This is a genomic window from Bradyrhizobium sp. CCBAU 11361, assembly GCF_028128935.1.
GTDB lineage: Bacteria > Pseudomonadota > Alphaproteobacteria > Rhizobiales > Xanthobacteraceae > Bradyrhizobium > Bradyrhizobium niftali.
Genome location: NZ_LBJZ01000195.1, coordinates 223,439 through 273,114, shown reverse-complemented (window position 1 = coordinate 273,114; position 49,676 = coordinate 223,439). Strand labels below are relative to the sequence as shown.

Genomic DNA, 49,676 nt, shown 5'->3' with positions numbered 1-49,676 from the left:
CCCCGCCGCCGGCGGCAGCCAAGAAGTGCCCGCCGAACCAGCCCAAGTGCTAGTCAGGTGCTAGTCAGGTGCTGATCCAGCGCTGGGGCGTGGTGCGGGCTTTACGGAAGGGGGCCGTTCGCGGTTGAAAACCGCCCGCGAACGGCCCTTATTTCCTTGCTTCTGGCCGAAATCGCGCTATATAGCGCGCCATCTCACACGGAAGCATGGCTCACAAGGCCGTCCGGTGGCAGCCGGGGCGACAACGCTCCGTTTTGCTCACACGCTTCCGGAGGAACCAACCGGAGAATTATAACGATGGCGCTACCCGATTTCACCATGCGTCAGCTTTTGGAAGCTGGCGTGCACTTTGGTCACCAGTCTCACCGCTGGAATCCGAAAATGGCTCCGTTCATTTTCGGCACCCGCAACAACATCCACATCGTCGACCTCGCGCAGACCGTGCCGATGCTGCACCACGCGCTCCAGGCGGTCAGCGACACGGTGGCCAAGGGCGGCCGCATCCTGTTCGTCGGCACCAAGCGCCAGGCGCAGGACGGCGTTGCGGACGCGGCCAAGCGCTGCGCGCAGTATTTCGTCAATTCGCGCTGGCTCGGCGGCACGCTGACCAACTGGAAGACGATCTCGGCCTCGATCAAGCGCCTGCGTCACCTCGACGACGTGCTCTCGGGCGGCGAAGCCAATTCGTACACGAAGAAGGAGCGCCTGACGCTTCAGCGCGAGCGCGACAAGCTCGACCGCTCGCTCGGCGGCATCAAGGACATGGGCGGTCTGCCCGACCTGATCTTCGTGATCGACACCAACAAGGAAGACATCGCGATCCAGGAGGCCCAGCGCCTCAACATCCCGGTTGCCGCGATCGTTGACACCAATTCGGACCCGAAGGGCATCACCTATGTGGTGCCGGGCAATGACGACGCCGGCCGCGCCATTTCGCTGTACTGCGATCTCATTGCGCGTGCGGCGATCGACGGCATCTCGCGCGCCCAGGGTGATTCGGGCATCGACGTCGGTGCTTCGGCCCGTCCGCTCGCCGAAGAGCTGCCGGCGGCTTCCTCGAGCGGCTTCCAGGGCCTTGCGGGTCCCCGCGGCACCGCCGACGACCTCAAGAAGCTCCCGGGCGTGTCGGGCGCGATCGAGAAGAAGTTCAACGACCTCGGCATCTTCCACTTCTGGCAGCTGGCCGAGCTCGACCACGACACCGCGCACGCGATCGGTGAAGAGGTCGGTCTGCCGAGCCGCGCGGATGCCTGGGTGGCCAAGGCCAAGGCGCTGACCGCGGAAGCGGAATAGTCAAAAAGAGCGATGGGTTGGCCGGATAGATTCCGGCCACCATTTCAGTTGACGCGAATCCCTGAGATGGACCGCGGCGGGGCAATTGGATGCCGCGCCGCGGCAAACCGGCAGGCACAAAGGATATTCAACGATGGCAACGATCACAGCTGCGATGGTCAAGGACCTGCGCGAGTCGACCGGCGCGGGCATGATGGACTGCAAGGCCGCGCTGACCGAAAACGACGGCAACATGGAAGCGGCGCAGGACTGGCTGCGCAAGAAGGGCCTGTCGAAGGCCGCCAAGAAGTCCGGCCGCGTCGCGGCTGAGGGCCTGATCGGCGCGCTCACCAAGGGCACCAAGGGCGTCGTGGTCGAGGTCAACTCCGAGACCGACTTCGTCGCGCGCAACGGCCAGTTCCAGGGCCTGGTCAAGATGATCGCGCAGGTCGGATTCGACGTCGGCGCCGATGTCGAGAAGATCAAGGCCGCCAAGGTCGGTGACGTCACCATCGAAACCGCGATCAATGACGCGATCGCGACCATCGGCGAGAACATGACGCTGCGCCGCGCTGCCTCGCTCGAAGTGAGCCAGGGCGTGGTGTCGCACTACGTCCACGGTGCGGTCATCGACGGCGCCGGCAAGATGGGCGTGATCGTGGCGCTGGAATCGCCCGGCAAGGCCGACGAGCTTGCCGCGCTCGGCCGCCAGATCGCGATGCATGTCGCTGCCGCCAACCCGCTGGCGCTCGATCCGTCCGGCCTCGATCCGGCGGTCGTCAAGCGCGAGAAGGACGTGCTCGCCGACAAATATCGCCAGCAGGGCAAGCCCGAGAACGTGATCGAGAAGATCGTCGAGTCCGGCCTCAAGACCTATTACAAGGAAGTCTGCCTGCTCGAGCAGGCCTTCATCCACGACACCGGCAAGTCGGTGGCGCAGGCGGTGAAGGAAGCCGAAGGCAAGGTCGGCGGGGCTGTGAAGATTGCCGGCTTTGTGCGCTATGCTCTCGGTGAGGGAATCGAGAAGCAGGAAAGCGACTTCGCAGCCGAGGTCGCTGCGGCCAGCGGCAAGAAGTAAGCCGGAACGTTCCTTCCGGCGTGCCGCCGGAAGCGGCGCCCGGACGAGGAAAGTGCTCATGACTGATCCGGTCTATCGTCGCGTCGTGATCAAGCTGTCCGGCGAATATCTCGCGGGACAGCAGGGTTTTGGCATCGATCAGCCGACCGTCGACAGGGTTGCGGACGATCTGATCGCCGCCCGCCATCTCGGCACCGAGGTCGCGGTCGTGATCGGCGGCGGCAACATCGTGCGCGGCGTCGAGGTGTCCTCCCGCGGCGTCTCGCGCCCGACCGGCGACACCATGGGCATGCTCGCCACCATGATGAACTGCCTCGCGCTGGAAGCGGCGATCGAGCGCAAGGGCACGCCGGCGCGCACGCTGTCGGCCTTCGTCATGCCCGAGATTTCCGAGCTGTTCACCCGGACTGCGGCGCACAAATACCTCGCCGAGGGTCGGATCGTGCTGCTCGGCGGCGGAACCGGCAATCCGTTCTTCACCACCGACACGACCGCGGTGCTGCGCGCCGCCGAGATCGGCGCCCAGGCGGTCCTGAAGGCCACCAATGTCGACGGCGTCTACTCGGCCGACCCGAAGAAGGATCCGACCGCCACGCGGTTCGACCGGCTGACGCATTCGCAGGCGATCGAGGGCGGCTACAAGGTGATGGATGCGACCGCCTTCGCGCTTGCCCGCGAGACGTCGCTGCCTATCATCGTGTTCTCGATCGCGGAGCCGGGGTCGATCGGTGCGATTCTGCGTGGCATCGGCCACGGTACCATCGTCGCCGGCTGACGGCTCATCTGGCGCGCCCTGAAGGGAGGGGCGCGGTGAGGTCGCCGGGATTTTGAAGGAGAAACGTGATGCCCACGGGTAATTTCGACCTCAACGAAGTGAAGCGCCGCATGCAAGGCGCCGTCCAGTCCCTCAAGCACGAGCTCGGCGGCTTGCGCACCGGCCGCGCCTCCGCCTCGATGCTCGATCCGGTGCAGGTCGAGGCCTATGGCAGCCACATGCCGCTGAACCAGCTCGCCACCGTCAGCGTGCCCGAGCCGCGCCTGATCTCGGTGCAGGTCTGGGACAAGTCGATGGTCAAGGCGGTGGAGAAGGCGATCGTCGATTCCAATCTCGGCCTGTCGCCCGCGACCGAAGGCCAGGTGCTGCGCCTGCGCATCCCCGAGCTCAACGAGGAGCGGCGCAAGGAGCTCGTCAAGGTCGCGCACAAATACGCGGAAGCCGCCAAGGTCGCCACGCGTCACGTCCGCCGCGACGGCCTCGACGTTCTGAAGAAGCTCGAGAAGAATCACGAGATGTCGGAGGACGATCAGAAGCGTCATGCCGACGAGGTGCAGAAGGCGACCGACGGCACGATCGCCGAGATCGACCAGCTGCTGGCCGCCAAGGAAAAAGAAATCCTCACCGTCTGAGGCTGCCGTCATGTCCAACGCCGCCGCGCCCGCAACGGAAGGACCCGACCGGTCCGACGCGCCTGCGCATGTCGCCATCATCATGGATGGCAACGGGCGTTGGGCGGCCGCGCGCGGTCTGCCGCGGGCTGAAGGTCATCGCCGCGGCGTGGAGGCCTTGCGCCGCGTGGTGCGCGCCTCGCACGAGCTCGGCATCCGCTATCTCACCATCTTTTCCTTCAGCTCGGAGAACTGGTCGCGCCCGGCGAGCGAGATCGGCGATCTGTTCGGCCTGCTCAGGCGCTTCATCCGCAACGATCTCGCGAGCCTGCATCGCGACGGCGTCAAGGTCCGCATCATCGGCGAGCGCGAAGGGCTCGAGAGCGACATCTGCGCGCTGCTCAACGAGGCCGAGGAACTGACGCGCGACAACACGCGTCTGACGCTCGTCGTCGCCTTCAACTACGGCTCGCGGCAGGAGATCGCGAAAGCGGCGCAGAAGCTCGCGCGCGAGGTCGCGGAGGGCAGGCGCGATCCTGCCACCATCGACGCCGAGACGCTTGGCGCGCATCTCGATGCGCCCGACATTCCCGATCCCGATCTCATCATCCGCACCAGCGGCGAGCAGCGCCTGTCCAACTTCCTGATGTGGCAGGCCGCCTATAGCGAGCTTGTGTTCGTGCCGATCCACTGGCCCGATTTCGACAAGGCGGCGCTGGAAGGCGCGATCGCCGAATTTGCCAGGCGCGAGCGCCGTTTCGGCGGCCTGGTTGCGAAAACCGCCTCGTGAGCGAACCCGAAACCGTACCGGCTGGCGCGAAGCCTGCCCCGAGCAATCTCGTGATGCGGGTCCTCGCAGCGCTGGTGCTGGCGCCGCTTGCCATTGCGCTCGCTTATGCCGGCGGCTGGCTGTGGGCGCTCCTCGTCACCCTGGTGTCGATCGGGCTGTTCGCGGAATGGCTGATGGTGGTGGGCGCGGGGTCCGTTGCACTGACCGCGTCCGGAACGATCGTCCTCGCCATCATGGGCTTCTGCGTCGCCTTCGGCGCGCTCAAGACCGCGGTCGTCACCGGCCTCGTTGGCGGCGCCATCGTGACGCTGATCGCGCGCGGCAAGTTCGTCTGGGCGGCCTCCGGATTCGCCTATGCATCGGCGGCGCTGCTGGCCTCGATCCTGGTGCGGCAGGATCTCGTGAACGGCTTTGCCGCGCTGATGTTCGTGCTGCTTGTGGTGTGGGTGACCGATATCGGCGGCTATTTCGCCGGCCGCGGCATTGGCGGACCGAAGCTGTGGCCGCGCGTGAGCCCGAAGAAGACCTGGGCCGGCGCCCTCGGCGGCTTTGCCGCCAGCCTTGCGGTTGCCGCGGGCTTTGCGGCTTGCGGGCTCGGGAAGGCGGTTCCACTGCTGCTCGTCAGCGCCGTCCTGTCGGTGGTCTCGCAACTCGGCGATCTCTTCGAATCCGCCGTGAAGCGGCGCTTCGGTGTCAAGGATTCCAGTCACTTAATTCCCGGTCATGGCGGTCTACTGGACCGTCTGGACGGCTTTGTCGCCGCCATCCTGGCGGCATGGATTATCGGCTTTCTCCGCCATGGTGTGCATAGCGCCGGAAGCGGTCTTGTGGTTTGGTGAGGATATGAGCGCGGTCCCATTGCGTAATAACAAGGCTGCGGCGTCTGCCGTCCGCAGCGTCACGGTTCTCGGTGCCACCGGCTCGATCGGCGACAGCACGATGGATTTGCTGCGGGCCTCTCCCGAACGCTACCGCGTCGAGGCCCTCACGGCGAACGGCAATGTCGAAGCGCTGGCAAAGCTCGCGAAGGAGTTTTCCGCGCGCTTCGTGGCGATCGCCGACACCTCCAAGTTCGCCGAGCTCAAGGCGGCGCTGGCGGGTACGAGCACCGAATGCGGCGCCGGCGAAAGCGCGGTGATCGAAGCGGGTGCGCGTCCGGCCGATTGGGTGATGGCCGCCGTGAGCGGCGCCGCCGGACTGAAGCCGGCGCTCGCCGCCGTCGATCGCGGCGCACATGTCGCGCTCGCCAACAAGGAATGCCTCGTCTGCGCCGGCGATTTCTTCATGCAGCGCGCGGCGAAAGCCGGCGCCTGCATCCTGCCAGCCGATTCCGAGCACAATGCGCTGTTCCAGGCGCTCGGCTCAGGCAATCGCGACGAACTGGTCCGTGTCATCATCACGGCCTCCGGCGGTCCGTTCCGGACCTGGAAGCCTGCCGACATCGAGCAGGCGACACTCGCCCAGGCGCTGAAGCATCCGAACTGGAGCATGGGCCAGAAGATCACGATCGATTCCGCCTCGATGATGAACAAGGGGCTCGAGGTGATCGAGGCCTCCTATCTGTTTGCGCTCTCGCCGGACGAGATCGACGTTCTCGTTCATCCGCAGTCGATCATCCACGGCATGGTCGAGTTCTCCGACCGTTCGGTCGTGGCCCAGCTCGGCTCTCCCGATATGCGCACGCCGATCGCCCACTGCCTCGGCTGGCCCGACCGCATCAAGGGACCGGCGGCCAAACTCGATCTGGCCAAGATCGGCCAGCTGACCTTCGAGGCGCCCGATTTCGAGCGGTTCCCCGGACTACGGCTGGCTTACGATTCGCTCCGGACCGGGAAGGGGGCGACCACGGTGTACAATGCCGCCAACGAGGTCGCGGTCGCCGCCTTCATCGCCGGCAAGATCCGGTTCGGCGCGATTGCCCGGCTGGTGGAAGCGACGCTGGAGGACTGGATCCGGGGTGGGAACCAGGCGCCCCTGACGTCCGCCGACGATGCAATCTCCGTTGACCATGTTGCTCGAAATAGAGCTGCCGCCCTATTGCCTCAAATTGCCTTAAAGGCATCCTAGATGGTTCGGGGCCAGGGCCTTGCGGCGCTGGATAAGGGAATTCGATGATCGACTTTTTCGTCCATAGTTTCAATACGTTGAGCCATGGGCTCCTCGGCTACGCGGTTCCCTTCCTCTTTGTCCTGACCATCGTCGTGTTCTTCCACGAACTCGGCCATTTCCTGGTCGCGCGCTGGGCGGGCGTTCGGGTGTTAACCTTTTCGCTCGGCTTCGGGCCCGAGCTGGTCGGTTTCAATGACCGCCATGGCACCCGCTGGAAGATTTCGGCGATCCCGCTCGGCGGTTACGTCAAGTTCTTCGGGGACGAGAGCGAGGCCTCGACCCCGTCGGCCGAGACGCTCGCGGCCATGACGGCCGAGGAGCGCGCAGGCAGCTTCCACCATAAGAAGGTCGGCCCGCGCGCCGCCATCGTCGCGGCCGGACCGATCGCCAATTTCATTCTGGGCGCGCTGATCTTCGCCGGCATGGCCCTGTATTACGGCAAGCCGAGCACGATCGCGCGCGTCGACGGCGTCGTCGCCGATGGCGCGGCGGCTGTGGCCGGCTTCAAGATCGGGGACGTCGTCGTCCAGATCGACGGCAAGCCGATCGAGAGCTTTGCCGACATGCAGCGAATCGTGGCGATGAATGCCGGTTCGGCGCTTGCCTTCCAGGTGAAGCGTGACGGCGCCATCGTGTCGCTGACCGCGACGCCGGCGCTGCTCGAGCGCAAGGATCCGTTCGGCAACAGCCACCGCCTCGGCGTGCTGGGCGTCGAGCACAAGTCCCAGGCTGGTGAGGCCTCGACCACGCCGGTCGGTGTCGGCGAGGCGCTCAAGATCGGGGTCGAGCAGGTCTGGTTCATCATCACCAGCACCTTCAAGTTCCTGGGCTCGCTGTTTGTCGGAAACGGCAATCCCAACGAGGTCAGCGGCGTCCTCGGAATCGCGAAGATGTCGGGGCAGGCGGCCAGCGCCGGGTTCCAGTTCGTGATCAACCTCTGTGCGGTGCTGTCGGTGTCGATCGGCCTGCTGAACCTGTTCCCGATCCCGCTGCTGGATGGCGGTCACCTTATGTTCTACGCGGCGGAAGTGGTCCGCGGCCGGCCCCTGTCCGAGCGGACGCAGGAGATGGGGTTCCGAATCGGGCTTGGTTTGGTGCTGATGTTGATGGTGTTTGCGACCTACAACGACATCCTGCGGATGGCGGCTTCCTGATAGGGGCTTTTTTGAGGCGTTGCTGTTGAGCAACGTCTTGGAATGAAATTGAAATTGCGGCGCGCTCGGCCGTTTGCGGCGTCGGTGAAATTGGCTACAAGCGGCTCTGAACTTGGGGAATCTCCGGACCGGCGTTGGGGTTGGGTCTGGCACGGAATGATAAGGGCGCGTTGCGCAATGAAGTTTGGACTGCGACTCCGGGGCGGCTTGCTTGCCACCCTGATCATGTTCGGCGCGCCGGTGGTTGCCCCGATTGGGGCAGCTTTTGTGTCATCGCCTGCGCTTGCGCAGACCGTCCAGTCGATTTCCGTCGAGGGAAATCGCCGTGTCGAGGTGGAGACGATCCGCTCCTATTTCAAGGCGGGTCCGGGCGGTCGCCTGGATCAGGGCGCCATCGACGACGGCCTCAAGGCGCTGATCGAGACCGGCCTGTTCCAGGACGTGAAGATCAACCGCGGCGCCGGTGGCCAGATCGTCGTCTCCGTGGTGGAAAACCCGGTGATCGGTCGCATCGCCTTCGAGGGCAACAAGAAGATCAAGGACGAGCAGCTCACCGCTGAAGTCCAGTCCAAGGCGCGCGGCACCTTCTCCCGCGCCATGGTGCAGTCCGACACGCTGCGAATCGCCGAAATCTACCGCCGCTCCGGCCGCTACGACGTCCGCGTCACGCCCGAGGTCATCGAGCAGCCGAACAACCGCGTCGATCTCATCTTCACGATCGAGGAGGGCGCCAAGACCGGCGTCAAGTCGATCGACTTCGTCGGCAACGTCGCATTCTCGTCCTACCGCCTGCGGGACGTCATCAAGACGCGCGAATCGAACCTGCTGAGCTTCCTTGGCAGCGGCGACATCTACGATCCCGACCGCGTCGAGGCCGACCGCGACCTGATCCGCCGCTTCTACCTCAAGAACGGCTTCGCCGACGTCCAGGTCGTGGCTGCGCTCACCGAATACGATCCGGAGAAGAAGGGCTTTCTCGTCACCTTCAAGATCGAGGAAGGCTCCCAATACCGCGTCGGTGCGCTCGACTTCCGTTCCAGCATCCCGAACTTCGACCCGACCTCGATGCGCTCCTTTTCGCGCGTCAATGTCGGCTCGCTCTACAACGTCGAATCGGTCGAGAAGTCGGTCGAGGACATGCAGATCGAGGCCTCGCGCCGCGGCTACGCCTTCGCCGTGGTCCGTCCCGGCGGCGACCGCAATTTCGAGGCGCACACCGTCTCGGTCGTGTTCAACATCGACGAGGGCCCGCGCACCTATATCGAGCGCATCAACCTGCGCGGCAACACCCGCACGCGCGACTACGTGATCCGTCGCGAGTTCGACATCTCCGAGGGCGATGCCTACAACCGCGCGCTGGTCGATCGTGCCGAGCGGCGCCTGAAGAACCTCGACTATTTCAAGACCGTGAAGATCACGACGGAGCCCGGCTCGTCCAGCGACCGCGTCATCCTGGTCGTCGACATGGAAGAAAAATCGACCGGCGACTTCTCGGTCTCCGGCGGTTACTCCACGACCGACGGCGCGCTCGCCGAAGTCTCGATCTCCGAACGCAACCTGCTCGGCCGCGGCCTGTTCGCCAAGGCGTCGGTGACCTATGGCCAGTACGCGCGCGGCTATTCGCTGTCGTTCGTCGAACCGTATCTGCTCGACTACCGCGTCGCGCTCGGCCTCGACCTCTATCAGCGCCAGCAGCTGTCCAACAGCTACATCTCCTACGGCACCAAGACGCTCGGCTTCTCGCCGCGTCTCGGCTTCTCCTTGCGCGAAGATCTGTCGCTTCAGCTGCGCTATTCGATCTATCGGCAGGAAATCACGCTGCCGTCCTACCTGGCGAACTGTAACAACGATCCGACTTCGGCGGCCTTCAATCCGAGCCCGGCCTATGCGGCCGCCAACGGCATCAGCCTTGCCTCGACCAACGGCCTCGGCTGCTACAACGACGGCGAAGCCTCGCTGCCGGTGCGCAAGGAGCTTGCCAACGGCAAGACCCTGACCTCGGCGCTCGGCTATACGCTGACCTACAACACGCTCGACAACAACAAGAACCCCACCGACGGCCTGCTCATCGACTTCCGGCAGGATTTCGCAGGCGTCGGCGGCGACGTCAGCTATTTGAAGACCGCGGCGGACGGAAAGTACTACGCCCCGCTGGTGTCTGACATCGTCGGTCTCGTCCATCTCCAGGGCGGCGTCCTGACCAAGATGGGCAAAGATCTGCGAATGCTCGACCAGTTCCAGATGGGCCCGAACCTCGTCCGCGGCTTCTCTCCGAACGGCATCGGCCCGCGCGATCTGAATCCTTTCGGTACGCAAGACGCGCTCGGCGGCACCAAGTATTGGGGCGCTTCGTTCGAATTGCAGATGCCGTTCTGGTTCCTGCCGAAGGAAGTGGGTCTGAAGGGCGCGGTCTATGCCGATGCCGGCGGCCTGTATGACTACAGGGGACCGACGAGCTGGACGGTGACCAACGAAGTCAACGCGCCTGGCTGTATTCCGTCGACCGTCAATCCGTCGAGTGCCGGAACCTGTACTGGCCTCGTCTACGACGACAGCAAGGTGATCCGCTCGTCGGTCGGTGTCGGCCTGATCTGGCAGTCGCCGTTCGGACCGCTGCGCTTCGACTACGCCGTGCCGCTCAGCAAGGGCAAGTATGACCGCACCCAGGAGTTTCGGTTCGGCGGCGGCACCTCGTTCTAATTCGATCAGCAGAGCATGATCCGGCCCCTTGGGTTTCCCTTGGGGGCCCGGTCTCCAAAAAGTGCGTGCTCAATCCGGGAGATGAGGCATGATGCGGCTTGGCCGCTTCATGCCGAAGCCGGACCACGACGGGGTGGAATGGCGCAGCCGACCTTCTTCACAAAGCCGCCTGCGACGGCGCTGGCCGATATTGCCACGCTGACAAAGGCGCAACTGGTCGACCCCACCAGGGGCGATCACGTCATCACGGGCCTGGCTTCGCTCGACGAAGCCGGCCCGATGCATCTGGCGTTCTTCGACAACCTAAAATATGCCGATCAGCTCAAGACGACCAGAGCGGGTGCGTGCCTGGTCAGTCCGCGCTTCGAGGCCCAGGTGCCCGCACACGTCGCCGTGCTGCGGGCGGCGCAGCCGTTCCGCGCCTTCGTCAGGATCGCGCGGGAATGGCACGGCGACGCGCTGAGGCCGCAATCCTGGGTCGGCAATGACGGCATCGCGCCGTCGGCCATCATCGATCCCACGGCGCGCCTCGAGGACGGCGTGGTCGTCGACCCGCTGGCGGTCATCGGTGCGGATGTCGAGATCGGCAGCGGCACGGTGGTCGGCGTCGGCGCCGTGATCGGCCCCGGCGTCAAGATCGGCCGGGACTGCAATGTCGGCGCCCGTACCGCCATCCAGTGCGCGCTGATCGGCAACAACGTGCTGATCCACCCGGGCTGCTCGATCGGCCAGGACGGCTACGGCTTCATCTTCTTCGGCCCCGAGGGGCACCTGAAGGTGCCGCAGACCGGGCGCGTGCTGATCCAGAACAATGTGGAGGTCGGCGCCGGCACCACCATCGATCGCGGTTCCCTGCGCGACACCGTGATCGGCGAGGGCACCAAAATCGACAACCAGGTCCAGATCGGCCACAATGTGACGATCGGCCGGAATTGCCTGCTGGCGGCCCAGATCGGGCTGGCCGGCAGTCTGACCATCGGCGACAACGTGGCGCTGGGAGCAAAGGTTGGCATCAACAATCACCTCAAGATCGGCGACGGGGCCCAGGTCACCGCGATGAGCGGCGTCAAGGACGACATCCCGCCGAACGGACGCTGGGGTGGTTTTTTTGCCAAGCCGACCAAGCAGTGGTTCAAGGAGATCATCGCGGTGGAGCGCCTGGTACGCGACAGCAAGGCCGATCCGAAGGACGAGGGACGGGAATGACGGAGGAATCACCTGTTAGGTTCGAGCTGGTGGACATCAATGCGATCCTCCAGACGCTGCCGCACCGCTTTCCGATGCTGCTGATCGATCGCGTGATCAACATCCGCGCCGATTACAGCGGCATCGGCATCAAGAACGTCACCTTCAACGAGCCGGCCTTCCAGGGGCATTTCCCCGAGCGCCCGGTCTATCCCGGCGTGATGATGATCGAGGCGATGGCGCAGACGGCGGGCGTGATCGGCATCAAGTCGGTCGAGGGCACCGAGAAACCGCGCGCGGTCTATTTCCTCACTATCGACAAGTGCAAGTTCCGCAAGCCCGTGCTGCCCGGCGATACCATCGAGTATCACATGCGCTCGCTCGGCCGCCGCAAGACCATGTGGTGGTTTCACGGCGATGCCAAGGTCAACGACCAGGTCGTCGCGGAAGCCGACGTCGGCGCCATGCTGACGGACTGAGCGGCTTACGGCCCGCAGGGCGGGCTCACGCGCCGCAATCGTAGCGGCTGCCCGCTGCCGGGCGTCTGATATTCCGGTTGAAGAACTGGCCCATGGACGGCGCGCCCAGGAGGCCGTCGACCGTATCGGGATCCACGCGGCAATAGCGGTCATATGCGCCGTTGATCGCGACGATCAGATCCTGTTGTGCGCTGTCGTAGCAGACGCGCTGAAGCACCGTGCTGCGGGTGATGTCGCGGCATTCGAATGTCGCGAGGTCGATGGGGCGGTGTCCGCCGGTCTCGACCGTCTCGGAGACGACCGGTGCGGTCGCCAGCTGTGCGAGCAGCATTGCCAGGGCCCTGACCACGATACTTGAAGCTCCGCATGAAGGTGTTGATGGGCCGCGAAGGCCGCCTCATAGGGCACGTGAAACACGCCGAGATCATACGTCACTGGACAGATCGGGCATAGTCGGGCTAACCAGCGGAAAACCGAGCGACTTCAACACATAACCAGACCTTCTTGACGAGTTAGATTGCTTGATGAGCAAGATTGATCCCACCGCACGGGTCGAGGACGGCGCCGTGATCGGCGAGGGTACCGAGATCGGCCCCTACTGCATCATCGGCCCCAATGCCGTGATCGGCGCGAACTGCAAGCTGATTGGACAGGTCACCGTCATCGGCCATACCTCGGTCGGCGACAACTGCGTGATCTCGCCGTTCGCGGTGCTCGGCGGCGCGCCCCAGGATCTCAGCTACAAGGGCGAGCCGACCCGGCTCGAGATCGGCCCGGGCTGTACCATCCGCGAAGGCGCGACGATGAATGTCGGCACCATCAAGGGCGGTGGCCTGACGCGCGTCGGCAGCGGCGGCTACTTCATGAACAATAGCCATGTCGGCCATGACTGCATGGTCGGCGACAGCGTGATCTTCGCGACGTCGGCGACGCTTGGCGGACACTGCGAGATCGGCGATGCCGTCTATATCGGCGGCCTGTCTGCGGTGCATCAGTTCACGCGCATCGGCCCCTATGTCATGGTCGGCGGGGTCTGCGGGGTGCGCGACGACGTCATTCCTTATGGGCTGGTCAACGGTCAGTATGCCGTGCTGGAGAGCCTCAACCTGATCGGCATGAAGCGGCGCAAGTTCACCAAGCAGCGGCTTGCGACCGTGCGCGCGTTCTACCAGAAGCTCTTCCACGGCCCCGGCACCTTTGCCGAGCGGCTCGAAGCGTCCAGGCCGCTCGCCGGCGAGGATCCGGCGATTGCCGAGATCCTCGGCTTCATCGGCAAGGGCAAGCGTCCGCTCTGTCTTCCCGCCATTGCGAAGTGAACCTGCAATGGCCGCGGACATGACATCGGCGGCGGCAGGGATTTCATCGCCGGTCGGCGTGGTCGCAGGCGGCGGCGCCATGCCGTTTGCGGTCGCCGACTCGCTCGCCGCGCGCGGCATCGCGCCGGTGCTGTTTCCGCTGCGCGGCGCCTGCGATCCGGTGCAGGTGGAGAAATTCCGCCACCGCTGGATCTCGGTCGGCCAGCTCGGGCGCGCGATGCGGCTGTTCCGCGAGGAAGGCTGCCGCGACCTGATCTTCATCGGCACCCTGGTGCGGCCTTCGCTTTCGGAGATAAGGTTCGACTTCACGACGTTGCGGCTGCTCGGCAATGTCATCCGCGCCTTTCGCGGCGGCGACGATCATCTGTTGTCCGGCGTCGGGCGCATTCTCGAACAAGGCGGCTTTCGCATGGTCGGGATCAAGGACGTTGCGCCCGACCTCCTGATGCCCGAGGGCTGCATCAGTCGCGCCTGGCCGAGCGACACCAGCAAGACCGACATCGAGCGCGGCCGCGCGGTCCTGACCGCGCTCGGGCCGTTCGACATCGGCCAGGCTGTCGTGGTGATCGACGGCCATGTGGTGGCGGTCGAGGATATCGAGGGCACCGACGCGCTACTCGCGCGCGTCGCGCGGCTGCGCGAGGAGGGCCGCATTCGCGCGGCGACGGGCCGCGGCGTGCTGGTGAAGGCGCCAAAGAGCAGCCAGGATCTGCGTTTCGACCTGCCGACGATTGGCCCGCGTACCATCGAGGGTGTCGCAAGAGCCGGCCTTGCCGGCATCGCCGTGATCGCCGGCAACACCATCGCCGCCGAGCCGCAGGCGATGATCGCGCTCGCCGACGCCAAATATCTCTTCATCATCGGCCTGCCGGCGTGATGCAGGGGCGCGATCCCAAGCGGAAGATCTTCCTGATCGCCACGGAGGAATCCGGTGATCGGCTCGGCAGCGCCTTGATGAAGGTGCTGCGCCAGCGCCTCGGCGACGGCGTGCAGTTCGAGGGCGTCGGCGGCCGCACCATGGCGCGCGAGGGGCTCGAGACCCTGTTTCCGATCGAGGAGCTGTCGATCGTCGGTTTCGCCGCGGTGGTGCAGCAATTGCCGAAGATCCTGCGCTTGATCCGCGACACCGCGGACGCCGTGCTGGAGGCCGCGCCCGATGCGCTCGTCATCATCGACAGCCCGGATTTCACCCATCGCGTCGCCCGCCGGGTGCGGGCGCGCAATCCTGCGATCCCGATCGTCGACTACGTGTCGCCGCAGCTCTGGGCCTGGCGGCCGGGACGGGCGCGGACCATGCTCGGCTATGTCGATCATGTCCTCGGCCTGTTGCCGTTCGAGCCGGAGGAATACCGCAAGCTCGGCGGGCCGCCATGCAGCTATGTCGGCCATCCCCTGATCGAGCAATTGGGCTCGCTGCGGCCGAATGCGGAGGAGCAGAAGCGCCGCAACAGTGAGCCGCCGGTGCTGCTGGTGCTGCCCGGCAGCCGCCGTAGCGAGATCCGGCATCATATCGAGGTGTTCGGCGCGGCGCTCGGCCGGTTGCAGGCGGAGGGGCGCGCGTTTGAACTGATGCTGCCGACCATGCCGCATCTCGAAGCCACCGTCCGCGAAGCCATCGCGAGCTGGCCGGTCAAGCCGCAGATCGTGATCGGTGAGGCCGAGAGGCGCACCGCCTTCCGGATCGCGCACGCTGCGCTGGCGAAATCCGGCACGGTGACGCTGGAGCTCGCGCTATCGGGCATTCCGATGGTGACGGCCTATCGCGTCGGCGCCATCGAGGCCTTCATCCTGCGCCGCGCGATCCGCGTCTCCTCGGTGATCCTTGCCAATCTCGTGATCGGTGAGGACGTCATTCCGGAGTTCTTGCAGGAGGACTGCACGCCGGAGAAACTCGCACCGGCGCTCGCCGAAGTGCTGACGGAGACGCCGCTGCGCAAGCGGCAAGTCGAAGCCTTCGCCCGGCTCGACACCACCATGTCGACCGGCAACAAGTCGCCGAGCGTGCTCGCCGCCGACGTCGTGCTCGCGACGATGCGGAAGGGGCGGCGGTAGACGACGGTCTTGTCGGGTGGGCAAAGCGAAAGCGTGCCCGCCGTGCCTTTCTCGGCGGCGGAGAGATGGTGGGCACGCTGCGCTTTACCCACCCTACGATACTCTTCAGGATCACGCTCTAACCCAAGCCGCCGTCGACCTGAAAACACTGGCGCGTGATGCGCTGGCTCTCATCGGAGGCGAGGTACAGCGCCATGTTGGCGATGTCGTCGGGCGTCACTGCATCGGGAATGGCCTGACGCGTGCGAATTTCGGCGATGGTCTGCTCGTCGGGATACCACAGCCGGCGCTGGCGCTCGGTAATCACCATGCCGGGCGCAATCGCGTTGACGCGGATGCGGTCGGGACCGACCAGCCGCGCCAGCGAGTTGGTGAAGCCGACGATCGCCGCCTTTGCCGCGGCGTAGACCGGCAGCGCCGGCCCGCCGCGCATCCAGGCGATCGACGACATGTTGATGATGGAGCCGCCGCCGCGCGCCTGCATCTGCGGCACGACGGCTTGTGCGGCGAAGAAGACGTGCTTGAGGTTGACGCCGATCATCCAGTCGAACTCGGATGGCGTCACCTCGGCCAGCACCTGGCGCCGGTCGTTGGCGGCGTTGTTGACGAGGACCGCGGCGTCGCCGAGCGATCCGTGGACCTGCGCGATTGCGGCGCGCAAGGCGTCGATGTCCAGGAGGTCGCAGGGCACGAACAGTGGTGCCGTGCCGGATGCGGCCGCCACCTCCGCGGCCAGCGATCCGCCGGCCGCTTCATCGATATCGAGGAACGCGACGCGGGCGCCTTGGCCTGCGAAGGCGCGCACGAAGGCGGCACCGATGCCGCTGGCGCCACCGGTGATCAGCACCACGCGGTCCGCGAGGCCGGCATAGCTCGTCTGGGTCATGCGATCAGTCGCTCCGTCTCGGGGTCGAACAGGCAGATGCGGCGGGTGTCGAGGGCAAACGAGGCGGTGGCACCCGGCGTCGGGCGGATGTCCGGCGAGATGCGCGCCTGTGCGGGCTCGCCGCCAAGCCGCAGCAGGACGATGGTCTCCGCGCCAGTGGGCTCCACGAGCTCGACTGGCGCGGTGACGATGACAGGCGGGCCCACGGCTCCGGAGAACACGCGGTCGCCCTCGGCGATGCATTCGGGCCTGATCCCGAGCACCACCTCGCGGCCGACATAGGACGCCGCCGCGTCGTAGCCCTGCAGGCGGAGACGGACCTCGTCCGGACGGCCTGCGCCGATCACCACGACGGGTCCGCCAGCGTCGGCCTCGAGACGGGCCGGCATCGTGTTCATCGGCGGCGAGCCCATGAAGCGGGCGACGAACAGATTGGCCGGGTATCGGTAGATTGTGTCAGGGTCGGCGAATTGCTGCACGACGCCCCGATGCATCACGGCGATGCGGGTTGCCATCGTCATCGCCTCGATCTGGTCGTGGGTGACATAGATGATGGTGGCGCCGATGCGCTGGTGCAGCCGCTTGATCTCCATGCGCATCTCGACGCGCAGCTTGGCATCGAGATTGGAGAGCGGCTCGTCGAACAGGAAGAGCAGGGGATCGCGCACCAGGGCGCGCCCCATCGCCACGCGCTGGCGCTGGCCGCCGGACAGTTGCGACGGCTTGCGGGCGAGCAGCGGTTCGATCTGGAGCAGCCTGGCGACGTTCGCCAGCGCTTTCTCCTGTTCCGCCTTGGCTATGCCTCGGCATTCCATGCCGAAGGTGATGTTCTGGCGCACCGTCATCGACGGATAGAGCGCGTAGGACTGGAACACCATGGCGATGTCGCGGTCCTTGGGCGGGACGTCGTTGACGACGCGCCCGCCGATCTCGATGGTGCCTGCGCTTGGACGATCAAGCCCGGCGACGATGTTGAGTAGGGTGGACTTGCCGCAACCGGACGGTCCGACCAGCACGGTAAACTCGCCGCTCTCGATGTCGAGATTGATGCCCTTCAGAACTTCTAGATTGGCGTAACGCTTCGACAGGGTGCGAATGCTCAACGCTGCCATGATGTCCCCTTCATTTCACGGCGCCGGCGGTAAGCCCGCGTACAAAGTATTTGCCGCCGATCAGGTAGATCAGCAGGGTCGGCAGGGCCGCAATCATCACCGCGGCGCTTTGCACGCCGTGCTGCGGGATATCGGCAACCGCGGCCGAGAGCGCGATCAGCGCTGCCGTGACCGGTTGCTGTTGGCCTGTCGTGAATGTCACGCCATAGAGGAACTCGTTCCAGATATGCGTGAACTGCCAGATCACGGTGACGACCAGGATGGGCGGCGAGAGCGGCAGGATGATGCGCCAGAAGATACGGAAGAACCCGGCGCCATCGATGCGCGCGGCCCTGATCAGCTCCTGCGGGATGGACACGTAGTAGTTTCGGCAGAACAAGACTGTGAAGGAGAGCCCCTGGATCGTGTGGATCACCACCAGTCCCGTGAGCGTGTTCATCAGTCCGGTATCGCGCAGCACGATGGTCCAGGGCAGCAAACGCATCTGCTGCGGAAGGAAGATGCCAAGCGTGACGATGCCATAGATCCACTGATCGCCGCGAAAGCGCCAGAGCGAAACCGCGTAGCCTGCGACCGCCCCAAGCAGGGTGGAGAAGATCGTCGCCGGAATGGTCACGAGCGCCGAGTTCAGCATGTATGGCCGGATCCCGGCGCAGGTCTGCGCAACGCAGAAGTCGGACCATGCCGTGAGGTAGTTGCTGAAGGCCCATTGGAGCGGCCAGCCGATCATCGAGGTCTGCGCGATTTCCTCATTGCTGCGCAGCGAATTCAGGATGACGACGATCAGCGGCACGAGCCACGCGACCGCGACCAGCAGAACGACGAGATAGATGAGCATGCGGCTCGGCGTGAAGGTCCGGTCACGCATGAGAGGCCCGCCGTCGCTGGAAATATCGCCACGCCGCGTAGGGCAGCAGCACCGCAAGAAGAATCAGCAGCATGAGCACGGCCGCCGCGGCGCCACGACCGAGCAGGCCGCGCTGGAACATCAGGTCGTAGACCACCAGAGCCGGCAGCTGGGTCGCAATTCCTGGGCCGCCATTGGTTAGCGCGCGGACGAGGTCGAAGGTCGAAATGGCGAACTGCAGCTGGATGACGATGACGGTGATCGTGATCGGCCACAGCGTCGGCAGAATGACGCGCCGGTACATCCGGATCGGTCCGGCGCCGTCGATCTGCGCGGCCTTGATGAGGTCGGCATCGACGGAGCGGAGGCCGGCGAGGAAGAGCGCCATGGCGAAGCCCGAGGACTGCCAGATCGCAGCGATCACGATCGTCCAGATCGCCATGTCGCGGTCGACCAGCCAGTCGAACCGGAAGGAGGTCCAGCCGAGATCCTGGACGAGCTTCTGGATCCCAAGGCCGGGATTGAGCAGCCAGCTCCAGACCGTGCCGGTGACCACGAACGACACCGCCAGCGGGTAGAGGAAGATGGATCGCAGCGTGTTCTCGCCGCGAATGCGCTGGTCGAGCAGGATCGCAAGCACGAGGCCGGTCGCCAAACTCAGCAGCACGAAGGCACTGCCAAACAGCAGCAGGTTGTCGAAGGCGATCTGCCAGTTCCGCGATGCCAGAACCGCATTGTAGTGGCGCAAGCCCACCCAGCCCGAGACCGGGACAAGCGTGGATGGCGTGAACGAAATCCAGATCGTCCATAGCGAAAACGAAATGAGATGCGCCGCCGACAACAGCAGCGGCACCCAGATCGTCAGATATTCGGGCAGCCGGCCCACCACGTTCGGTATTGCCGGCCGCCCTGTTCTCGATGTAGCGGCGACGGTGTCGGTCAACGCGAGCCCTCGACGGCCTCGGCGAGGCGGGTGACCGCCTGCTCCGGCGTGATCGTCTTGTTCTTCGCGTATTCGGTGAACACATCGATCATCGCGGCAGTCAGGCCATTTTCCTGTGCCATGTTGTGCGCGAGGCTCAGGACGGCCTGATTGTTGGCCACGGCATCCTTGAGTGCGGCTGCGGTTCGCCGTTGACCATCCGACCAGCCCTCACCGGACAGATCGACATCGGTGCGCACGGGGATCGATCCCGTGATCTGCGAATACATGGTCTGGATCGCCGGATCCATGACGAGCTGGGCCATCAACATCTGGCCGGCCTGGAGATCCGCCTCCTTGCGCTGCCAGAAGATGAAGGCATCGGCATTCAACAGGAACACAGGCTTGCCATTGTCGCTGGGGCCCGGCGCGATCACGAAGTCGTCGAACTTGAAACCGGCGTTGCGCAACACGCCCTGCGCCCACCCGCCCATGATCATCATGCCCATATCGCCGTCGACGAAGCGCTTCAAGTTGGTGGCATAGGGTTGGGCGCCGACATTGGGGTCCATCCAGTTGGTGATCTTGCGCATCTGTGCGAAGGCAGCCTTGATCTCGGGACCCTCCAGGGCCTTCTTGTCGAGATTCATGATGGCTGTGCGGTATGCAGCAGGACTGATGCCGGCGAGCGAGGCCTCGAATTTTTGACCATCGTCGGCGCGGGTGCCACCGTTCGCGACGGGATATGTGACACCGCCTGATTTCATCTTTTCGGCAAGATCGTTGAAGTCGGCCCAGGTGACCGGGATCTTGTCGGCCTTGGCCTTGTCCATCGCGCGTTTGGAGAGAAACAGCATGTTGGTGCTGTAGATCTGCAACGGCAGTGCAATCCACTTGCCGCCCGGCTTGTGTAATTTTGCAAGGTCCGGCGCGACGACTTTTTCGTAGCCGGCGGCCGCGACAACCGCATCGAGATCGACGGTCGGGGCGATCTTCGACCAGGCCGCAATCTCGGGGCCCTTGAGCTGCGAGCAGGCCGGCGGATCGCCGGCAATGATCTGAGCGCGCAGCTTGTTCATCATCTCGGTGGTGAAGCCGGGGACGGGCGAGTGTTGCCAGACCCCGCCTTTCTCCTCGAATTTCTTGCCGAGCGCCGTGATGGCAGCTCCGTCGCTGCCGGCGGACCATTGCGAGATCGCGGTCAGGCGCGGCTTGACCGCGCCTTGCGCGCGGACAAATGTCGGCAGTGCGAGCGCGGCGGCAGACCCAGCGAGCAGACGGCGCCTTGTTGTTGTGATCGGCATGGCAAGTTCCTCCCGGTGTGAACTCTTTTGCGCGAGAGCCGCGCAGCTTCAGTGCATTTCAGGCGGCCTCCGTCGATGCGGCGGGCATACCGCCGCGGCAAGCGAGGCAGAACGCAGCGAACGCCAGCGCAGCCCGCGGATCATTGCCGTTCGACGGCGGCACGAAGGCGAGCGATACCTGCGCATGCTGAGGGCCGCCGAGCAGGCTGGCGTCGACGCCGTCGACCAGAGCCTTCCGATCGTCCTCCGCAAGCAGCGACGGCCAGCCGCTGATTGCAACGCCGCGGCATGGCTTGACGTTCAGCGTGTTGCCGATCGCAAGCCCCAGCCGGAACAGCCGCCGGCGCAGTTCCTGGCGAATGCGCGCTGAGAGCGGGATCGCGGTCACCCAATCGTTGCCGAGCTGAAGCAATTCGGCTTCGGAAACACCAAGGAGCTCGGCCAGGGCGGGAAGCGATGTATAGGCTTCGACGCAGCCGTGATGGCCGCAGCGGCAACGCGGTCCGTCGGTGCCGAACACCATGTGGCCGAGTTCGACCGGCTGGAGAGCATCGGCCTCGGTCGGATCGTCCACCCAGGTGCCTGCGACGCCCTGGCCGACGAAGACGAACAGATGCGCGCCACTGAACGGATAGTTCTCCCTGCGGCAGCGGTGAAAGGTGGCGTGGGCGACGACCGAATTGGTGAACTCGACCGGCACGCCGGCAAACAGCTGGGCGAGCGTGGCGCTGATGCGCCCGACGTCGCAGGGGATGATCGGATTGGTCGATATGCTCAGCCGGCCGAGGCCCGGAATGGAGACACCGATCTGTGCAAGCGTGATGCGGCGGCGCCGCGTCCAGTCACGCAGCAATGTCAGCGCCTCGCGAAACACCCGGCCGACGGACTCGATTGTGGGCTTTTCCGGTAGCGCCACGCGCTCCGTATAGTGCAGCTCGCCCGACAATGTCCCAACGCCGACGCTGAGCCACTGGCCGGTTACCTCGACGGCCGCAAGCGCCACCGAACCATCGAGCGACACGAGGCCCGTCGGGCCGCCGACGTAAGGGGCAGGGCGCCGCACCTCCTCGATCAGGCCTTCGGCCTTCAGATCAAACAGGATGCGCGACAGGCTCGCTTCCGACAAGCGCACGGCCTTGGCCAGAGGCGGGCGAAACGAACCGCCCGACTGAAGCAGATGAGTCAAAATGGCAGCGCGCGTCTGCCGCCGACTTCTCGGCTGCTCCGGCATTTCCATCCCTATCGTCATTCTTACTTAGTGTAAGAATTTGCGCGCGGAGCGTTTCGCCTGTCAAGGCGCTTGGTGCGCGATACATCGACTTGTTGTTGTGCGCGGCAGCAAGATCGGATCGCAATCTACGCGCGACGTCACTGCTTTGGTCGTCGGCAGCGCACCGCTCACGCAAGACGCACGACGTCGACGATGATCCGTTTGCGATTGTCCGGGTCGACCAGGACAGGCAACTCGTTCCCGACGGCGGTTCGGTTCTCGCAGCGGCTCGAGCTGCTGAATGACATGCGCGTGACCGCTTCCCAACCAGTTCCGCCGTTAGGGTCGTTCACCGCGAGAACGATGTCCCACGTCCCGCCCGGAGCGCTGCTCGGTTGCACCTCGTGCGCGATCAACACCTTCGCCGTGGTCGGGACCAGGCCGAGGGCTGCGGCGCCGCCGGCAAGCGCAATCTCCATCTGCTGCGGCGTCAGGCCGTTGACCAGCGCCGGCGACGATGCCGCGTGCTCCACCTCGCGCCAGACGCGGGGAAACGGCCGGTGGCCGGACGTGTCGGCCTGCTGTTCGCCGCGCAAATGTTCCGCGAGCCTTTCGGCGGCTTCGCGCCCGGTCGGCACCAGATCCCATTCGATCCTGAACCGTGTGGGATCAGCAAGGTCCACGGTAACAGGAAGCACCGTCCCGGGGCGCGGCCATTTCGGCTTGGGAACGTCATAACCGCTGTACCGCACCGCAGTCGCTGCGACGCGCTCCGCAGTGACGATCCCGTCAATGTCGCATCTGGGATGAAGCACCATCTCGCCGGCCGCATCGGGGAACGGCGAACAGGCCACGACCTGCAACCATCCTTCCACCGGGTTCGTGATCCGCATCCGCTCGCCCTGCGCTTTGCTCGCTGTTCTCGGTATCCTGCCAAACAAAAACGGCGCCATCGTGAGATGGCGCCGTCTCGAAAGCCGTGTTGGCTAAAGCCTTACTTGCGATCCTTGATCGCGACGTAGTCGCGGCGGGTGACGCCGGTGTAGAGCTGGCGCGGACGGCCGATCTTCTGCTGCGGATCCTCGATCATCTCGCTCCACTGGCTGATCCAGCCGACGGTGCGGGCGACCGCGAACAGCACGGTGAACATCGAGACCGGGAAGCCCATCGCCTTCAGCGTGATGCCCGAATAGAAGTCGACGTTCGGGTACAGCTTGCGGTCGATGAAGTACTGGTCGCTGAGCGCGATCTTCTCGAGCTCCATCGCCACCTTCAGCATCGGATCGTCGCCATGGCCGGTCTCCTTGAGCACGGCGTGACACATCTTCTGCATGATCTTGGCGCGGGGATCGTAGTTCTTGTAGACGCGATGACCGAAGCCCATCAGGCGGACTTCGCTGTTCTTGTCCTTCACCTTGGCGATGAATTCCGGAATCTTGTCCACGCTGCCGATCTCGGCGAGCATCGCAAGGGCCGCTTCGTTGGCGCCGCCATGCGCCGGGCCCCAGAGGCAGGCGATGCCGGCGGCGATGCAGGCGAACGGGTTGGCACCGGAGGAGCCGGCGATGCGCACCGTCGAGGTCGAGGCGTTCTGCTCGTGGTCGGCGTGCAGGATGAAGATCTTGTCCAGCGCGTCAGCGAGCACCGGATTGATCTTGTACTCCTCGCACGGCACGGCGAAGCACATGTGCAGGAAGTTCTCGGCGAACTTCAGCGAGTTCTTCGGGTACACGAAGGGCTGGCCGATCGTGTATTTGTAGGCCATCGCCGCCAGCGTCGGGATCTTCGCGATCATCCGCATCGACGCAATCATGCGCTGCTTCGGATCGTTGATGTCGGTGGAGTCGTGATAGAACGCGGCGAGCGCGCCGACGGAAGCCACCATCACCGCCATCGGATGGGCGTCGCGGCGGAAGCCCTGGAAGAAGCGGGCCATCTGCTCGTGCACCATCGTGTGATGGATCACGCGGTCGTCGAAATCCTTCTTCTGCGCGGCGGTGGGCAGGTTCCCGTAGAGCAGCAGGTAGCAGGTCTCCAGGAAGTCGCCGTTCTCGGCGAGCTGCTCGATCGGATAGCCGCGGTATTCCAGCACGCCCGCGTCGCCGTCGATATAGGTGATCTTGGACTGGCAGCTCGCGGTGGAGGTGAAGCCCGGGTCGTAGGTGAACAGGCCCGACTGGCCGTAGAGCTTGCCGATATCGATGACATCAGGCCCGACGCTGCCGCTGTGGATCGGGAGATCGTAGTTCTTGTTTCCGACCGTCAGCGTGGCGGTCTTATTGCTTGCTTTTGCGTCCATCGTAGGTCCCCGATGTATGGTGAAACGGGCCGGACCCGGAAGGCCCCGATGACATGGTGGGGGCAGGCCGGATGTTCCAGAAGGTACGGGGGAGATGGGTATATTATTGCTGTGTGCGCTGCAAGATGGCGCCGCGCATGCTCGACTTACGTCTAGCCTAGTCTCCGGCCTGGTCCTTAAGCCGGCCCAAACTTTCCTGGCGTCCCAGCACGTCCAAAACCTCAAATATACCAGGCGACGTGGTCCGTCCGGTCAGCGCGGCCCGCAAGGGTTGTGCGACCGCGCCAAGCTTGAGACTATTTTCCTCGGCAAAGGCGCGCAGCGCGGCTTCCGTCGTGGCGCCGCTCCATGTCTCGACATTCTCCAGCGCAGAATGAAGCTGGCCGATCAGCTTGCGGTTCTCGGGCGTCAGCAGCGCCTGCGCCTTGGGATCGAGCTCCAGCGGCCGGTCGGCGAAGATGAAATAGGCGCTGTCGATCAGCTCGATCAGCGTCTTGGCGCGCTCCTTCAGGGCCGGCATGGCCTTGAGAAGCTGCGCGCGCGTGGTGTCGTTTAACTTGGCCTTAAGCTCGTCGCGGCTGGGCACGACGTGGTCCAGCACGTCCTCGAACATCTTCACGAGTGATTGATCGTCGGCGTGGCGGATGTAATGGCCGTTGAGGTTTTCCAGCTTGGCAAAGTCGAAGCGAGCTGCGGCGCGGCCGACGCTGGCGAGATCAAATGCCGCGATCATCTCCTCGGTCGAGAATATCTCCTGGTCGCCATGGCTCCAGCCGAGGCGGACGAGGTAGTTGCGGAGTGCGGCCGGGAGGTATCCCATGGCGCGATAGGCATCGACGCCGAGCGCACCGTGGCGCTTCGACAGCTTCGAGCCGTCCGGGCCGTGGATCAGGGGGATGTGGGACATGCTCGGCAGAGCCCAGCCCATCGCATCATAGATCTGCTTCTGGCGGGCGGCGTTGATCAGATGGTCGTCGCCGCGGATGACGTGGGTGACGCCCATGTCGTGGTCGTCCACCACCACTGCGAGCATGTAGGTCGGGTTGCCATCGCCGCGCAAAAGCACGAGGTCGTCGAGGTTCTCGTTCTGCCAGACCACGCGGCCCTGGACCTGGTCCTCGATCACGGTCTCGCCGGTCTGCGGCGCGCGCAGGCGGATGGTGGGCTTGACGTCGGCTGGGGCCGTGGCCGGGTCACGGTCCCGCCACATGCCGTCATAAAGGCGGGTGCGGCCCTCCGCGCGCGCCTTCTCGCGCATGGCGGTGAGCTCCTCGGCGGTGGCGTAGCAGCGATAGGCCTTGCCGTCGGCGAGCAGCTGCTCGGCGACCTCGCGGTGGCGGGCGGCGCGGCTGAACTGGTAGATGACGTCGCCATCCCAGCCGAGCTCGAGCCACTTCAGTCCGTCGAGGATGGCGCCGATCGCGGCCTCGGTGGAGCGCTCACGGTCGGTGTCCTCGATCCGGAGCAGCATCTTGCCGCCATGCTTCTTGGCATAGAGCCAGTTGAACAGCGCCGTGCGGGCGCCCCCGATATGGAGGAAGCCGGTCGGGGAGGGAGCAAAGCGGGTGACGACGGAATCGGTCATTCTTGGCAGGGCCTATGCATTGGAAGCGGTGGTGTATAGCAGGACCAGAGCATAACTAAAGCCCGACGGCGGACCTGCCAGCCCTTGCTTAAGCCCTTGGCTCAGCCTCCCGAATTTGGCAGAAGGACCGCTGATTTCCCTACAGGATTTTCGTAATGACAGAACCGGTGGCAGCTGAGGTTGGGCGCGATTTCATTCGTGACATCATTCAGGCCGACCTCGATCAGGCCAAATACCAGGAGATCGTGACCCGGTTCCCGCCGGAGCCGAACGGTTACCTGCATATCGGCCACGCCAAGTCGATCGCGCTCAATTTCGGCATCGCCCAGGAGTTTCCGGGCCGCTGCCATCTGCGCTTCGACGACACCAACCCGGTCAAGGAAGAGCAGGAATACATCGATTCCATCCAGGCCGACGTGCACTGGCTCGGCTTCGACTGGGGCAAGAACCTGTTCTTCGCCTCGGACTATTTCGATCGCCTGTACGAATGGGCGGAGACGCTGATCCGCGACGGGCTCGCCTATGTCGACGACCAGACGCAGGAGGAGATCCGCACCTCCCGCGGCACGTTGACCGAGCCCGGCAAGAACTCGCCGTTCCGCGACCGCAGCGTGGACGAGAACCTCGACCTGTTCCGCCGCATGAAGGCGGGCGAATTCCCCAACGGCGCGCGCGTGCTGCGGGCCAAGATCGACATGGAAGCCGGCAACATCAATCTGCGCGATCCCGTGCTGTACCGCATCCTGCATGCGCATCATCCGCGCACCGGCAACGCATGGTGCATCTATCCGAGCTACGACTACGCCCACGGCCAGTCGGACGCGATCGAAGGCATCACGCATTCGATCTGCACGCTGGAGTTCGAGGACCACCGGCCGCTCTACGACTGGTTCATCGAAAAGCTGCCGGTGCCGTCGAAGCCGCACCAGTACGAGTTCGCGCGGCTGAACCTGACCTACACGCTCTTGTCCAAGCGCGTGCTGACCCAGCTCGTGCGCGAGGGCCATGTCGCGGGCTGGGACGATCCGCGCATGCCGACCATGGCCGGCATGCGCCGTCGCGGTGTGCCGCCGGCGGCGCTGCGCGGGTTCGTCAAGCGTATTGGCGTCGCCAAGGCCAACAGCGTGGTCGATGTCGGCATGCTCGAATTCTGCATCCGCGAGGAGCTGAACCGCACCGCGCAGCGCCGCATGGCGGTGCTGAAGCCGCTCAAGGTCGTGATCGAGAACTATCCGGAAGGGCAGACCGAGGAGCTCGAGGCGATCAACCATCCGGACGATCCCTCCGCCGGCACGCGGAAGATTACGTTCGGGCGCGAGCTCTATATCGAGCAGGACGACTTCATGGAGAACCCGCCCAAGAAGTTCTTCCGCCTGTCGCCGGGCAACGAGGTGCGGCTGCGCTACGCCTATTTCGTCAAATGCACCGGGGTGACCAAGAACGATGCCGGTGAGGTGGTGGAGCTGCGCTGCACCTACGATCCCGCGACCAAGGGCGGCAATGCGCCCGACGGCCGCAAGGTGAAGGCGACCATGCACTGGCTGCCGGCGGCAGCGTCGAAGCCGGCGGAGATCCGCATCTACAACCAGCTGTTCGCCAACCCGAGCCCGGACGCCTCGAACTTCGCCGCCGATCTCAATCCGCAGTCACTGGAGATCCTCAGCGACGCGCGCATCGAGGCATCGGTCGCGGAGAGCAATGCGACCGAGCCGATGCAGTTCGAGCGCCAGGGCTATTTCGTGCGCGACAAGGACTCGACGCCGGGCAAGCCGGTGTTTTCACGCACCATCGGCCTGCGCGACACGTTCGCGAAGGAAGTCGCGAAAGGTTGAGGTGCGCATGAGCAGTGAGGCCGACGCCATCGTTTCCGCCATCATCGCGAAATGGTGCGCCGGCTTCGCGACGCTGGATGCCACGGCGTTGTCATCGCTCTATGCGAAGAATGCTTTCTTCTTCGGCTCCAACCCAAAACTCTACCAGGGCAGGGACGGCGTTGCCGATTACTTCAATGGCCTGCCGCGATGGCGCAAGCCGAGTGCTGCGTTTTCCGAGGTGCAGACCGCGCAGGCCGGTCCTGATGTCATCAACATGGCCGCGATCGTGTCGTTCGATTTCGCGGGCGAGCGCCCGGAACTCGTCGTCAAGATGAGCTGGGTCATCACGCGCGAGGACGCCGATTGGAAGATCGTCAATCATCACGTCTCGTCGAGGGTCCCGATGATCTAGCAGCGGAGGGCTCTGCCCGTTCCGCCATGTGCGCGGTCGCCGCCCGCTAGATGTCGTAGTAGAGATGAAACTCGTAGGGATGAGGTCGCAGGCGGATCGGGTCGACCTCCTTCTTGCGCTTGTAGTCGAGCCAGGTTTCGATCACGTCGGCGGTGAAGACGTCGCCGCGCAGCAGGAATGCGTGATCGCGCTCGAGCGCGTCGAGCGCCTGGTCCAGCGATCCTGGCGTGGACTTCACCTCCTTCGCCTCCGCAGGCGGGAGGTCGTAGAGATTCTTGTCGATCGGGCTGCCGGGGTCGATCCGCTTGTCGATACCGTCGAGGCCAGCCATCAGCATTGCCGCGAAGGCCAGGTAGGGATTGCAGGACGGATCCGGCGAACGAAACTCGACGCGCTTGGCGCGCGGATTCGGCGAATACATCGGAATCCGGCAGCAGGCGGAGCGATTGCGCTGGGAGTAGACGAGGTTTATCGGAGCTTCATATCCCGGCACCAGACGCCGATAGGAATTCGTCGTCGGGGCGCAAAGCCCGCACAACGCCCAGGCGTGGCTCAATAGCCCGCCGATGTAGTAGCGACCGAGCTGGCTCAACTCGGCGTAGTCACCTTTGTCGTAGAACAGATTGGTCTCACCCTTCCAGAGCGATTGGTGAACGTGCATGCCGGAAGCGTTGTCCTCGAACAGCGGCTTCGGCATGAATGTCGCGGTCTTGCCGTGCTGATGCGCGGTGTTCTTCACCACGTATTTGTAGATCATCAAATTGTCGGCCATGCGGGTGAGGGTGGTGAAGCGCATGTCGATCTCGTTTTGGCCGCCGGTTGCGACTTCATGGTGATGGGCCTCGATCTGGATCCCCAGAGATTCCATCGTCAGCACCATTTCGGTGCGTAGCGCCTGCATGCTGTCGGTCGGGGGAACGGGAAAGTATCCCTCCTTCGGGCGCGGTTTGTGGCCGAGGTTCGGCCCTTCCTCAGAGCCGGTGTTCCAGCTGCCTTCGCTGGAGTCGACTGCGTGCATGGCGTAGTTGATGCCCTGTGCGTAGCGCACCTCGTCGAAGACGAAGAACTCCGCTTCCGGGCCGAAATAGCTCGTATCGGCGCGCCCGGTGCCCTTAAGGTAGATTTCGGCTTTCTGGGCGATGTAGCGGGCATCCCGGCTATAGGACTGGCCGGTCACGGGGTCGCGGATGTTGCAGATCAGAACCAGCGTTTTGGCCGGACTGTAGGGGTCGACGAATGCCGTCGTCGGATCGGCGACGACCAGCATGTCGCTTTCCTGGATCTCCTGGAAGCCTCGGATCGATGAGCCATCGAATCCAATGCCCTCATTGAGTGCATCGGCATTCACCGCGCTCGGGGGGATGGAAAAATGTTGCCACACCCCCGGCAGGTCGGTGAACCGCAAATCGATCATCTGGACTTTCTCGTCCGTGATCGCCTTCACGAGGTCTTCAGCTGTCGTACATTTCGTAACCATGGCTTCGCTCCCAGGTCAGCGTCCCGAGATCGCGTAGCCGTTCGGCCGCAACCTGGCGGCTCGCGACGGACTGTGGTCCACGTTCGGCGTTGTCGCCGCAGTCAGGCAAGCTTCGCGCGACGCCAGTCAGCTTTGATGCGGCCCGCGCATCAGCTTCATCGCGTCTTCGATGTGCCGCCAGGTTTTTGCCAATTCGAGCTCGCCCTTCCGCTCGAGGTCAATGGCGTTTTGAGCGGCTTCCGCAATGGCCTTGGGGCCATGGGCTTCCAGCAACTGCCGCGCATAGTCGTGGATTTCCATTTCTCGCATGGCGTCATCTCCCTCTTGTTCTGGGCGCGAACCGGGTGGGCCGAGAACGGCAGACATTGACACCTGTCAAGCGCCGATAGTCTGCATCCTGGTGCGCCGCACTTGCAAGGGCCCTTTCCGGGGCAGGGGCGGCCGGATGGGCGCCGGCTCCCGGTCGCGGCAACACAGCGCAGGTCGGAGGGATGATTCTTCATCGGTGCGCCCCCACATCAATACGAGAAGGGAGGTGAGCATCATGCGCATCCAACATTGGCAAGACGCTGGTAGCCTGTTGGTGGGCGTGTGGCTGGTCCTGTCGTCCTTTGTCCTCGGCTTATCCGGGGCTGCTGTCTGGATCACCATCGCACTCGGGCTCGGCGTCATGCTGTTTGCCGTGGAAGCCTTTGTCGTCCCGTCCTACCTGGAAGAGTGGGGCGAAATGCTGCTCGGCTTGGCTCTGGTGCTGGCGCCTTGGTCCATTGGCTATGAACCCGTAGCGGCCACGGTCAGCAGCGTATTGTCGGGCCTATTGGTGATCTTGCTCGCTGCTTGGGAATTGATGACCGATCACGACTTCAGTACCTGGTGGCACGATCACTGGCCTCACCGCGCCGGCTGAGACGAGAGGTTGCCGGCTCCTCTCCGACCGCCATCGGTTGGCGGCCGGAGGAGAGGTGATTACGTTACGATGCTGTTCTGGGCTCGATCGGTTGCCAGATGCTGATCTTGCGCGTCTCCGGCATCAGGAAGACCGCGAGCACGAAGCACACCGCAGGCACCGCAATCGGGTAGATCAGCGCGTAGCCGATGCTGCCGGTCGCCGCGAAGGCCGCCGATGTGATGAACGGCACCAATCCGCCACCCCAGCCGTTGCCGATGTGGTACGGCACCGATACCGACGTGTACCTGATCCTGGCCGGAAAGTATTCCGCCAGGAATGCGCCGACCGGCCCGTAGACCATCCCGACGTAGCAAACGAGGATGAAGATGATGAAGATCGCGGTCGGATAGTTGATGTTGCCGGGCTGCGTGACCGATCCCAGCCACAGATAGAGCGGATAGTACGTGATCGCAGCGAGCAGCATGCCGCCCAGGATCACCGGCTTGCGGCCAATCTGATCCGACAGCCAGCCGAAGAAGATCAGGCTCGGTGTTGCGATCAGCAGCGCGGCTCCCACGATGTAGGCCGAGGTCACCGCATCCACCTTGGAGACCTGCTGCAGGAAATACAGCGCCCAGAACTGGCCGCTGTACCAGACCACGCCCTGTCCGATCAGGACCACGATCGCGATCCCGATGTATTTGATGTTGGAGCTGAGGAAGGCCTCCTTCCACGGATTCGTCGTCATTTGGCCGCGAGCCCTGATCTCCTGGAAGATCGGCGTCTCCTGGAGCTGGAGCCGAATGTAGATCGCGATGGCCACCAGCAGGAAAGACACCAGGAACGGAACGCGCCAGGCCCATTCGTCGAAGACCTGGTTGCCGAACCAGGTCCGTGTCAGGACGATCACGGCCAGCGACACCACGATGCCGAGAGTCGGAGAGGTCTGCAGCCAGCCGGTGTAGTAGCCGCGCTTGTGGTCCGGCACATGCTCCGCGACGTAGGTGATGGCGCCGCCATATTCGCCGCCGAGGCACAGACCCTGGATCATGCGCAAGCCGAACAGAAGGAACGCCGCCGTTAGACCGATGGACTGGTAGGTCGGGATCAACCCGATCGCCCCCGTACCCAGTCCCATTCCGCTCAGCGTGATGAGGAATGTATATTTTCGTCCGACCCTGTCACCCATCCATCCAAAGAGGAAGGCTCCCAGCGGGCGGATCAGGAAGCCCGCAGTGAACAAAGCGATCGTGCTGAGAAGGGCTGCAACCGGGTGGGATTGCTCGAAGAACTTGACCGACAGAACGGCGGCCAGGCTGCCAAAGATATAGAAATCATACCATTCGATGACGTTTCCCACCGATGCAGCAACGATCACGCGGCGGAAATCGTGCGGTACTTGAACTGCCATGTGCTGCTCCTATCAAATTCAAACGCCACTCCTCGCGCATTTCAGCGCCGGTTCGCTCGCGGAGTGTGTTTGGTGTGTGCGACGCTACAGGCGAGAATTGCGAGTTGCGTCCGCAACGCCTGGTCTCAGAGGAACCTCGAACCACCTGAGAAGAGCTTCGGCGGCCTTCGGTACCGCGAGCTGTCACGACCTGGCCCGTCCGTGCGGGGGAGGCGTGGAGAGCAGTTTAATCCTGCCAAGGCCGGCCCCTTATGAGACTTTCGGCTCAATCGAGCCGAACCGAGACTGCCCCCCGTCCAGAGGCAGAACGGTCGCCGATCGCGCCGGGCGGTCGTGTCACGAATGAACGGAAAGGACCTCTCGGGCGTTGTGGGGGTCCCCAACGAGGAGCCCACCATGCAGAACATCGCAGAGCATATGGAAGTCATCGGCGCCGACGGCGTCCACATCGGCACCGTCGACAAGGTCGAGGGCCATCGGATCAAGCTGACCAAGAAGGACAGCGGCGAGGGCAGCCACAGGGGCCATCATCATTTCATCGACAAGGGCCTCGTCGCCGACGTCGAAGGCAACAAGGTCCGGCTCTCGGCCAAGGCGGCGGTGGCCGTGACGATGGAAGAGGAAAAGTAGCGCCCGCCGTGGCTCGTTCCTGATCCGTACCGCTATTCGTCCGCCTGCACGTTCCAGTAGCCTCGGCCTCCGTCGCGTATCGTAAGGTGCAGGGAATGGCGGAGCCGGGCCGGCCAATACGGTCCCAAGGTATTGCGGGGACCTGGCCCGTCGGCCGGACTGCTCCGGCCGGCGGCTTTGTGCCGGCGGGCTTTGGCGCCTGGCCCGCGCTCGTCGAGATACTGCGCGAATGGATGCGCGCCGAGGCCGGTGCCGGGCGGCTGTTACCGTGGGTGCCTGTGGCCTTCGGCAGCGGCATCGCGCTCTACTTTGCCGCTGATCATGAGCCGGTGCTGTGGGTCGTTGCTGCGACGGCCATCGCGTTGATGCTGAGTGCGGTTCTGTTGCGGCGGAGCCGGCTGTTCGCGCCTGCGATCCTGATCGCGGCGGTCGCAGCCGGCTTTGCCATGGCGACCTGGAAGACGGCGCGCATTGACCACACCGTTCTCGCAAAGCCGCTCTACTCGGTGTCGCTGTCGGGCTTCGTCGAGACGCGCGACATCCGCGAGCGCACCGACCGCTTCGTGCTGCGCGTCACCGCGATGGAGGCGCAGCGGAGCGACGTCAAGCTGGAGCGCGTGCGCCTCTCGGTGCGGAAGGGGACTGCGCCGGAGGTCGGCAGCTTCGTGCAGCTGAAGGCGCGGCTGATGCCGCCGATCTCGCCGGTGCGCCCCGGCAGCTACGATTTCTCCCGCGACATGTTTTTCCAGGGCATCGGCGCCTCGGGCTTCGTGATGGGGGCGATCACGGCAGCGGTGCCGCCCGATGCCGGTGGATTGCGGCTGCGCTATGCCGCCTTCATGCAGGGCCTGCGCGATGGGATCGACGCGCGCATCCGGGCAACACTCGAAGGTGACAATCGCGCGATCGCGACGGCGCTGCTGACGGGGCGGCGCGACGCGATCACCACGCCTGTCAATGACGCCATGTTCATTTCAGGGCTCGGCCATGTGCTGTCGATCTCCGGTTATCACATGGCGGTGGTCGCCGGCGTCGTGTTCTTCGCGGTCCGCGCGCTGCTTGCTCTGATCCCGGGACTGGCGGTCGGTTTCCCCATCAAGAAATGGTCCGCGGCTGCGGCGCTGGTTGCCGCCGCGTTCTATCTGCTGCTCTCGGGCGCGGAGGTTGCGACACAACGCTCGTTCTTCATGACCGCCGTGGTGCTGATCGCCGTCATGGTCGACCGCCGCGCCATCACGTTCCGCACCCTGGCGGTGGCGGCGCTGATCGTGCTCGCGGTCGCGCCGGAAGCGCTGGTGCATCCGAGCTTCCAGATGTCGTTTGCGGCAACGCTGGGGCTCGTTGCGCTGGTGCAGATCGGCATGCCGAACCTGTTCGCATCGCCCGATCATTCGGCGACCGCGCGCGTTGCGATGTGGGGCGGCCGCGAGATCGCGATGCTGTTTCTGGCCTCGCTGATCGCGGGGCTTGCGACCACGCCCTATGCCGCCTTCCATTTCCATCGCGTCACGCCCTACGGCGTGCTCGCCAATCTCGGCGCGATGCCGGTGGTCTCTGCGCTGGTGATGCCTGCGGGACTGCTCGGATTGCTCGCGGCGCCGTTCGGGCTCGACGGCGTGTTCTGGTGGCTGATGGGGATCGGCATCGACTGGATGGTCGCGGTCTCGCGCTGGGTGGCCGCGCTGCCGGGCGCGGTCGGCCGCATCCCGGCTTTCGGCATTGCCCCGCTGATCGCGGCCAGCCTGGGGATCATCGCAATGGGCCTGCTGCGCACGCCCTTGCGCTGGTCCGGCGCGCTGATGCTGCTGGTGGCGATCCTCTGGGGGCTGTCGGGGCGGCAGCCGGATATCCTGATCGCCGGGGACGGCCAGAGCGTCGCGGTGCGGGGCAGGGACGGGCGCCTGCAGATGATCCGGGCCAGCAAGGACGGCTTTCTGCTGAAGGAGTGGCTCGCTGCCGATGCCGATCCGCGCGATGCCGGCAGCAACTCGCTCGCCGCCGGCGTGTCGTGCGACGAGGCTGGCTGCGTGACGCCGCTCGCCGACGGGCGCCTGGTCGCGCTGGCCATGCGCATCGACGCGCTGGCGGACGATTGCAGCCGCACCGCGCTGGTGGTGACGGCGCGGCCGGCGCCACCGGATTGTGCGGCGATGGTGGTCGACCGGCAGCGTCTCGCCGCCCAAGGCGCGCTCGCGCTGACACGGCGCGGCGACGGCTTTGCGGTTCAGGCGGTGAAGGCGAGAAGCACCGACCGTCCGTGGTCGCCGGCGACCGCCGGCGAGGGCGATTTCGGCGCGAGCCTCGCGCCGCAGGCGGCTGCTCCCCGCAACCGGGATGCGACGCCATCCGAGGCGGACATGCAGGCTGAGGATTGAACGGACAGGCTACAGGTACCAGGCCAGCACGGCGTCGAGCCCGGCGGCCCCGATCACCGGCAGGGCCACCATCTGGCTCAGTCCAGACGCGCGAGCCTCGGCGGCCGCGGCTGAGCCGTCATGCGCGAGATCGTCGTTGAGTGCGGGCATACCGGTGGCCCAGGCTCCGCCGATGCTGCCGTCGCCCCTGGCGATGGATTTGTCCGCGTAGAGCGCGGCAAGGTCGGTCTGCGCGCTGCAATCGGCGGCGCGAAAGACCAGTGCCGAACGGGCCTCGTTCGGCACCCAGATCTCGAAGCGTCGCGCAATGGGCGTCGCCTGCGCGGAGAGGAAAGTCAGCACCCAGGTCTGGTCGACGCCGGTCCGATAGGGCACGCCGACGCCGAGATTGATGCCGACCTCGGCGGCGTCTTCCCAGCGCAGAAAACTCCTGGCGTTGTGCAGGTCCTTGATGATCAGCGGCAGGCCCGCTTTCCAGGTGCGTCCGGGCAGGCCGAAGCCGCGGGGAAACCTGGTGTGGCGGGAGTTGAACTCGAACATGTCGGCGGTGCCATAGTAGCCGTCGACGAGCCCCATCTCGTGGGAGATATCGGGGTCATTGTGCCAGAGCTCGATCGCGCCGACATGCGCCTCGTCGTCGCCGCAGAACAGCACCATGACGGCCTGCAAGAATTCGCCTGAAAACACCGGCACCGCCACGCCGCATGTGAGGCCGGCCGCGAGCGCCTGATCGGTCCGCTTGAAATAGGAGTTGGCGAATTTGGTGAGGATCACGGGATGGCCGCTGGCCCAGGCCTTGCCGGGAAGGCCCTCGTCGTATCCGAAACGCAAATTCTCGCTCACGGCCTTGAACGCGGACAGCCCTTCGCCATAGAGGCCGCCGCCGAATTCCAGCCGCATGCGCGTCCGGTCCGGCACCCAGAGTTCAACGACGCGAATGAAGGTTTTCATCGACCGTGTCCGCCGCCTCAAGCCAGTGACAGCATCGGCGATCTGGCCGCGGAGTGGACGTTCAAAATTCAGGCAGAGCCGCGCAAACTTCGTGCGACGGGGAGGCGCGGGGGATCTCCGCGGATTGGATTCTCAGGACGCAAACCGCACCACGTCGCCGGCCACGGCCGGCGATGGCGATTTCGATGCTGGCCCCGACCCGTGAGCCGGGGGAGCTGCCTCAGCCGATCGGCAGGCGGGTGATGGTCGGCCGACCATCGGCGATGACCTGCGGCTTGTGCTCGCGCTCGCCGACGGGCTGGGTCACCGGCAACTGCAGCACGGTCGCGCGCTGGCCTTCGACGAGCTGCGTCACCAGTACGTATTTGCCGTCGGGGAATTCGATCGCGTCGTGATGGCGATCGGGAATGTGCGGATCGATCTTGCCGAACTTGCCGACGCGGGAGTTGATGGTGCGCGTCCAGATCCAGCGATTGTCGTAGCGGACGTTGTCGGCGAAGGCGAGCTCCGTCCCCGGCAGCAGGCAGACCGCGACGGACATGTCGGCTTCAGAGGCGAAGCCGCGCGTCGAGGTGCCTCGGAAAGTGGTCGTGACGATCGTCTCGCCGACTTCTGCGGGACGCGTCGCGACGGCATGCAGACTGTAGTCACACATCGGGTGCTCCTCATTCAGGGATAGCGACCCGCGCCTCCTTCGGAGGCACTAGCCCCTATCAGAGTGGAAGCATGTTAGCGTCTTCTCGGTTGTAGGCAAATCTGCGACTTAGATCCGCAGGCTGCCATCACAATATCTTTTTCAAATGCACGAGGAACAAAGTCCGCTTCTGTGCATTTGGCGTGCGTCCCCGTCAGCGACCAGCAGGTGCCGACCAGCCCGAATATTGCCAGCGGGTTGCGACGGCTTCGCGACGGCGTTGCGGGCATTGCGCAATTGCTCGCTCGTCGTCGTCTGCGCTGCCTTGCGGACATGGTGTGACTGTGCGGCGAAGGCTTGCGACGCTGATGCTGCGATCAGCGTGATCGTGACGGCGCTCAAAACGATCTTGCGCATGATGGTCTCCTCGATCTCCAGCGTCGCGAAGCGATGAGGGCTTCGTGCGGCGTGCCCGAGGATGTACCGCTGGAGAGGGGCCGGATAATCTGTGCAAAACCAGAAAGACTATCCAGCCGGAGCGGACAATCGTCCGCTCCAATCGTCAACGCGCGGGTCGCCAACCGGCGGAGCGCGCTCAGTACTTGCGGTAAAGGCCGATCAGCTTGCCCTGAATCTTCACCCGGTTGGGCGGCAGGATGCGGACCTCATAGGCCGCATTGGCGGGCTCGAGCGCGATCGAGGCACCGCGGCGGCGAAAGCGCTTCAGCGTCGCTTCCTCGTCGTCGATCAGCGCCACCACGATGTCGCCGGTGTCGGCGCTCTCGTTGCGCTGGATCAGCGCCATGTCGCCGTCGAGGATGCCGGCTTCGACCATCGAGTCGCCGCGCACTTCGAGCGCGTAGTGCTCGCCCGACCCGAGCATGTCAGGCGGTACGCTGATGGTGTGGCTGCGGGTCTGCAGCGCTTCGATCGGCGTGCCGGCCGCGATGCGGCCCATCACCGGCACCGCAACGGGGCGTTCGCCCTCGTCCACGGAGGCGCTGGAGCTCGCTCGCACCTTGCCGAGATTGCCCTCGATGACGCTCGGCGTGAAGCCACGCCGGTTGCCGGCGGCGGCCTGGAGCTCGGGCAGCTTGATCACCTCGATCGCGCGGGCCCGGTTGGGCAGACGCCGGATGAAGCCGCGCTCCTCCAGTGCGGTGATCAGGCGATGGATGCCTGACTTCGAGCGCAGGTCGAGCGCGTCCTTCATCTCGTCGAAGGAGGGCGGCACGCCGCTTTCCTTCAAACGCTCGCTGATGAATCGCAGAAGCTCGTATTGTTTGCGCGTTAACATCTCGACCAAATCCCCCGGTTGATGTCGTTCGATTCCGAGACGGTGAATTCAGCGGCGAGCCGCTAGATGCTCGAAACAAATCATGAACGGACACTATATGTTCGATATGTGTTCCGCAACTGCTTAATTTACCGTGAACGCGACAAAGTTCGCGGAACGCGCACGACCTGCGGGTTCAGGCGGGCAGTCGCAGCACCTCGCAAGGCGTGCCGGCCTCGGCCTTGGGCGCGAACGGCGCGCGCACGAGAAGTGCCTGTGCCGCAGCGAGATTCGCAAGCAGCGAGGAATCCTGATGATTGACGGGAAGGGCGACAAGCGTGCCGTCGTCGCGCCGCTCCAGGCGTGCGCGCAGGTAATCTTCGCGCTGGTCATTGGCACCGACCTCGCGGCCGAGCACGGCGCGCTCGCGACGATGATGAATCACCGCGCGGCCCGACAGAGCGCGAATCAACGGCACCATGAACAGGAAGGCGCACACATAGGACGACACGGGATTGCCGGGCAGGCCGATCACACCCATCGCTCCTAACCGGCCGTGCATCATCGGCTTGCCCGGCCGCATCGCGATCTTCCAGAACGCCATCGCGATGCCTTCGTCCCTCAGCGCCTGCTGGACCAGATCGTGGTCGCCGACCGAGGCGCCGCCGGTCGTAATCAGGACATCGGCGCCGCTCTCGCGGGCACGGCGGATGCCGGCGGTGGTGGCCTCCAGCGTATCAGCGGCAACACCGAGATCGACGGTATCTGCGCCCTCCTGGCGGGCGAGCGCGTGCAGGGCGTAGCCGTTGGAATAGACGATCTGGCCGGGACCCGGGCTGATGCCCGGCATCACCAGCTCGTCGCCGGTGGCGAGGATCGCGACCTTCGGACGGCGGCGGACGGGGAGGTGCGGGTGATTCATCCCGGCGGCGAGTGCGAGGTCGCGCTCGGTGAGCCGGGTTCCCATGCGCAGGAGCACGTCGCCCTCGCGGAAGTCGACGCCGGCGGGGCGGATGTGCCGACCGGCGATAGCGGCTTCCTTGATCGTGATGCGCTTGCCCTCGGCGACCGTGTCCTCCTGGATCACGACCGCGTCCGCGCCAGCGGGAACGACGCCGCCGGTGAAGATTCGCACCGCTTCGCCGGCGCCGACTGCTCCCGCGAACGGCCGGCCGCCCGCCGCGACCTCGCCGATCACGGTGAGCTGTGCGTCGACCTTGGCCGCATCGGCCGCGCGCACGGCGTAACCGTCCATCGCCGACATCGCCTCCGGCGGCTGGGTACGCCGCGCCGCGACGTCGCGCGCGAGCACGTGGTGGTAGGCTTCGTCGAGTGGAATCATCTCTTCAGGCAGCGGCTTCACGCCGGCCAGCACCGCGGCGAGCGCGTCAGAAACCGGCATCAAGGCCACGGGGAAGACTCCTGCTGGGCACGTTCGGGCGAATGAACGGGGAACGTTCTATCCGAGTGCGGGCGCAGAGGCAAAACAGCGACGAAGCGGGATAATTCATCCTGTCGCTCGGCCGCCCTTCTATGGAGAACGCAAAGTGCGGCGCGGCATGGTCCGGACGATCAGAAAGACCGGTACGAGTGTGGCCATGGCAAAGACGACAATGACGAGAGCCACGGCCAGCATCGGTCAACGACCGGTTTGCTGGTCCGGACGGGCGTCCGGCGCCACGTCGGGAGCTTTGGGCCCTTGATCCTTGTCGGGCAGCGGATCGGCCCGGGATTTCAGGTCGGCGGCCTTGCTGATCAGCTTGGCGGAAAGGTCAGAATCCGACGTCGTTCTGGCGAATTCGAGCAGGAGAGAGGCCTGCTTGGTGAGGTAGGTCTTGCCCAACACGATGATGCGTCCGTCCGTAGAAGTCCCAACGGACTCAAGAGTCCGGAAGCGGGCATTCCGTTCCCGGAACTCTGTATAAAAATGTACAAAGCGATTTGGTTCCTGATCTCTGGCCAAATCGGTTCCGGGGAACTCCCCGGTTTCACCCGCAGGCCGCTGTATCTCGATCAGATTCCCAGCGCTTTGAGCGCATCGCCGACATCGCGGGGCGAGGTCACATGCACCGCGGTCAATCCGCGCGCCCGCGCGCCCTCGACGTTTTCGGCGAGGTCGTCGAAGAACACGATGCGCCTGGCGGGCACGCCGATGGCCGCCACGACATGGTCGAATGCCGCTGCGTCCGGCTTGCGCAGGCCGATGCTGGACGACAGATAAAGCTCGCGGAAATGGCCGAGCAGGCCGGCATATTCCTTCGAGAAATGGTCGACATGCGGCCGGTTGGTGTTGGAGAAGGCGTAGAGCGGCATGCGCTTCGCCGCGCGCGGCAACAACTCCGCGATATCAGGCATCTCGCCCGCGAAGATCGCGTTCCAGCCCTCGAGGAATTGCGCATCCGAGATGCCGATCCCGAGCGAGGCGCGCAGCGAGGCGAAATAGTCCTCGTCGCTGATCTTGCCGACCTCGTGCAGCCGATAGGCCTCGCTGTCGCGCACATAGCGGGCAACGATCGCCTCCGGCTTGCAGCCGGCATGTCCCGCCCAGCAGGCGATCGCCTTCGAGAAATCGATGTCGAGCACGACACGCCCGAGATCGAACAAAAGCGCATCCGCGCTGCCGGGAGAGAGCGAGGTCATTGCATCCTTTCAGATCAGTATCGGTAAGGTTCGTGGTCGAACAGCGGGAACGCGCTGAACACGCTCGGCGCATTCGTTGCGGTCGCCTGATGCAGGCAGGACTTGTTGACCTCGGCGAACGAGGTGGCGCCCAACAGGCCGAGGCAGCGCAGCACCTCGTCCTCCAGAAGCTCCAGCATCCGCGTCACGCCGGCTTCGCCGGCCGCCGCCAGCGCCCAGCATTGCAACCGGCCGATGCCGACGAGGTCCGCGCCCGCCGCGATCGCCTTGACGATGTCGGTGCCGCGGCCGAAGCCGCCATCGACCATGATCTTGGCGCGGCCCTTCACGGCCTCGACGATCTCAGGCAGCACATGCATGGCGCCACGGCCGTGATCGAGCTGGCGGCCGCCATGGTTGGAGACGTAGATCCATTCGACGCCGTGATCGATCGCGATCAGCGCGTCCTCGGCGGTGGCAATACCCTTGAGGATCAGCGGAATCTTGAACTTGTCCTTGATCATCTTCACGGACCGCCACTCCAGGCCCTTCTGGAATTCGCCGCCGGTGGCGCGCAGGCGGCTCTCGCGAACGTAGCGCTTGGCGATGTCACGTTCGCGACGGCTGTAATGGGCGGTGTCGACGGTCAGGCAGAAGGCGGCGTAGGCGTGCTTTTCGGCCCGGCTGACGACATCGGCGACGTAGGCGTCGTCGCCGCGCACATAGAGCTGGAACAGGCGCAGCGCATCGGGAGCGGCCTCGGCGGTCTTCTCCAGGCCGGGCTCGGACACCGAGCTCAGCATGTGTGCCGCACCGAAGGTGCCGGCGGCACGGGCGACGCTCGCGGCGCCATCCGGGTCGAAGATCTCGAGCGCGCCGACCGGCGCGAGCACCACCGGCAGGCGCATCCTGCGGCCGAACTGCTCGACGGAGCCATCGACCTTGCGCACGTCGCGCAGCACGCGCGGGCGGAAGGCGATCTCGTCCAGCGCCATCCGGTTGCGGCGCATCGTGGTCTCGGTCTCGGCGGCGCCGACGATATAGTCCCAGGCATTCTGGTTGAGGTTGGCGCGCGCCTTCCGGATGAATTCGTGCAGATTCTGGAACGGCTCGCTGCTGGCGCCGAGTTCGGCGTTCCTTTCCGGCCGGATGCGGGGTGCTTCGTTCATTATTATCCTCCCGAGAATTTGAAGCCTTGTTTCATCGCCTAACCCGTCCAGCTCTCCAAAACCATCCTAAAATCGCATAGCTGCGAGGCGTGGGTCGGTCGACCGATTGCCGCATTGCGCGAAACGGTTTCGGAACGTTGCCAAAAGTTTAGGTCCGGGCGAAGGGATTTTTACCGTGTATCCGCCGGCGTGGCCGCCCGGCCTTGAAGAAACCAGAATGGTATTGTGAGAAGCGAGCTGGATCGCCATTTGCATGGCGCCTCCCAAGCCCCAAGAGAACCGCTAAAGCAAAAAGGCAAGCCTATCCATGCGGAAATCCCTGCTGTTCCCCCTGGGCGCGCTCACGGGAGCGTGTTTGACCCTTCTGGTAGCCAGTCCGCACGGCGGCGTGTGGGCGGCGCGGGCGGCAGCGAGCGCAGATGATGCCTATTCCCAGCTCAACCTGTTCGGCGAAGTCTTCGAGCGCGTGAAGGCGAGCTATGTCGAGAAGCCCGACAATGCCAAGCTGATCGAAGGCGCGATCACCGGCATGGTGACCTCGCTCGATCCGCATTCGCGCTACATGAACGACAAGGCCTGGACCGAGATGCAGGAGACCACCTCCGGCGAGTTCGGCGGGCTCGGCATCGAGGTCACGATGGAGGAGGGCCTGGTCAAGGTCGTCTCGCCGATCGACGACACGCCGGCGTCCAAGGCCGGCATCATGTCCGGCGACCTGATCAGCAAGATCGATGGCGATGCCGTGCAGGGCATGACGCTCGAGCAGGCCGTCAACAAGATGAAGGGCCCGGTCGACACCAAGACCAAGCTCACCATCGTGCGCAAGGGCGCCGACGCGCCGCTCGACATTGCGATCACTCGCGAGATCATCCATGTGCGGCCAGTCCGCTTCCACGTCGAGAACGGCGACATCGGCTATATCCGCGTCACCTCGTTCAACGAGCAGACCACCGACGGCCTGAAGAAGGCGATCGCGGCGATCTCCAGGGATATCCCGCAGGAGAAGCTCGCGGGCTATGTGATGGACCTGCGCAACAATCCGGGCGGCTTGCTCGACCAGGCCGTGTCGGTGTCGAGCGCGTTCCTTCAGCGCGGCGAGGTGGTCTCGACCCGCGGCCGCAATCCGGAAGAGACCCAGCGCTTCACCGCGCATGGCGGCGACCTCACCAAGGGCAAGCCGCTGGTGATCCTGGTCAACGGTGGCTCGGCCTCGGCCTCCGAGATCGTCGCCGGCGCGCTGCATGACCACAAGCGGGCCACGATCATCGGCACGCGCTCGTTCGGCAAGGGCTCGGTGCAGACCATCATTCCGCTCGGCGCCGGCAATGGCGCTCTGGCGCTGACGACGGCACGCTATTACACACCGTCGGGTCGCTCGATCCAGGCCCAGGGCATTGCGCCCGATATCGAGATCCTCCAGGACGTGCCGCCCGAGCTGAAGGGCCGGATGGATACCATGGCGGAGTCCCAGATGCGCGGCCATCTGTCGGCTTCCGACGGCACCGAGCAGACGGGATCGCAGTCCTACGTGCCGCCGGAAGAGAAGGACGACAAGGCCCTGCACGCGGCCTACGACTTCCTGCACGGCGTCACCGCGAATGCGGTCGCCGCGAAGCCCGCGCCGAAGGCTGCGGTGCCGAACTAAACGTCGCGACGCCCAGATATCGCCCGGGAGTGGATGACCGCTCCCGGGCGAATTCGTTTTGGGACTTCGCGTCAGCTCGGGTTCATGGCGGCAAGGGTCGCTTCATAGCGCCCGTCGCGCTCGGGCCAGCGGCGGGCGCGGTCGCGTTCGAACAGCACTTTGTCGCGGGGATGAACCCGCAGCTCCAGCAATTGCATGACCTCCGCGACATAGGCGTCGAGCGGCATGGCGCGTGCGTCGCTCGCTTGGGGGTGGTGATCCCGCATCTTCGTGAGCGGCGGGATCACCGTCCGGTCGTCATTGCTGCTTCTTCGGGCCAATGTGATGCGGGACGTCGGTCTTCGGTCCGCCGCCGTAATGGTGGCTGCCGCCGGATCCGCTGGTCGTCCCGCCGTCGCTCTCTTTCTTGCCCATGTGGTGTGGGACCTCGGTCTTGGGCCCTCCGGAATAGTGGTGGCCGTTCTTCTCGTCGGTCGTGTTCGTCGTGCTCGTCTGCGCCAAGGCGGGCAACGCGACGAACGACATGATCGCAGCGGCGGCGATCAGCTTGCGGTGACTCATTCTGGTTTCTCCTGTTTGATCTTGTCGAGTTGGTGTCAATCAAGTCCCGGTGGCTTGACCGAGTGGCAACCAAACCCGGAGTGGGATCGTCCAGGTTGAGCAAGATCAAGTGCCGACGCGCGCACTTGCGTCCGCCGATGCGTAGATCGTCGAGTTGCCGCAGGCGACGGGAAGTATCGATCTTCTTACAGAAAAAATTTTGCATCGATCGCACGAATTCGATGGCTTCACGTCATGCTCACTATGAGCTGCGGCGCCGTCGAGAGACGTCACTGGAAGATGACTCCCTCGATCGAAATGACACGAGGACGATGGTCGCCTCAATTCATTACATGGCCTGGCGACAAAAAGATTTGGCTGGCGCGTCGCCCGAGTTTGATGTCCGTCAAAAGAGCATCAACCACGCGACCTAGCGTGCCCGCGCGAACGAGCGGCGAGAGTGTCGCGCAACGATGACGGGCCGCAATGTCGCACAAGAATGGGAAGCACGCTGTTGATTGACGAGACGATCCAGGTGGCCGGTCGGCCGCTGCAAGTTGCATTTCTCCTGCGCCGCCGGTTGTGGGAGACGATCACGATCAGGTCGGTGCTGATCAAGCCGCGGCGCGATGTGCGCCTGGATCTGTTTCGCGGTCTGGCGAACTGGCTGATCTTTCTCGGGCACATTCCGGATTCCGCGCTCGCCTGGTTCACGACGCGAAACTACGGCTTCAGCGATGGCGCCGATCTGTTCGTGCTGATCTCCGGATACACCGCGACGTTCGTATTCGGCTCGATGATGATGGAGCGTGGCTTCGTCATCGGGGCAACCCGGCTACTGCGGCGGGTGTGGCAGCTCTATGTCGCTCACCTGCTGCTGTTCCTGGTCTATCTCACCGCCGTGCACTACATCGCGCACAGCTTTGATGATCTCCATCTGATGGATCAGTTCAACGTCGCGCCGCTCATGAACTTTCCCGTCGAGACGCTCTCGCAGGGCCTGATCCTCAAGTTCAAGCCGCTCAATCTCGACGTTCTACCGCTCTACATCGTGCTGATGGCCGCGTTTCCCGTCGTGCTCTGGTTCATGCTGCGATGGCGCAATGCAGTGATGATCGGCTCGCTCGGCCTCTATCTGGCTGCCCGACATTACGAATTGAATCTGCCGTCCTATCCGGCCGGAGTCTGGTACTTCAATCCGTTCGCCTGGCAGCTGCTTTTCGTATTCGGAGCCTGGCTGGCATTGGGAGGGGCGGCGGCAAGCCGCTGGCTGCTGTCGTCCCGCACGCTGCTCGTCCTCAGTAGCGGCTTCCTGATCCTTGCGCTCGCGATGACGCTGGCGGAACGAATTCCGGGGCTGCGGGACTACATTCCCGAGGAGCTCGCCGCCGTCTTGATTCCAAACGACAAGACCAATCTGGGTCCTTATCGCGTCATTCATCTGGCGAGCCTGGTGTTCATCGTTGTCTCGCTCATTCCGATCGACTGGCCCGGTCTGAAGTCGCCGGTGCTCCAACCCTTGATCAGATGCGGTCAGCAGTCGCTGTCCGTGTTCTGTGTCGGCCTCTTTCTTTCGTTCGTCGCGCATTTCGTGCTCGAGTCCGGATCCGAGGGGTTATGGGCCCAGCTGCTGGTCGGTGCTGCCGGCCTGTGGATCATGACGATCGTCGCCTACTACCGGACGTGGTCGAAGGGCATCGACAGGAGCCGCTCGACCGAGGAGGGCGGCGGATGATGACGTCCGGGCTGATCTTCACCGAAGAGATCCGCGGCCTCATTCTGCACGGCCTGCATTGGGCCGCCTCGACCATCGAGCTGCTCGGCGTGGTGGTCATCGTCTGCGGAGTGCTTGCTGCAACGGTCTGGTCGTTGAACGAGATGCGGCGCGGCGCGCCAGCCGACGCATTTCGTTCCTATCGCGCCAATCTTGGTCGCGGCATCCTGCTTGGCCTCGAATTCCTGATTGCCGCCGACATCATCGGAATGGTCGCGATCGTGCCGTCGTTCGACCGGCTCGGCATCCTGGCTCTGATCATCGTGATCCGCACGTTCCTGAGCTTCTCGCTCCAGATTGAAATCGAGGGGCGATGGCCGTGGCGAAGGCATGACAGGGAGGTAAGCGATGCAGCCCGCGGCGGCCTTTGACACTTCCCTGCGTAAGAGTTGGCGGCGTTTCGCGTCTATATGGCCTGACCCGCCCCACGCTGTCCTCATCGCCGACCTCGATGAGCAGATGACCATCCAAATCAACACCCGGAGAATGACCATGAACCGTTCGAGAAAATTCGGCGTGAGCGTAGCCGCCTTTGCCGTCCTCGCCCTGGGGCCGGTTGGGCTGTCGCCGGCAATCGCCGCCGGTCTTGCCCGGACCGCGATGATGGATGACGACAAGATGTCGAAGATGCCGGCCCCGTCGGATTCCAGCGGCAAGATGAACATGGGCCAGCCAGCGGGTCAGTCGCAGAACATGAGCGGCGGTCCGATGACCGACGACAAGATGAAGATGCCGCCGCAAAGCCAGATGCGGGACTGCCAGGGCGCCGGCTGTCAGGAGAGCTCCGGCATGATGCAGATGATGCAAATGATGGAGAAGATGATGCGCGGCCAGATGAGTTCGGCCGGCAGCAGCGGTGCGATGAGCGGCCCGGTGGATGTGACGGAGCGGATCGAGGGGCGGATCGCGTTCCTGAAGGCCGAGCTGCAGATCAGCGACAAGCAAGCCGCCGACTGGAACAGTGTCGCCGACGCCTTGCGTTCGAGCCGGCAGCACCTGCTGGAAGCGCGCGAGATGCTCGCGATGGATGACAGGTCGGGAAGCGCCGACCGTCTGGAGCATTACGAGCGGCATTTGTCCGAGCGTCTGGAGGCGATCAAATCGGCCCGCCTGGCCTTCACGCGGCTCTACGCGTCGTTGAACGAGAGCCAGAAGCAGACCGCAGACACGATCCTGCTGCCTCTGATTGCATCGTTCTGAGCTCTGGAATCGAGAGCGAGATCATGTTCGGTCTGTCCCTTCGATGTCGAGCCGGCCTGTCTGCGCTCGTCGTCCTGACGAGCCAGCTCGTGGCGAATGCCGCGCTCGCATCGGACTTCGGCCCCGGCCGCGCGCATCCGACAGGGCAGGTCGCGCAGCGTTGGGAGCTGGCGCAGGCAGAGGACGACCACGCCGCACATCATCCCGCAGCGTCCGGCTCCGCAGGCGGTGCGGCCGATGTGCCGCCCAGCGGCGCCACGCCGGGGATGATGGGTGGAATGGACGGCATGATGGGCCGGCCGCGCAAGGAGTTCTACCCGGCATTGATGGACATGCCGGCGCTGTCCGCCGAGCAGCGGAGCAGGCTGGAGGTCCAGGCGCGCGAGCGGATCAGCGCGGAGGCCGACCGCCTGGCGACTGCCGAAATGGATCTGCGGCACGCTATCGCCGGAGGCGATATCGTCGCGGCGGATCAGGCGTCGCGGCGGCTTCGCGAGTCCCTGAACGCGGTTCAGAGCGGCGTGGTCGCGCTGCGTTCGCTGCGCGAGGGCGAGCCACCGCAGCAGATCGCGCAGGCGTGGTTCAAGTCGCAGATGAACCTGTTGCCTCAACGCGGCGCCATGGCTGCGGATGACGGCACGCAGGGAATCTCCTGGTTTCACGTCACGACCATGGCGCTGCTGGTGCTGTTCTCGCTCACGCTGCTTGCCGTCTATGTCGCGCGCATGTGCCGGGCGAACGCGCTGGTCGATCGGCTGACGCGCGCGGTGGCTGCTCCGGCCGCTGCGGCGTCCCTTGCGTCCGCGCCGGTCGTCGGCTCGCCGGCCGACAAGGCCGAGGCGACATCTTCGCGGGAGGTAGATCGCCGGTCGCGGAGGGGCGAAGCGAGCCGCTCCTGGAAGGGCAAACTGAGGGTCTGCGCGATCTATCAGGAGACGCCGAACGTGAAGACCTTCCGTCTGCAAGCACCGGACGGCGACGCGATTCCGTTTGCATTCCTGCCGGGGCAGTTCCTGACCTATGCCATCGAGATCGACGGTGAGGCCGTCAGGCGTTCCTATACGATCGCGTCGTCCGCCGCCCAGACCGCCTATGTCGAGACCACGATCAAGCGCGAGGATGGCGGGCTTCTGTCCGACTACATGCATGGCCACCTGAAGGCGGGAGACCTCATCGAGGTTGCAGGCCCCTCCGGCGCCTTCACGTTCACCGGCACGGAAGCCGATAGCGTCGTCCTGATCGGTGGCGGTGTCGGCATCACGCCGCTGATGGCAGCGATCCGATATCTCTCGGATATTGCATGGCCCGGCCCCATCTACCTCGTCTATGGCGCGCAGACGACCGAGCAGTTCATTTTCCGGGACGAGCTGGAATATCTTCAACGCAGGATGAACAATCTGCACGTCGCGGCCACGATGGTGCGGGCCGCGGGTACGTCGTGGATGGGAAGCGAGGGGCAGATCACGGCCGAGTTCCTGACGCAGGCTGTGCCTGATCTCACCAGACGACGCGTTCACTTGTGCGGTCCGCCCGGAATGATGGACGCGCTCAGGAAGACGTTGATCGGGCTCGGCGTGCCCCGCGAGCAGATCAAGACGGAGGCCTTCGGGCCCGCCCGCGGAGCCGTCCCACCTCCCGGCAAGGTCGGCGCCGAAGTGCCGATGCCGGGAGTAGAGGCGGGCAATCAAGGGGACGCGGCGGCCGGTCCTGCAACGGCCACCATCCGCTTTGCGAGATCCGGCAAGGTCGTGGCGCTGCCTCCGGACAAGAGCGTCCTGGAGGTGGCCGAGAGCGCGGGCGTTTCGATCGACTATTCCTGTAGGGCTGGGGTCTGCGGCGTCTGCAAGACGCATCTGTTGCAAGGAAACGTCACGATGGAAGTCCAGGACGCCCTGACCGCAGACGACAAGGCGAACGGTCTGATCCTGGCCTGCCAGGCGAGATCGGTCGGAGATCTGGTCGTCGAGGCCTGACATGATGGATCGGAGAGGGCGCCTGATCGCCGACGTCGCTCTGGCGGCCCTGTTGTTGCTGGTGCCGGCGTTCCTGCTGCACTCCGATAGCCGGTTCGCAGGAAGCCTCGCCGGCTTTGTCCCCGGGGCCTGCGCGGCCGTGCTGATGATTCTTCTTCTCGTCTATCCGATGACGAAGTACAGCGCGGGTCTGAAGGCCCTGGTCACGCGGTGCGTGTCGATGCCGACGCTCCTGGCGTTTCACGCCTATGCCGGAATCGTCGCGGCATTTTTCGCCCTTCTGCACACGGGGCACAAGTTTCAAAGTCCGCTCGGGATCGCCCTGGTTACCAGCATGCTGATCGTTGTCGTCACCGGATTTGTCGGGCGCTATTACCTGCCGCAAACCGCGATGGAGCTCCGCCAGCAGCAGTCGCATCTGGCGACCTTGAGGTCGGCCTATGAGCACATTGCGTCGGCGATGTCGTCGCCCGATCGGGCGGTGCGTGACGGGACCGCCGTGCCTGCATCGACGTTGCGGAATGTGCCCCTGCTGCAGCTCGTCGATGGCATTTCCGATCTCGAATCGGCGATCGGATCGAGCGAAGCAATCAAGAAGATCTTCCTGCAATGGATCGGGCTGCATGTCATGGCGGCGGTCGTCATGTATGCGCTGCTCGCGGTGCATGTGGCGGCCGAGGTCCACTACGGGTTGCGGTGGCTCGCGTGACGATCAAGGGCGTGCTCTACGCCGCAATCGCGACACTGGCCGTCGCAAGCGCGGCCGTCGTGTCGATCGCCCTGTATCGGGGCGGCTCCGAGGTCGTTCCAGGGTGGGCAAGGTTTGTGACGCCCGGGCCACTTTCCGGGAAGCATGCATTTCTGTCCGACAGATGCGAGAGCTGCCACACGCCGGTCAAGGGCGTCGATGCAGCGGCCTGTATCTCCTGTCACGCGCCTTCCGCCGGGGATCTCGCCAAGCAGTCGACGGCCTTTCATGCCACGGCGGGCAGTCAATGTTCCGGCTGCCATCTCGAGCACATGGGTGAACTGCGGCCGATCAGGATGGACCACGCGTCACTGCTTCAGGTCGCAACGTCTGCCTCCGGCAGGAAGTTGTTTGACCGGGTCGCGGCCGATCAACTGACTGCGGACCTGAAGGAGTTTCTCGGCGTGCCAAAGTCAGACCGGCGAGAAAAGGCTGCGCTCGACTGTGCCAGCT

General features: G+C 64.7%; 49 protein-coding genes (1 of these 49 cut by a window edge). 26 read left to right on the top strand and 23 right to left on the bottom strand.

Annotated elements, in window-relative coordinates:
* Positions 1-297: 297 nt before the first annotated feature.
* From XI08_RS36825 to fabZ, 11 genes are all read left to right on the top strand, one after another.
* On the top strand, positions 298-1,293 hold the full coding sequence (locus XI08_RS36825) for a 30S ribosomal protein S2 (RefSeq protein WP_271578165.1): 996 nt from the start codon (positions 298-300) through the stop codon (positions 1,291-1,293).
* A gap of 133 nt (positions 1,294-1,426) precedes the next feature.
* Entirely contained in the window at positions 1,427-2,350 is a 924-nt protein-coding gene (gene tsf / locus XI08_RS36820) for a translation elongation factor Ts (RefSeq protein WP_027545777.1), read from the top strand.
* Between the two features lie 58 nt (positions 2,351-2,408).
* The gene (pyrH, locus tag XI08_RS36815) at positions 2,409-3,125 is read left to right on the top strand and encodes a UMP kinase (RefSeq protein ID WP_027545778.1); all 717 of its coding nucleotides are present in this window, start codon (positions 2,409-2,411) and stop codon (positions 3,123-3,125) included.
* Between the two features lie 68 nt (positions 3,126-3,193).
* The gene (gene frr, locus XI08_RS36810; protein ID WP_027545779.1) at positions 3,194-3,757 is read left to right on the top strand and encodes a ribosome recycling factor; all 564 of its coding nucleotides are present in this window, start codon (positions 3,194-3,196) and stop codon (positions 3,755-3,757) included.
* 10 nt (positions 3,758-3,767) lie between these two features.
* Complete coding sequence (locus tag XI08_RS36805) at positions 3,768-4,526, top strand: isoprenyl transferase (protein WP_027545780.1); 759 nt, start codon at positions 3,768-3,770, stop codon at positions 4,524-4,526.
* Positions 4,523-5,365 carry a phosphatidate cytidylyltransferase gene (locus XI08_RS36800; RefSeq protein WP_271578164.1) on the top strand — a complete coding sequence of 281 codons (843 nt, stop codon included), beginning with the start codon at positions 4,523-4,525 and terminating at the stop codon, positions 5,363-5,365. Before XI08_RS36805 ends, XI08_RS36800 begins: the two co-directional genes overlap by 4 nt.
* A gap of 4 nt (positions 5,366-5,369) precedes the next feature.
* Positions 5,370-6,593, top strand: a complete 1,224-nt coding sequence (gene dxr / locus XI08_RS36795; protein WP_271578163.1) for a 1-deoxy-D-xylulose-5-phosphate reductoisomerase — start codon at positions 5,370-5,372, stop codon at positions 6,591-6,593.
* A 44-nt stretch (positions 6,594-6,637) separates the two neighbouring features.
* Positions 6,638-7,789 carry an RIP metalloprotease RseP gene (rseP, locus tag XI08_RS36790; RefSeq protein WP_027545783.1) on the top strand — a complete coding sequence of 384 codons (1,152 nt, stop codon included), beginning with the start codon at positions 6,638-6,640 and terminating at the stop codon, positions 7,787-7,789.
* Positions 7,790-7,966: 177 nt separating this feature from the next.
* A complete protein-coding gene (gene bamA, locus XI08_RS36785) occupies positions 7,967-10,489 on the top strand; it encodes an outer membrane protein assembly factor BamA (protein WP_271578162.1) in 2,523 nt (840 codons plus the stop codon).
* A gap of 138 nt (positions 10,490-10,627) precedes the next feature.
* Complete coding sequence (gene lpxD / locus XI08_RS36780) at positions 10,628-11,695, top strand: UDP-3-O-(3-hydroxymyristoyl)glucosamine N-acyltransferase (RefSeq protein ID WP_271578161.1); 1,068 nt, start codon at positions 10,628-10,630, stop codon at positions 11,693-11,695.
* On the top strand, positions 11,692-12,153 hold the full coding sequence (gene fabZ / locus XI08_RS36775; RefSeq protein ID WP_271578160.1) for a 3-hydroxyacyl-ACP dehydratase FabZ: 462 nt from the start codon (positions 11,692-11,694) through the stop codon (positions 12,151-12,153). Before lpxD ends, fabZ begins: the two co-directional genes overlap by 4 nt.
* A gap of 25 nt (positions 12,154-12,178) precedes the next feature.
* Here the strand turns inward: fabZ and XI08_RS36770 are convergent, their stop codons facing one another.
* A complete protein-coding gene (locus tag XI08_RS36770) occupies positions 12,179-12,502 on the bottom strand; it encodes a KTSC domain-containing protein (protein WP_271578159.1) in 324 nt (107 codons plus the stop codon).
* Between the two features lie 175 nt (positions 12,503-12,677).
* Between XI08_RS36770 and lpxA the strand changes: the two genes are divergently transcribed.
* From lpxA to lpxB, 3 genes are read left to right on the top strand one after another with little or no spacing between them, the layout of a single operon-like run.
* Entirely contained in the window at positions 12,678-13,469 is a 792-nt protein-coding gene (gene lpxA, locus XI08_RS36765; RefSeq protein WP_271578158.1) for an acyl-ACP--UDP-N-acetylglucosamine O-acyltransferase, read from the top strand.
* A gap of 19 nt (positions 13,470-13,488) precedes the next feature.
* On the top strand, positions 13,489-14,346 hold the full coding sequence (locus tag XI08_RS36760; RefSeq protein WP_049823630.1) for an LpxI family protein: 858 nt from the start codon (positions 13,489-13,491) through the stop codon (positions 14,344-14,346).
* Positions 14,343-15,521 (top strand): lipid-A-disaccharide synthase, encoded by a 1,179-nt coding sequence (lpxB, locus tag XI08_RS36755; RefSeq protein WP_271578157.1) that lies wholly within the window; start codon positions 14,343-14,345, stop codon positions 15,519-15,521. Before XI08_RS36760 ends, lpxB begins: the two co-directional genes overlap by 4 nt.
* A 118-nt stretch (positions 15,522-15,639) precedes the next feature.
* Here lpxB and XI08_RS36750 read toward each other — a convergent pair whose 3' ends face one another.
* The 9 genes from XI08_RS36750 to gltX all read right to left on the bottom strand — a co-directional run bounded on the left by XI08_RS36750 (position 15,640) and on the right by gltX (position 25,686).
* Entirely contained in the window at positions 15,640-16,407 is a 768-nt protein-coding gene (locus XI08_RS36750; RefSeq protein WP_271578156.1) for an SDR family NAD(P)-dependent oxidoreductase, read from the bottom strand.
* Positions 16,404-17,519, bottom strand: coding sequence for an ABC transporter ATP-binding protein (locus tag XI08_RS36745; RefSeq protein ID WP_271578155.1), 1,116 nt, complete (start codon positions 17,517-17,519; stop codon positions 16,404-16,406). Before XI08_RS36745 ends, XI08_RS36750 begins: the two co-directional genes overlap by 4 nt.
* A gap of 10 nt (positions 17,520-17,529) precedes the next feature.
* Entirely contained in the window at positions 17,530-18,387 is an 858-nt protein-coding gene (locus tag XI08_RS36740; protein ID WP_271578154.1) for a carbohydrate ABC transporter permease, read from the bottom strand.
* Positions 18,380-19,309 carry a carbohydrate ABC transporter permease gene (locus XI08_RS36735; RefSeq protein WP_442869894.1) on the bottom strand — a complete coding sequence of 310 codons (930 nt, stop codon included), beginning with the start codon at positions 19,307-19,309 and terminating at the stop codon, positions 18,380-18,382. The genes XI08_RS36740 and XI08_RS36735 overlap by 8 nt, the downstream gene beginning before the upstream one ends.
* Entirely contained in the window at positions 19,306-20,592 is a 1,287-nt protein-coding gene (locus tag XI08_RS36730) for an ABC transporter substrate-binding protein (RefSeq protein WP_271578153.1), read from the bottom strand. Before XI08_RS36730 ends, XI08_RS36735 begins: the two co-directional genes overlap by 4 nt.
* A 58-nt stretch (positions 20,593-20,650) precedes the next feature.
* Positions 20,651-21,829, bottom strand: a complete 1,179-nt coding sequence (locus XI08_RS36725; RefSeq protein WP_271578152.1) for an ROK family transcriptional regulator — start codon at positions 21,827-21,829, stop codon at positions 20,651-20,653.
* A 161-nt stretch (positions 21,830-21,990) separates the two neighbouring features.
* Positions 21,991-22,695 carry a hypothetical protein gene (locus tag XI08_RS36720; protein ID WP_271578151.1) on the bottom strand — a complete coding sequence of 235 codons (705 nt, stop codon included), beginning with the start codon at positions 22,693-22,695 and terminating at the stop codon, positions 21,991-21,993.
* Between the two features lie 101 nt (positions 22,696-22,796).
* Positions 22,797-24,101: a citrate synthase gene (gene gltA / locus XI08_RS36715; RefSeq protein WP_011087607.1), complete on the bottom strand. Its 1,305-nt coding sequence runs from the start codon at positions 24,099-24,101 to the stop codon at positions 22,797-22,799.
* A 157-nt stretch (positions 24,102-24,258) separates the two neighbouring features.
* Positions 24,259-25,686, bottom strand: a complete 1,428-nt coding sequence (gene gltX / locus XI08_RS36710) for a glutamate--tRNA ligase (RefSeq protein ID WP_271578150.1) — start codon at positions 25,684-25,686, stop codon at positions 24,259-24,261.
* A 155-nt stretch (positions 25,687-25,841) separates the two neighbouring features.
* On the opposite strand from gltX, the gene XI08_RS36705 reads away from it, so the two are divergent.
* Both XI08_RS36705 and XI08_RS36700 read left to right on the top strand, forming a co-directional pair.
* Positions 25,842-27,518, top strand: a complete 1,677-nt coding sequence (locus XI08_RS36705; protein WP_271578149.1) for a glutamine--tRNA ligase/YqeY domain fusion protein — start codon at positions 25,842-25,844, stop codon at positions 27,516-27,518.
* A gap of 7 nt (positions 27,519-27,525) precedes the next feature.
* Positions 27,526-27,912, top strand: a complete 387-nt coding sequence (locus XI08_RS36700) for a nuclear transport factor 2 family protein (RefSeq protein WP_271578148.1) — start codon at positions 27,526-27,528, stop codon at positions 27,910-27,912.
* Between the two features lie 46 nt (positions 27,913-27,958).
* On the opposite strand, the gene glnA is transcribed toward XI08_RS36700, so the two are convergent.
* On the bottom strand, positions 27,959-29,389 hold the full coding sequence (glnA, locus tag XI08_RS36695) for a type I glutamate--ammonia ligase (RefSeq protein WP_271578147.1): 1,431 nt from the start codon (positions 29,387-29,389) through the stop codon (positions 27,959-27,961).
* 126 nt (positions 29,390-29,515) lie between these two features.
* Entirely contained in the window at positions 29,516-29,698 is a 183-nt protein-coding gene (locus tag XI08_RS36690; protein WP_027545803.1) for a hypothetical protein, read from the bottom strand.
* A gap of 235 nt (positions 29,699-29,933) precedes the next feature.
* Between XI08_RS36690 and XI08_RS36685 the strand changes: the two genes are divergently transcribed.
* Positions 29,934-30,296, top strand: coding sequence for an SPW repeat protein (locus XI08_RS36685; protein WP_271578176.1), 363 nt, complete (start codon positions 29,934-29,936; stop codon positions 30,294-30,296).
* 64 nt (positions 30,297-30,360) lie between these two features.
* On the opposite strand, the gene XI08_RS36680 is transcribed toward XI08_RS36685, so the two are convergent.
* Positions 30,361-31,689, bottom strand: a complete 1,329-nt coding sequence (locus tag XI08_RS36680) for an MFS transporter (RefSeq protein ID WP_271578146.1) — start codon at positions 31,687-31,689, stop codon at positions 30,361-30,363.
* Between the two features lie 396 nt (positions 31,690-32,085).
* Between XI08_RS36680 and XI08_RS36675 the strand changes: the two genes are divergently transcribed.
* Both XI08_RS36675 and XI08_RS36670 read left to right on the top strand, forming a co-directional pair.
* On the top strand, positions 32,086-32,319 hold the full coding sequence (locus XI08_RS36675) for a DUF2171 domain-containing protein (RefSeq protein WP_271578145.1): 234 nt from the start codon (positions 32,086-32,088) through the stop codon (positions 32,317-32,319).
* A gap of 95 nt (positions 32,320-32,414) precedes the next feature.
* A complete protein-coding gene (locus XI08_RS36670; RefSeq protein ID WP_271578144.1) occupies positions 32,415-34,694 on the top strand; it encodes a ComEC/Rec2 family competence protein in 2,280 nt (759 codons plus the stop codon).
* A 9-nt stretch (positions 34,695-34,703) separates the two neighbouring features.
* Here the strand turns inward: XI08_RS36670 and XI08_RS36665 are convergent, their stop codons facing one another.
* From XI08_RS36665 to XI08_RS36630, 8 genes are all read right to left on the bottom strand, one after another.
* Positions 34,704-35,645 carry a GAF domain-containing protein gene (locus XI08_RS36665; RefSeq protein ID WP_271578143.1) on the bottom strand — a complete coding sequence of 314 codons (942 nt, stop codon included), beginning with the start codon at positions 35,643-35,645 and terminating at the stop codon, positions 34,704-34,706.
* Between the two features lie 220 nt (positions 35,646-35,865).
* Positions 35,866-36,300, bottom strand: coding sequence for a hypothetical protein (locus XI08_RS36660; RefSeq protein WP_167770886.1), 435 nt, complete (start codon positions 36,298-36,300; stop codon positions 35,866-35,868).
* A 141-nt stretch (positions 36,301-36,441) separates the two neighbouring features.
* A complete protein-coding gene (locus XI08_RS36655) occupies positions 36,442-36,696 on the bottom strand; it encodes a hypothetical protein (RefSeq protein ID WP_271578142.1) in 255 nt (84 codons plus the stop codon).
* A 178-nt stretch (positions 36,697-36,874) separates the two neighbouring features.
* The gene (gene lexA / locus XI08_RS36650; protein ID WP_027545811.1) at positions 36,875-37,576 is read right to left on the bottom strand and encodes a transcriptional repressor LexA; all 702 of its coding nucleotides are present in this window, start codon (positions 37,574-37,576) and stop codon (positions 36,875-36,877) included.
* 175 nt (positions 37,577-37,751) lie between these two features.
* Positions 37,752-38,966: a molybdopterin molybdotransferase MoeA gene (locus tag XI08_RS36645; RefSeq protein ID WP_271578141.1), complete on the bottom strand. Its 1,215-nt coding sequence runs from the start codon at positions 38,964-38,966 to the stop codon at positions 37,752-37,754.
* 228 nt (positions 38,967-39,194) lie between these two features.
* A complete protein-coding gene (locus XI08_RS36640) occupies positions 39,195-39,401 on the bottom strand; it encodes a hypothetical protein (protein WP_027545813.1) in 207 nt (68 codons plus the stop codon).
* A gap of 167 nt (positions 39,402-39,568) precedes the next feature.
* Positions 39,569-40,195, bottom strand: a complete 627-nt coding sequence (locus XI08_RS36635; RefSeq protein ID WP_027545814.1) for an HAD family hydrolase — start codon at positions 40,193-40,195, stop codon at positions 39,569-39,571.
* 14 nt (positions 40,196-40,209) lie between these two features.
* Entirely contained in the window at positions 40,210-41,343 is a 1,134-nt protein-coding gene (locus XI08_RS36630) for an alpha-hydroxy acid oxidase (RefSeq protein ID WP_271578140.1), read from the bottom strand.
* 307 nt (positions 41,344-41,650) lie between these two features.
* Between XI08_RS36630 and XI08_RS36625 the strand changes: the two genes are divergently transcribed.
* Entirely contained in the window at positions 41,651-42,988 is a 1,338-nt protein-coding gene (locus XI08_RS36625) for a S41 family peptidase (RefSeq protein WP_271578139.1), read from the top strand.
* Between the two features lie 71 nt (positions 42,989-43,059).
* Here XI08_RS36625 and XI08_RS36620 read toward each other — a convergent pair whose 3' ends face one another.
* A complete protein-coding gene (locus tag XI08_RS36620) occupies positions 43,060-43,275 on the bottom strand; it encodes a hypothetical protein (RefSeq protein WP_271578138.1) in 216 nt (71 codons plus the stop codon).
* Between the two features lie 10 nt (positions 43,276-43,285).
* Positions 43,286-43,549 carry a hypothetical protein gene (locus XI08_RS36615; protein ID WP_271578137.1) on the bottom strand — a complete coding sequence of 88 codons (264 nt, stop codon included), beginning with the start codon at positions 43,547-43,549 and terminating at the stop codon, positions 43,286-43,288.
* 493 nt (positions 43,550-44,042) lie between these two features.
* On the opposite strand from XI08_RS36615, the gene XI08_RS36610 reads away from it, so the two are divergent.
* The 6 genes in view from XI08_RS36610 to XI08_RS36585 are tightly spaced (at most 23 nt apart) and all read left to right on the top strand, a layout consistent with a single transcriptional unit that may run on beyond the window.
* The gene (locus tag XI08_RS36610) at positions 44,043-45,263 is read left to right on the top strand and encodes an OpgC domain-containing protein (RefSeq protein WP_271578136.1); all 1,221 of its coding nucleotides are present in this window, start codon (positions 44,043-44,045) and stop codon (positions 45,261-45,263) included.
* Positions 45,260-45,673 carry a DUF1622 domain-containing protein gene (locus XI08_RS36605; protein ID WP_092181147.1) on the top strand — a complete coding sequence of 138 codons (414 nt, stop codon included), beginning with the start codon at positions 45,260-45,262 and terminating at the stop codon, positions 45,671-45,673. Before XI08_RS36610 ends, XI08_RS36605 begins: the two co-directional genes overlap by 4 nt.
* Positions 45,651-46,502, top strand: a complete 852-nt coding sequence (locus XI08_RS36600) for a Spy/CpxP family protein refolding chaperone (RefSeq protein WP_271578135.1) — start codon at positions 45,651-45,653, stop codon at positions 46,500-46,502. Before XI08_RS36605 ends, XI08_RS36600 begins: the two co-directional genes overlap by 23 nt.
* Before the next feature lie 23 nt (positions 46,503-46,525).
* Positions 46,526-48,475, top strand: a complete 1,950-nt coding sequence (locus XI08_RS36595; protein WP_271578134.1) for an FAD-binding oxidoreductase — start codon at positions 46,526-46,528, stop codon at positions 48,473-48,475.
* A 1-nt stretch (position 48,476) separates the two neighbouring features.
* On the top strand, positions 48,477-49,184 hold the full coding sequence (locus XI08_RS36590; protein ID WP_271578133.1) for an iron reductase: 708 nt from the start codon (positions 48,477-48,479) through the stop codon (positions 49,182-49,184).
* On the top strand, positions 49,181-49,676 hold the 5' portion of the coding sequence (locus tag XI08_RS36585; RefSeq protein WP_271578132.1) for a class III cytochrome C family protein. It continues 284 nt past the right edge of the window; 496 of the gene's 780 nt are visible here — the first part of the coding sequence; the start codon lies at positions 49,181-49,183; the stop codon falls past the right edge of the window. The genes XI08_RS36590 and XI08_RS36585 overlap by 4 nt, the downstream gene beginning before the upstream one ends.

What these genes read in the sequence shown, in the direction of transcription:
- XI08_RS36705 (WP_271578149.1), top strand. Translation starts at nt 25,842, where the DNA reads ATGACAGAACCGGTGGCAGCTGAGGTTGGGCGCGATTTCATTCGTGAC.
- XI08_RS36600 (WP_271578135.1), top strand. Translation starts at nt 45,651, where the DNA reads ATGCAGCCCGCGGCGGCCTTTGACACTTCCCTGCGTAAGAGTTGGCGG.
- XI08_RS36605 (WP_092181147.1), top strand. Translation starts at nt 45,260, where the DNA reads ATGATGACGTCCGGGCTGATCTTCACCGAAGAGATCCGCGGCCTCATT.
- lpxA (WP_271578158.1), top strand. Translation starts at nt 12,678, where the DNA reads ATGAGCAAGATTGATCCCACCGCACGGGTCGAGGACGGCGCCGTGATC.
- XI08_RS36805 (WP_027545780.1), top strand. Translation starts at nt 3,768, where the DNA reads ATGTCCAACGCCGCCGCGCCCGCAACGGAAGGACCCGACCGGTCCGAC.
- XI08_RS36745 (WP_271578155.1), bottom strand. Translation starts at nt 17,519, where the DNA reads ATGGCAGCGTTGAGCATTCGCACCCTGTCGAAGCGTTACGCCAATCTA.
- XI08_RS36700 (WP_271578148.1), top strand. Translation starts at nt 27,526, where the DNA reads ATGAGCAGTGAGGCCGACGCCATCGTTTCCGCCATCATCGCGAAATGG.
- XI08_RS36685 (WP_271578176.1), top strand. Translation starts at nt 29,934, where the DNA reads ATGCGCATCCAACATTGGCAAGACGCTGGTAGCCTGTTGGTGGGCGTG.
- XI08_RS36680 (WP_271578146.1), bottom strand. Translation starts at nt 31,689, where the DNA reads ATGGCAGTTCAAGTACCGCACGATTTCCGCCGCGTGATCGTTGCTGCA.
- pyrH (WP_027545778.1), top strand. Translation starts at nt 2,409, where the DNA reads ATGACTGATCCGGTCTATCGTCGCGTCGTGATCAAGCTGTCCGGCGAA.
- rseP (WP_027545783.1), top strand. Translation starts at nt 6,638, where the DNA reads ATGATCGACTTTTTCGTCCATAGTTTCAATACGTTGAGCCATGGGCTC.
- XI08_RS36730 (WP_271578153.1), bottom strand. Translation starts at nt 20,592, where the DNA reads ATGCCGATCACAACAACAAGGCGCCGTCTGCTCGCTGGGTCTGCCGCC.
- fabZ (WP_271578160.1), top strand. Translation starts at nt 11,692, where the DNA reads ATGACGGAGGAATCACCTGTTAGGTTCGAGCTGGTGGACATCAATGCG.
- gltX (WP_271578150.1), bottom strand. Translation starts at nt 25,686, where the DNA reads ATGACCGATTCCGTCGTCACCCGCTTTGCTCCCTCCCCGACCGGCTTC.
- XI08_RS36660 (WP_167770886.1), bottom strand. Translation starts at nt 36,300, where the DNA reads ATGTGTGACTACAGTCTGCATGCCGTCGCGACGCGTCCCGCAGAAGTC.
- dxr (WP_271578163.1), top strand. Translation starts at nt 5,370, where the DNA reads ATGAGCGCGGTCCCATTGCGTAATAACAAGGCTGCGGCGTCTGCCGTC.
- XI08_RS36665 (WP_271578143.1), bottom strand. Translation starts at nt 35,645, where the DNA reads ATGAAAACCTTCATTCGCGTCGTTGAACTCTGGGTGCCGGACCGGACG.
- tsf (WP_027545777.1), top strand. Translation starts at nt 1,427, where the DNA reads ATGGCAACGATCACAGCTGCGATGGTCAAGGACCTGCGCGAGTCGACC.
- bamA (WP_271578162.1), top strand. Translation starts at nt 7,967, where the DNA reads ATGAAGTTTGGACTGCGACTCCGGGGCGGCTTGCTTGCCACCCTGATC.
- XI08_RS36740 (WP_271578154.1), bottom strand. Translation starts at nt 18,387, where the DNA reads ATGCGTGACCGGACCTTCACGCCGAGCCGCATGCTCATCTATCTCGTC.
- glnA (WP_271578147.1), bottom strand. Translation starts at nt 29,389, where the DNA reads ATGGTTACGAAATGTACGACAGCTGAAGACCTCGTGAAGGCGATCACG.
- XI08_RS36595 (WP_271578134.1), top strand. Translation starts at nt 46,526, where the DNA reads ATGTTCGGTCTGTCCCTTCGATGTCGAGCCGGCCTGTCTGCGCTCGTC.
- XI08_RS36630 (WP_271578140.1), bottom strand. Translation starts at nt 41,343, where the DNA reads ATGAACGAAGCACCCCGCATCCGGCCGGAAAGGAACGCCGAACTCGGC.
- XI08_RS36750 (WP_271578156.1), bottom strand. Translation starts at nt 16,407, where the DNA reads ATGACCCAGACGAGCTATGCCGGCCTCGCGGACCGCGTGGTGCTGATC.
- lexA (WP_027545811.1), bottom strand. Translation starts at nt 37,576, where the DNA reads ATGTTAACGCGCAAACAATACGAGCTTCTGCGATTCATCAGCGAGCGT.
- lpxD (WP_271578161.1), top strand. Translation starts at nt 10,628, where the DNA reads ATGGCGCAGCCGACCTTCTTCACAAAGCCGCCTGCGACGGCGCTGGCC.
- XI08_RS36655 (WP_271578142.1), bottom strand. Translation starts at nt 36,696, where the DNA reads ATGCGCAAGATCGTTTTGAGCGCCGTCACGATCACGCTGATCGCAGCA.
- XI08_RS36725 (WP_271578152.1), bottom strand. Translation starts at nt 21,829, where the DNA reads ATGGAAATGCCGGAGCAGCCGAGAAGTCGGCGGCAGACGCGCGCTGCC.
- XI08_RS36760 (WP_049823630.1), top strand. Translation starts at nt 13,489, where the DNA reads ATGACATCGGCGGCGGCAGGGATTTCATCGCCGGTCGGCGTGGTCGCA.
- XI08_RS36690 (WP_027545803.1), bottom strand. Translation starts at nt 29,698, where the DNA reads ATGCGAGAAATGGAAATCCACGACTATGCGCGGCAGTTGCTGGAAGCC.
- XI08_RS36670 (WP_271578144.1), top strand. Translation starts at nt 32,415, where the DNA reads ATGGCGGAGCCGGGCCGGCCAATACGGTCCCAAGGTATTGCGGGGACC.
- frr (WP_027545779.1), top strand. Translation starts at nt 3,194, where the DNA reads ATGCCCACGGGTAATTTCGACCTCAACGAAGTGAAGCGCCGCATGCAA.
- XI08_RS36625 (WP_271578139.1), top strand. Translation starts at nt 41,651, where the DNA reads ATGCGGAAATCCCTGCTGTTCCCCCTGGGCGCGCTCACGGGAGCGTGT.
- XI08_RS36635 (WP_027545814.1), bottom strand. Translation starts at nt 40,195, where the DNA reads ATGACCTCGCTCTCTCCCGGCAGCGCGGATGCGCTTTTGTTCGATCTC.
- XI08_RS36675 (WP_271578145.1), top strand. Translation starts at nt 32,086, where the DNA reads ATGCAGAACATCGCAGAGCATATGGAAGTCATCGGCGCCGACGGCGTC.
- XI08_RS36615 (WP_271578137.1), bottom strand. Translation starts at nt 43,549, where the DNA reads ATGAGTCACCGCAAGCTGATCGCCGCCGCTGCGATCATGTCGTTCGTC.
- XI08_RS36825 (WP_271578165.1), top strand. Translation starts at nt 298, where the DNA reads ATGGCGCTACCCGATTTCACCATGCGTCAGCTTTTGGAAGCTGGCGTG.
- gltA (WP_011087607.1), bottom strand. Translation starts at nt 24,101, where the DNA reads ATGGACGCAAAAGCAAGCAATAAGACCGCCACGCTGACGGTCGGAAAC.
- XI08_RS36590 (WP_271578133.1), top strand. Translation starts at nt 48,477, where the DNA reads ATGATGGATCGGAGAGGGCGCCTGATCGCCGACGTCGCTCTGGCGGCC.
- XI08_RS36720 (WP_271578151.1), bottom strand. Translation starts at nt 22,695, where the DNA reads ATGCGGATCACGAACCCGGTGGAAGGATGGTTGCAGGTCGTGGCCTGT.